General features: G+C 58.1%; 47 protein-coding genes (2 of these 47 running past the window's edge). 31 read left to right on the top strand and 16 right to left on the bottom strand.

Annotation, left to right across the window (positions count from 1 at the left end; genetic code table 11):
* A protein-coding gene (gene sseB / locus NQ230_RS06105) for an enhanced serine sensitivity protein SseB (RefSeq protein ID WP_257260431.1) crosses the window boundary here: on the top strand, positions 1-55 show its 3' end. The gene continues 722 nt to the left of window position 1, outside the view; only the last 55 of its 777 coding nucleotides appear in the window; its start codon lies beyond the left edge, outside the window; the stop codon is at positions 53-55.
* Between the two features lie 17 nt (positions 56-72).
* Here sseB and NQ230_RS06110 read toward each other — a convergent pair whose 3' ends face one another.
* The 4 genes from NQ230_RS06110 to NQ230_RS06125 form a co-directional block, all read right to left on the bottom strand.
* Positions 73-843, bottom strand: coding sequence for a MurR/RpiR family transcriptional regulator (locus NQ230_RS06110; protein ID WP_047652683.1), 771 nt, complete (start codon positions 841-843; stop codon positions 73-75).
* Entirely contained in the window at positions 843-1688 is an 846-nt protein-coding gene (gene sseA / locus NQ230_RS06115; RefSeq protein WP_257260433.1) for a 3-mercaptopyruvate sulfurtransferase, read from the bottom strand. The genes NQ230_RS06110 and sseA overlap by 1 nt, the downstream gene beginning before the upstream one ends.
* A gap of 90 nt (positions 1689-1778) precedes the next feature.
* The gene (locus tag NQ230_RS06120; protein ID WP_252032816.1) at positions 1779-3146 is read right to left on the bottom strand and encodes a 6-phospho-alpha-glucosidase; all 1368 of its coding nucleotides are present in this window, start codon (positions 3144-3146) and stop codon (positions 1779-1781) included.
* Positions 3147-3158: 12 nt separating this feature from the next.
* A complete protein-coding gene (locus tag NQ230_RS06125; RefSeq protein ID WP_159514692.1) occupies positions 3159-4703 on the bottom strand; it encodes a PTS transporter subunit EIIC in 1545 nt (514 codons plus the stop codon).
* Between the two features lie 286 nt (positions 4704-4989).
* Between NQ230_RS06125 and NQ230_RS06130 the strand changes: the two genes are divergently transcribed.
* From NQ230_RS06130 to NQ230_RS06190, 13 genes are all read left to right on the top strand, one after another.
* Positions 4990-9942, top strand: coding sequence for an alpha-2-macroglobulin family protein (locus NQ230_RS06130; protein WP_257260437.1), 4953 nt, complete (start codon positions 4990-4992; stop codon positions 9940-9942).
* 1 nt (position 9943) lies between these two features.
* Positions 9944-12268 (top strand): peptidoglycan glycosyltransferase PbpC, encoded by a 2325-nt coding sequence (pbpC, locus tag NQ230_RS06135; RefSeq protein ID WP_257260439.1) that lies wholly within the window; start codon positions 9944-9946, stop codon positions 12266-12268.
* A gap of 156 nt (positions 12269-12424) precedes the next feature.
* A complete protein-coding gene (gene ndk, locus NQ230_RS06140) occupies positions 12425-12856 on the top strand; it encodes a nucleoside-diphosphate kinase (RefSeq protein ID WP_257260440.1) in 432 nt (143 codons plus the stop codon).
* Positions 12857-13025: 169 nt separating this feature from the next.
* Complete coding sequence (rlmN, locus tag NQ230_RS06145) at positions 13026-14192, top strand: dual-specificity RNA methyltransferase RlmN (RefSeq protein WP_014171168.1); 1167 nt, start codon at positions 13026-13028, stop codon at positions 14190-14192.
* 293 nt (positions 14193-14485) lie between these two features.
* Complete coding sequence (gene rodZ, locus NQ230_RS06150) at positions 14486-15499, top strand: cytoskeleton protein RodZ (RefSeq protein WP_213822818.1); 1014 nt, start codon at positions 14486-14488, stop codon at positions 15497-15499.
* Between the two features lie 26 nt (positions 15500-15525).
* The gene (ispG, locus tag NQ230_RS06155) at positions 15526-16644 is read left to right on the top strand and encodes a flavodoxin-dependent (E)-4-hydroxy-3-methylbut-2-enyl-diphosphate synthase (protein ID WP_023308814.1); all 1119 of its coding nucleotides are present in this window, start codon (positions 15526-15528) and stop codon (positions 16642-16644) included.
* Between the two features lie 80 nt (positions 16645-16724).
* Positions 16725-17999 carry a histidine--tRNA ligase gene (hisS, locus tag NQ230_RS06160; RefSeq protein WP_257260441.1) on the top strand — a complete coding sequence of 425 codons (1275 nt, stop codon included), beginning with the start codon at positions 16725-16727 and terminating at the stop codon, positions 17997-17999.
* A 13-nt stretch (positions 18000-18012) separates the two neighbouring features.
* Positions 18013-18633 carry a YfgM family protein gene (locus NQ230_RS06165; RefSeq protein WP_121425149.1) on the top strand — a complete coding sequence of 207 codons (621 nt, stop codon included), beginning with the start codon at positions 18013-18015 and terminating at the stop codon, positions 18631-18633.
* A gap of 10 nt (positions 18634-18643) precedes the next feature.
* Positions 18644-19822, top strand: a complete 1179-nt coding sequence (gene bamB, locus NQ230_RS06170; RefSeq protein ID WP_213328058.1) for an outer membrane protein assembly factor BamB — start codon at positions 18644-18646, stop codon at positions 19820-19822.
* A gap of 112 nt (positions 19823-19934) precedes the next feature.
* On the top strand, positions 19935-21407 hold the full coding sequence (der, locus tag NQ230_RS06175) for a ribosome biogenesis GTPase Der (RefSeq protein WP_126329988.1): 1473 nt from the start codon (positions 19935-19937) through the stop codon (positions 21405-21407).
* 300 nt (positions 21408-21707) lie between these two features.
* Positions 21708-23252 carry a peptide MFS transporter gene (locus tag NQ230_RS06180; RefSeq protein ID WP_032659418.1) on the top strand — a complete coding sequence of 515 codons (1545 nt, stop codon included), beginning with the start codon at positions 21708-21710 and terminating at the stop codon, positions 23250-23252.
* Positions 23253-23310: 58 nt separating this feature from the next.
* On the top strand, positions 23311-24345 hold the full coding sequence (locus NQ230_RS06185; RefSeq protein WP_257260443.1) for a Gfo/Idh/MocA family oxidoreductase: 1035 nt from the start codon (positions 23311-23313) through the stop codon (positions 24343-24345).
* Between the two features lie 50 nt (positions 24346-24395).
* Entirely contained in the window at positions 24396-24617 is a 222-nt protein-coding gene (locus NQ230_RS06190; RefSeq protein ID WP_023294288.1) for a zinc ribbon domain-containing protein, read from the top strand.
* On the opposite strand, the gene NQ230_RS06195 is transcribed toward NQ230_RS06190, so the two are convergent.
* Genes NQ230_RS06195 through xseA form a run of 3 tightly spaced genes read right to left on the bottom strand, consistent with a single transcriptional unit; the run spans position 24614 to position 27416 of the window.
* Entirely contained in the window at positions 24614-24964 is a 351-nt protein-coding gene (locus NQ230_RS06195) for a protealysin inhibitor emfourin (RefSeq protein WP_024908659.1), read from the bottom strand. The genes NQ230_RS06190 and NQ230_RS06195 overlap by 4 nt on opposite strands.
* On the bottom strand, positions 24965-25984 hold the full coding sequence (locus NQ230_RS06200; RefSeq protein WP_257260446.1) for a M4 family metallopeptidase: 1020 nt from the start codon (positions 25982-25984) through the stop codon (positions 24965-24967).
* Between the two features lie 58 nt (positions 25985-26042).
* Positions 26043-27416, bottom strand: coding sequence for an exodeoxyribonuclease VII large subunit (xseA, locus tag NQ230_RS06205; protein WP_257260447.1), 1374 nt, complete (start codon positions 27414-27416; stop codon positions 26043-26045).
* A 159-nt stretch (positions 27417-27575) separates the two neighbouring features.
* Here xseA and guaB point away from each other — a divergent pair, with 159 nt between their 5' ends.
* Together guaB and guaA are read left to right on the top strand one after the other, a co-directional pair.
* Positions 27576-29042 carry an IMP dehydrogenase gene (guaB, locus tag NQ230_RS06210; RefSeq protein WP_023333022.1) on the top strand — a complete coding sequence of 489 codons (1467 nt, stop codon included), beginning with the start codon at positions 27576-27578 and terminating at the stop codon, positions 29040-29042.
* A gap of 67 nt (positions 29043-29109) precedes the next feature.
* Positions 29110-30687 carry a glutamine-hydrolyzing GMP synthase gene (guaA, locus tag NQ230_RS06215; RefSeq protein WP_257260450.1) on the top strand — a complete coding sequence of 526 codons (1578 nt, stop codon included), beginning with the start codon at positions 29110-29112 and terminating at the stop codon, positions 30685-30687.
* A gap of 629 nt (positions 30688-31316) precedes the next feature.
* On the opposite strand, the gene NQ230_RS06220 is transcribed toward guaA, so the two are convergent.
* Positions 31317-31943 (bottom strand): transglycosylase domain-containing protein, encoded by a 627-nt coding sequence (locus NQ230_RS06220; protein ID WP_257260451.1) that lies wholly within the window; start codon positions 31941-31943, stop codon positions 31317-31319.
* Positions 31944-31951: 8 nt separating this feature from the next.
* Entirely contained in the window at positions 31952-32485 is a 534-nt protein-coding gene (locus NQ230_RS06225; RefSeq protein WP_257260452.1) for a hypothetical protein, read from the bottom strand.
* A 476-nt stretch (positions 32486-32961) separates the two neighbouring features.
* Between NQ230_RS06225 and NQ230_RS06230 the strand changes: the two genes are divergently transcribed.
* The 3 genes from NQ230_RS06230 (at position 32962) to NQ230_RS06240 (ending at position 35117) form a co-directional block, all read left to right on the top strand.
* A complete protein-coding gene (locus tag NQ230_RS06230; RefSeq protein WP_306671193.1) occupies positions 32962-33324 on the top strand; it encodes a YcgJ family protein in 363 nt (120 codons plus the stop codon).
* Between the two features lie 216 nt (positions 33325-33540).
* Positions 33541-34737, top strand: coding sequence for an NAD(P)/FAD-dependent oxidoreductase (locus tag NQ230_RS06235; protein WP_159514683.1), 1197 nt, complete (start codon positions 33541-33543; stop codon positions 34735-34737).
* Positions 34737-35117: a DUF1641 domain-containing protein gene (locus tag NQ230_RS06240; protein ID WP_257260453.1), complete on the top strand. Its 381-nt coding sequence runs from the start codon at positions 34737-34739 to the stop codon at positions 35115-35117. The genes NQ230_RS06235 and NQ230_RS06240 overlap by 1 nt, the downstream gene beginning before the upstream one ends.
* A gap of 72 nt (positions 35118-35189) precedes the next feature.
* Here the strand turns inward: NQ230_RS06240 and NQ230_RS06245 are convergent, their stop codons facing one another.
* Positions 35190-36023, bottom strand: coding sequence for a MurR/RpiR family transcriptional regulator (locus NQ230_RS06245; protein WP_023338648.1), 834 nt, complete (start codon positions 36021-36023; stop codon positions 35190-35192).
* Positions 36024-36315: 292 nt separating this feature from the next.
* Between NQ230_RS06245 and NQ230_RS06250 the strand changes: the two genes are divergently transcribed.
* From NQ230_RS06250 to iolB, 10 genes are all read left to right on the top strand, one after another.
* Positions 36316-37821, top strand: coding sequence for a CoA-acylating methylmalonate-semialdehyde dehydrogenase (locus NQ230_RS06250; RefSeq protein ID WP_257260456.1), 1506 nt, complete (start codon positions 36316-36318; stop codon positions 37819-37821).
* Positions 37822-37832: 11 nt separating this feature from the next.
* A complete protein-coding gene (iolD, locus tag NQ230_RS06255; RefSeq protein WP_257260457.1) occupies positions 37833-39758 on the top strand; it encodes a 3D-(3,5/4)-trihydroxycyclohexane-1,2-dione acylhydrolase (decyclizing) in 1926 nt (641 codons plus the stop codon).
* Between the two features lie 301 nt (positions 39759-40059).
* Complete coding sequence (gene iolG, locus NQ230_RS06260) at positions 40060-41046, top strand: inositol 2-dehydrogenase (RefSeq protein ID WP_257260459.1); 987 nt, start codon at positions 40060-40062, stop codon at positions 41044-41046.
* A gap of 31 nt (positions 41047-41077) precedes the next feature.
* Complete coding sequence (locus NQ230_RS06265) at positions 41078-42007, top strand: sugar ABC transporter substrate-binding protein (protein WP_023333011.1); 930 nt, start codon at positions 41078-41080, stop codon at positions 42005-42007.
* Positions 42008-42055: 48 nt separating this feature from the next.
* Positions 42056-43603, top strand: a complete 1548-nt coding sequence (locus NQ230_RS06270; protein ID WP_257260462.1) for a sugar ABC transporter ATP-binding protein — start codon at positions 42056-42058, stop codon at positions 43601-43603.
* Positions 43604-43614: 11 nt separating this feature from the next.
* On the top strand, positions 43615-44643 hold the full coding sequence (locus NQ230_RS06275) for an ABC transporter permease (RefSeq protein ID WP_028014045.1): 1029 nt from the start codon (positions 43615-43617) through the stop codon (positions 44641-44643).
* Between the two features lie 8 nt (positions 44644-44651).
* Complete coding sequence (locus tag NQ230_RS06280; RefSeq protein WP_257260464.1) at positions 44652-45785, top strand: Gfo/Idh/MocA family protein; 1134 nt, start codon at positions 44652-44654, stop codon at positions 45783-45785.
* 12 nt (positions 45786-45797) lie between these two features.
* Complete coding sequence (locus NQ230_RS06285) at positions 45798-47702, top strand: bifunctional 5-dehydro-2-deoxygluconokinase/5-dehydro-2-deoxyphosphogluconate aldolase (protein ID WP_257260466.1); 1905 nt, start codon at positions 45798-45800, stop codon at positions 47700-47702.
* Between the two features lie 11 nt (positions 47703-47713).
* Positions 47714-48604 (top strand): myo-inosose-2 dehydratase, encoded by an 891-nt coding sequence (gene iolE, locus NQ230_RS06290; RefSeq protein ID WP_257260467.1) that lies wholly within the window; start codon positions 47714-47716, stop codon positions 48602-48604.
* Positions 48605-48613: 9 nt separating this feature from the next.
* Entirely contained in the window at positions 48614-49438 is an 825-nt protein-coding gene (gene iolB / locus NQ230_RS06295) for a 5-deoxy-glucuronate isomerase (RefSeq protein WP_257260468.1), read from the top strand.
* A gap of 89 nt (positions 49439-49527) precedes the next feature.
* Here iolB and NQ230_RS06300 read toward each other — a convergent pair whose 3' ends face one another.
* From NQ230_RS06300 to NQ230_RS06310, 3 genes are read right to left on the bottom strand one after another with little or no spacing between them, the layout of a single operon-like run.
* Positions 49528-50271, bottom strand: coding sequence for an alpha/beta fold hydrolase (locus tag NQ230_RS06300; RefSeq protein WP_257260470.1), 744 nt, complete (start codon positions 50269-50271; stop codon positions 49528-49530).
* Positions 50272-50282: 11 nt separating this feature from the next.
* A complete protein-coding gene (locus tag NQ230_RS06305) occupies positions 50283-50750 on the bottom strand; it encodes a DUF6130 family protein (RefSeq protein WP_121425168.1) in 468 nt (155 codons plus the stop codon).
* 51 nt (positions 50751-50801) lie between these two features.
* A complete protein-coding gene (locus NQ230_RS06310; protein WP_257260472.1) occupies positions 50802-52031 on the bottom strand; it encodes an MFS transporter in 1230 nt (409 codons plus the stop codon).
* Between the two features lie 97 nt (positions 52032-52128).
* Between NQ230_RS06310 and NQ230_RS06315 the strand changes: the two genes are divergently transcribed.
* The gene (locus NQ230_RS06315) at positions 52129-53019 is read left to right on the top strand and encodes a LysR family transcriptional regulator (RefSeq protein WP_257260474.1); all 891 of its coding nucleotides are present in this window, start codon (positions 52129-52131) and stop codon (positions 53017-53019) included.
* On the opposite strand, the gene NQ230_RS06320 is transcribed toward NQ230_RS06315, so the two are convergent.
* Positions 53016-53186 (bottom strand): YfgG family protein, encoded by a 171-nt coding sequence (locus NQ230_RS06320; protein WP_023333002.1) that lies wholly within the window; start codon positions 53184-53186, stop codon positions 53016-53018. The two genes, NQ230_RS06315 and NQ230_RS06320, sit on opposite strands and share 4 nt — an antisense overlap.
* A gap of 371 nt (positions 53187-53557) precedes the next feature.
* Between NQ230_RS06320 and NQ230_RS06325 the strand changes: the two genes are divergently transcribed.
* The gene (locus NQ230_RS06325; protein WP_257260475.1) at positions 53558-55798 is read left to right on the top strand and encodes an EAL domain-containing protein; all 2241 of its coding nucleotides are present in this window, start codon (positions 53558-53560) and stop codon (positions 55796-55798) included.
* A 4-nt stretch (positions 55799-55802) separates the two neighbouring features.
* Here the strand turns inward: NQ230_RS06325 and ppx are convergent, their stop codons facing one another.
* Together ppx and ppk1 are read right to left on the bottom strand one after the other, a co-directional pair.
* Positions 55803-57341: an exopolyphosphatase gene (gene ppx, locus NQ230_RS06330; RefSeq protein WP_257260476.1), complete on the bottom strand. Its 1539-nt coding sequence runs from the start codon at positions 57339-57341 to the stop codon at positions 55803-55805.
* Between the two features lie 3 nt (positions 57342-57344).
* Positions 57345-57671, bottom strand: partial view of a polyphosphate kinase 1 gene (ppk1, locus tag NQ230_RS06335; protein ID WP_121425174.1) — the 3' end only. Its footprint extends 1734 nt past the window's final position; the window shows 327 of its 2061 coding nt (coding positions 1735-2061); its start codon lies beyond the right edge, outside the window — the gene reads right to left on this strand; the stop codon is at positions 57345-57347.

A 57671-nucleotide genomic window follows, 5' to 3' on the forward strand; every position in this document is an offset into this window, starting at 1 on the left:
CGAGCGTCGCTGGGGCGGCTTCCTGCGCGATCTCAAAACTAACCGCATCATCTGATTACGGCGGGGTGAATATCACCCCGTTGCTTCCAGCAGCAGTAAATCCATCAGCAGCACCAGATTCGACTCAAACGACGTCACCCCCGCGGCTTCGGCGGCGAAGTGTACCGCTTCGTCATAGAGGGCAAAGTGCACGTCCGCCATCCCCGCCAGCGTGTTGGCCGAGGCGCGGGTAAACGCGACGATCGTCATACCGACGTTTTTGGCAATCCGCGCTTTATCCAGCACCTGTTCCGTTTCGCCGCTGCGCGAGACGGCAATAAACACCTGATAACGGGCGGCGTTGCTGAGGAAAATATTCCGGCTGTCCCCCGGCCCGGAGATAAACGCCGTTTTGCCCAGCACCTGCAGCTTCTTGGTCAGGTACTCCGCAAACAGATAGGAAAACCCGGCGCCGTAGAGAAAGAAGCTCTCCTTCTGGCGCAGCAGGTCGGCAAACTGCTGGCGCTTCTCCTGCGTGACCCACTGGAAGGTGTGCTGGTAGTTGGCGATAAACTGATTAAACAGCGCAGGGAGTTCAGGAAGCGACTGCCCCTGGGCGGCTATGTGCGGCGTGTCGGAGAGCAGCTGCTTGCAGTGCCAGATAAACTCGCTAAAGCCGCTGAACCCCAGCTTCTGGCACAGCCGCATGATGGTGGCGGTAGAAACAAAGGTCGCCTGCGCCAGCTCTCGCACCGTGATGTTGCCCACCAGCAGCGGATGCTCCGTGAGGTGGGCAAGGACGCGATACTCCGCACGGGTCAGCGATGCCCCGCGCGTTAACAGCGTGGCCAGGCGGTTATCCATTATTTCGCGGGTTCGACAGGCAGATCGTCTCGCGCACCCCATTCGCTCCAGGCGCCGTCGTAAAGCGTGACGTCGTTCGCGCCGAGCGTGGCGAGCGCCAGGATCACCACGCAGGCCGTGACGCCGGAGCCGCAGCTGGCAATAATCGGACGATGTAAATCCACGCCTGCACGGTCAAAAATAGCGCGCAGCTCGTCGGTGGTTTTCAGCTCGCCCTCAAACACCAGGTCGCCCCACGGTACGTTCAGCGCGCCCGGAATATGTCCGCGCTTCAGCCCCGGACGCGGTTCATCCGCTTCGGCATTGAAGCGCGGAGCAGGACGGGCATCGACGATTTGCGCTGTTTTTTCATGGCTCACGACCAGTACGTCGGTCAGGCGTTTCACCACGTGCGCGTCAAACGTGGCATCAAATTCGCCTTCCGGCTGCGTCACGTCGCCCTGCTGAAGGGGCAGCTCGTCGCGCTTCCAGCCCGCCAGCCCGCCCGCCAGAATCGATACTTTTTCCACGCCGAAGTTTTTCAGCATCCACCACGCGCGCGGCGCGGAGAAGAGGTTACCTTCATCATAGACAACGAGGTGTTTGTCTTTGCTGACGCCCAGCTCGCGCATCGCCACGGAAAACGCTTCCGGGCGCGGCAGCATGTGCGGCAGGGGAGAGGTGTGATCGGAGAGGGCTTCGATATCAAAAAATACCGCGCCAGGCAAATGTCCGGCACGGTATTCACCGGGCACGTCGCGATGCTCTTGCCCCGGCGGGGCCATACGCGCGTCAATAATCTGGACTTCCGGATCGTCACCGTGCTCAATCAGCCAGTCGGCGGCGACAAAATATGAGGTGGACATGGGTTGCCTCCATTCTTTTCCGTAAAAAAGGATTGTCGGTGTTTTTTCTGACACCGACAAGCAAACCACGTTCAACTCGCGAGCAAGCCCCTATTTTTTCACCGTTTCGCCGTCCTGCCAGGCTTTTTGCAGCGCAGGCCAGTAGTCGCGGTTGGCCTCGATCATCTCATCCAGAATCGCTTTTGCATGCTCCATGGTTGGCACGGTGCGGTTGAGGGTGAACGCCTGCAGGGCTTTCTCATAGCTGCCCTCGATGGTCGCCTCCACCAGCAGCTGTTCAGAGGCGAGCTGCTGTTGCAAAAGGGTCTGATGGAACAGCGGCACCTGACCAACGCGGATCGGTTCCGGGCCTTCGGAGGTGATATACGCGGGCACTTCCACCACGGCATCGTACGGCAGGTTGGTAATCGCCCCGCGGTTTTCCACCATCACCAGGTGGCGGCTCCGCAGGTTAAAGGCCAGCGAGCAGGCGACATCGACGATAAACTCGCCGTGCACGCCCACGTGGAAGGCGTCCGGCAGGATCCCGGTGCGCTTATATTCTTCGGCTGCGGCGAACAGCTTTTTCTCGCGCCCGTCCATTACTTCATTGGCGCGGGTATAGTCCGGGTTCTGATGCTCCACAATCTGGTTCGGCATCAGGTAGTACTGCAGATACGGGTTCGGCAGATACTCCGGGAAGTTGTCCATGATTGGCTTAATGTTGCGCCAGGTCTTCACCCACGAAGGATCCGAGTGCTGCGGGTCGGTTTTGGCCGCATCTTCCGTCAGCAGGCCAAACTTCGCGATATGCTTACGCAGCTCGGGCAGCTTGTCTTCGCCGTCCACCAGTACGCGGGTAAACCAGCCGAAGTGGTTCAGGCCGAAGTAGTCCACCTCCAGTTTGCGGCGATCGACGCCCAGAATCGCCCCCATATTGCGCATCGCGGCCACCGGCATATCGCAGATGTTCAGCACCCGCGCGTTTGGCCGCAGGCGGCGCACGCCCTCCGCGACGATCGCCGCCGGGTTGGAGTAGTTCACGATCCAGGCTTTTTCATGCGCGTAGCGATCGACCAGATCGATAAGCTCCACCATCGGCAGGATCGTGCGCAGGCCGTACGCCAGACCGCCGGGTCCGCAGGTTTCCTGGCCGACCACGCCGTGACGCAGCGGGATCTTTTCATCCTGCTCGCGCATCTTGTACTGGCCGACGCGCATCTGGGCGAAGACGAAATGCGCGCCGCTGAAGGCCACTTCCGGGTCGCTGGTGACGGTAAATTTGATGCTCTGACTGTGGTCGCGCATGACCTTCTCGACGACGGGCGCAATGGTGTTCTGACGCGCCTCGTCGATGTCATAAAGGCGAATTTCGGCCAGCGGGAAATCCTGCAGGCGCACCATCAGGCTTTTCACAATACCCGGCGTGTAGGTGCTACCGCCGCCGGCAATCGACAGAATGAATGGGGGTGTAAACATCTTTAGCTCCTTTCAGAGAAACGTCTCAACGGCTTCTCGCATTTTTTTGACGTGCAGCCCGTAGACCACCTGAACGTTGTTACCTTGTTTGATAATCCCTTTCGCGCCGGTCGCCTTCAGGCGCGGCTCGTCGATGATGTCGACGTCCTTCACCGTGACGCGTAAGCGGGTGTAGCAGTTATCCACCACTTCAATGTTTTCCCGGCCGCCCAGCCCCACCACGATGGATTCGCCCAGCCCGTCGTTATTGCCTTTGGCCTGGTACTCCTGCTTGCTGTAGAGGCGCGTCTCCTTATCGTCATCCTCACGGCCTGGCGTCTTCATGTTGAAGCGCAGGATCAGGAAGCGGAACACCACGAAGTAGAGGGCAAACATGATCAGCCCGACCACGATGTACATCGGCCAGTTGGACTTCTCCGTGCCGAGCGGCAGGTTGTAGAGAATGAAGTCGATAATCCCGTTGGCGCCGATGGCGTGAACGCCCAGCAGCGAGAACAGCATCATGCCGATGCCGGTCAGCACCGCGTGCACCACGAAGAGCAACGGGGCGACGAACAGGAAGGAGAACTCAATCGGCTCGGTCACGCCGACCAGCAGCGAGGTCAGCGCCGCCGGGATCAGAATGGCTTTCGCAATGGCTTTACGCTCCGGCTTTGCGGTCATATACATCGCCAGCGCGGCGGCAGGCAGGCCGAACATCTTGCTGATGCCGCGCGCGTCCCACACTACAGTGCTGCTGAGCTGCTTCACGTCCGGGCAGGCCATCTCGGCGAAGTAGATATTGCGCGCGCCCTGATAGGTTGCCCCGCACACCTCCTGCGTGCCGCCCAGCTCGGTATAAAGGAACGGCGTATAAACCAGATGGTGCAGGCCGGTGGGGACCAGAATACGTTCCAGGAAACCGTAGATTGCCACGCCAAACGGCCCGGAGCCTTTGATGGCCAGCGCCAGGGCGCTAATGCCGTGCTGGGCAAACGGCCACAGTTCACTCATCACCACGCCGAGCAGCATGGAGACGGGGAGCATGACGATGGCGACAAAACAGTGGCCGGAGTAAATCGCCATCGCGCCGTTAAACTGTACGCCGGAGTATTTGTTGTACAGATAGCCGGAAAGCGCCCCGGTGAGGATCCCGGCGAAAACGCCCATCTCCAGCACCTGCACGCCCAGCACCATGGTTTGTCCGGCCGCTTTCATCTGGGCAGCTGGCGCCAGCGCGCCCTGCAGCTGCAGCGTGACGTTCATGGCGTTGATAAACACCACGAAGGTCACCAGACCAATCAGCGCGGCATAACCTTTATCACGCGTCGCCAGACCAATCGGGATCCCGACGGCAAACACCAGCGCCAGGTTTACCAGCACCGACACGGCAGATTTCGCGATAAGCTGACCAGTATGCTGAATCAGGGGATGGCCAAGAAACGGCAGGTATTCAGCGAGATTACCGTTACCCAGCACGTTACCAAAGGCGATAAACAGACCGACGATCGGTAAGATAAGTACCGGTCCGTACAATGATTTTCCGAAATTTTGTAGGGCGTTCACGGCTCGTTTCATGGCTTTCTCTCTTTTTGAACCGCGCACTCGGGGTGCGTCATGGTCATAAAACTAGCAGTCTTCAGACGTGCTTATCCAGCTATCTTCTTGTTTTAAAAACAAATGACGTGAAAGGTAACATGTGACGTTATGTGCTGTGATCGCGGTTCCATCACGGCGTAGCGGCGTGATGTCATTCTGCGAGGCGCTTTCCAGATTCTAAAATTGGACTTTTTGAATTAATGAAACTTGCGGATAATACTTATCCGGACGACGACCAACAGGCTCCATGGGCCAGGGACAAAGGATGAAACCGTTTCGCTTAGCCGCGCTCTCTCTTGCGCTGCTTACCACGTTTACGCTTGTCGGCTGTGATAACAGCGACGATAAATCTCAGGCTGCGGCACCCGCGGCATCCACCGCATCAACACCGAAAGCCGCGGAAAAGCCCAATGCTGAAACGCTGGCTAAGCTGGCCGCTCAAAGTCAGGGAAAAGCGCTGACGCTGCTGGATACCTCTGAAGTTCAGCTCGACGGTGCCGCCACGTTGGTGCTGACCTTTTCTGTTCCGCTGAATCCCGATCAGGATTTCGCGAAAACAGTGCATGTTGTGGATAAGAAAAGCGGCAAGGTTGACGGGGCGTGGGAACTTGCGCCTAATCTGAAAGAGCTTCGCCTGCGCCATCTGGAGCCTAACCGCAATCTGGTCGTCACCGTAGAACGCGATCTGCAGGCGCTGAACAAGGCGACGTTTGGCATTGATTATGAAAAGGCCCTGACCACCCGGGATATTGAACCCACCGTTGGTTTTGCCAGCCGCGGCTCGCTGCTGCCGGGCAAAGTGGTGGAAGGTCTGCCGGTGATGGCGCTCAACGTCAACAATGTTGATGTCAACTTTTACCGCGTGAAGCCTGAATCGCTGGCCTCCCTTGTCAGCCAGTGGGAGTACCGTAACTCGCTGACCAACTGGGAGTCCGATAACCTGCTGAAGATGGCGGAGCTGGTTTACACCGGTCGATTCGATCTTAATCCGGCGCGCAATACGCGCGAAAAATTGCTGTTGCCCCTGAAGGATATTAAACCGCTCCAGCAGTCTGGCGTTTATATCGCGGTCATGAACCAGGCAGGGCACTACAACTACAGCAACGCCGCGACGCTCTTTACCTTAAGCGATATTGGACTGTCCGCTCACCGTTATCATAACCGCCTGGACATCTTCACCCAGAGCCTGGAAAACGGTGCGGCGCAGTCCGGCGTGACCGTCACCCTGCTGAATGACAAAGGCCAGACGCTTGCCGAAGCAAACAGCGATGCCGACGGCCATGCGAAGCTTGAAACCGACAAAGAGGCCGCGCTGATCCTGGCCAGCAAAGACGGCCAGACCACGCTGCTTGACCTCAAGCTACCGGCACTCGACCTGGCGGAGTTTGATATCGCGGGGAGCCCGGGCTACAGCAAGCAATTCTTTATGTTTGGCCCACGCGATCTCTACCGCCCGGGTGAAACGGTGATCCTCAACGGTCTCCTGCGCGACAGTGACGGTAAGCCACTTCCGGATCAGCCTGTGAAGCTTGACGTGCTGCGTCCGGATGGACAGGTCGCGCGTACGATTGTCGTCAAGCCAGAGAACGGACTCTATCGCTTTAACTATTCGCTGGACAGCGGGGCGCAGACCGGCATGTGGCATATCCGCGCCAACACGGGCGATAACCTGCAGCGTCTGTGGGACTTCCACGTCGAAGACTTCATGCCAGAGCGTATGGCGCTCAACCTGAGCGGACAAAAATCGCCGGTTTCACCGCAGGATAACGTGGACTTTAACGTGGTGGGCTATTACCTGTATGGCGCACCGGCCAACGGTAATTCTCTGCAGGGCCAGCTTTTCCTGCGTCCGCTGCGTGACGCGGTGGCTGCGCTGCCGGGCTTCCAGTTTGGCGATATCGCTGAGGAGAACCTGAGCCGCAGTCTGGATGAAGTGCAGCTTACGCTTGATGAGCAGGGGCGTGGGCAGGTTTCTACCGAAAGCCAGTGGAAAGAAGTGCACTCTCCGCTGCAGCTGATCCTGCAGGCCAGCCTGCTGGAGTCCGGCGGCCGTCCGGTGACGCGTCGCGCTGAGCAGGCCATCTGGCCTGCGGCTGAGCTGCCGGGTATCCGCCCTCAGTTCGCCAGTAAAGCCGTTTACGACTACCGCACCGATACCACCGTCAACCAGCCGATTGTTGATGAGAACGGCAACGCCAGCTTCGATATCGTTTACGCCGATGCCAGCGGCGCGAAAAAAGCGGTGTCCGGTTTGCAGGTTCGCCTGATCCGCGAGCGGCGTGACTACTTCTGGAACTGGTCCGAGAGCGAAGGCTGGCAGTCTCAGTTCGATCAGAAAGACCTGGTTGAAGGCGAGCAGGAGCTGACCCTAAAGGCCGACGAGACGGGTAAAGTCACCTTCCCGGTGGAGTGGGGCTCATATCGTCTGGAGGTTAAAGCGCCTGATGAGATGGTCAGCAGCGTGCGCTTCTGGGCGGGCTATAGCTGGCAGGATAACAGCGACGGCACCGGGGCCGCGCGCCCAGACCGCGTGACGCTGAAGCTGGATAAGCCAGCCTATCAGCCTGGCGATACCATCAACCTGCACATTGCGGCGCCGGCAGCAGGTAAGGGCTATGCGATAATCGAGTCCAGCGAAGGGCCGCTGTGGTGGAAAGAGATCGACGTACCGGCAAACGGGCTCGATCTCGCTATCCCGGTCAACAAGGCCTGGAAACGTCACGATCTCTACCTGAGCACGCTGGTGGTACGTCCTGGAGATAAATCCAAATCCGCCACGCCGAAGCGCGCGGTCGGCCTGCTGCATCTGCCGATGGGCGACGAAAATCGCCGCCTGAATATTGCGCTCGATAACCCGCAGAAGATGCGTCCAAACCAGACGCTCTCGGTGAAGGTGAAAGCCAGCGTGAAAGAGGGGGCGGTGCCGCAGAAAGTAAACGTGCTGGTCTCGGCGGTGGACAGCGGCGTGCTGAACATCACCGATTACGTTACGCCCGATCCGTGGCAGGCTTTCTTCGGTCAGAAGCGCTACGGTGCGGATATCTACGATATCTACGGCCAGGTCATTGAAGGGCAGGGCCGCCTGGCCGCGCTGCGCTTTGGTGGTGACGGTGATGAGCTGAAGCGCGGCGGCAAACCGCCGGTGAACCACGTCACCATTATTGCCCAGCAGGCACAGCCGGTAACGCTGGATGCCAACGGAGAAGGCATGATTACGCTGCCGATTGGGGACTTCAACGGCGAGCTGCGTCTGATGGCGCAGGCCTGGACGGAAGACGATTTCGGCAGCAGTGAAAGCAAGGTTGTGGTGGCCGCGCCGGTCATTACCGAGCTTAATACGCCGCGCTTCCTGGCAAGCGGAGATACCTCGCGGCTGACGCTGGATATCACCAACCTGACCGACAAGCCGCAAACGCTGAACGTCGCCCTGACCGCGACAGGCAAACTGTCGCTGGAAGGCGGGCAGCCGCAGCCTGTTCAGCTGTCTCCTGGCGCGCGCAGCACCCTGTTTATTCCGGTGCGTGCGCTGGAAGGTTATGGTGACGGTGAGGTGACCGCTCAGGTGACCGGTCTGCAGCTTCCGGGCGAAACTTTCGCACCGCAGCAGAAGAGCTGGAAAATCGGCGTGCGTCCGGCGTTCCCGGCGCAGACGGTGAATACCGGTGCCATGCTGAACCCCGGCGAGTCCTGGACCGCACCGGCGCAGCACAGCAACGGTTTCTCTCCTGCCACTCTGCAGGGACAGCTGCTGCTGAGCGGTAAACCACCGCTCAACCTGGCGCGCTATATTCGCGAGCTGCAGGCGTATCCGTATGGCTGCCTGGAGCAGACCACCAGTGGCCTGTTCCCGTCGCTCTATACCAACGCGGCGCAGCTTGCTGCACTTGGCATCAAGGGCGACTCCGATGACAAGCGCCGCGCAGCGATTGATATTGGCATCTCCCGTCTGCTGCAAATGCAGCGTGAAGACGGTGGTTTTGCGCTGTGGGATAAAAACGGTCCGGAAGAGTACTGGCTGACGGCCTACGTGACCGACTTCCTGGTGCGCGCGGGCGAGCAGGGTTACAGCGTACCTGCCGATGCAGTGAATAACGCCAATAGCCGCCTGCTGCGCTATCTTCAGGATCCGGGCATGATGTCCATTCGCTACAGTGACGATACTCAGGCCAGCAAGTTCGCCGTGCAGGCCTATGCCGCGCTGGTGCTGGCGCGTCAGCAGAAAGCACCGCTGGGCGCGCTGCGTGAAATCTGGGATCGCCACGGGCAGGCGGCTTCCGGGCTGCCGCTGATGCAGCTGGGCATGGCGCTCAAACTGATGGGCGATGCGCCGCGCAGCCAGCAGGCACTGGATCTGGCGCTCAAAACATCGCGTAACGACAGCAAAACCTGGATGGCCGATTACGGCAGCCAGCTTCGCGATAACGCGCTGATGCTCTCTCTTCTTGAGGAGTACAAGCTGCTGCCGGATGCGCAGAATACGCTGCTGAATGCCCTGTCTGAAGAGGCCTTCAGCCAGCGCTGGCTGTCAACGCAGGAGAGCAATGCGCTGTTCCTGGCAGGACGTTCGCTGCAAACCTTGTCCGGAACGTGGCAGGCGAAAACGTCTCTGTCTGAGACCGCATCAGGCGGCGATAAGTCACTGGTACAAAACGTGAGCGGCGACCAGCTTGGCGCGCTGCAGGTCACCAATACCGGAACGACACCGCTGTGGGTGCGCCTGGACAGCACCGGCTATCCGGAATATGCCCCTCAGCCGAGCTCGAACGTGCTGCAGGTTGAACGTCATATCCTGGCAACCGACGGCAGCAGTAAATCGCTCTCTTCCCTGAAGAGCGGCGAACTGGTGCTGGTGTGGCTGGACGTTAAAGCCAGCCAGAACGTGCCGGATGCGCTGGTGGTGGATTTCCTCCCTGCGGGTCTGGAACTGGAAAACCAGAACCTGGCGAGCAGTAGCGCCAGCCTGCAGGACAGCGGCAGTGAGGTACAGAACCTGCTCAGCCAGATGCAGCAGGCGGATATTCAGCATATGGAGTTCCGCGACGACCGCTTTGTGGCTGCCGTGCCGGTAAACGAAGGTCAGCCGGTCACGCTGGTCTATCTGGCCCGTGCCGTGACGCCGGGAACCTACCAGGTGCCGGTGCCGATGGTGGAGTCTATGTACGTTCCGCAGTGGCGGGCAACGGGGGCGGCCAGCGGCCCGCTGATTGTTGTTCCGTAATATGCGAATGGCACGTCTGACACGCTCCCGCTGGCTATGGCTGGCGGGAGCGCTTCTCATTTTATGGGGGCTGATCGTTGCCGCCGACCGCCTGTGGCCGCTGCCTCTGAAAGAGGTTAACCCCGCCCGGGTGGTGGTGGACGAGAAGGGCACGCCGCTCTGGCGCTTTGCGGACAGCGACGGGATCTGGCGCTACCCGGTTACCATCGAAGAGGTTTCTCCCCGTTATCTTGAAGCCCTGATCCAGTACGAAGATCGCTGGTTCTGGGACCATCCTGGCGTAAACCCGCTCTCTGTTCTGCGCGCCGCCTGGCAGGATCTCAGCTCTGGCAAAGTCGTCTCTGGCGGCAGTACGCTCACCATGCAGGTGGCACGCCTGCTGGACCCGCATCCGCGTACCTTTGGCGGCAAAGTTCGTCAGCTCTGGCGGGCGATGCAGCTGGAGTGGCACCTCTCTAAACGCGACATCCTGACGCTCTATCTCAACCGTGCCCCCTTTGGCGGCACGCTGCAGGGCGTCGGAGCTGCAAGCTGGACCTATCTCGGCAAACCTCCGTCTCAGCTCAGCTATTCCGAAGCGGCACTGCTGGCGGTACTGCCGCAGGCACCCAGCCGCTTACGTCCGGACCGCTGGCCTGAACGGGCCGAAGCGGCGCGCAATAAAGTGCTCGACCGCATGGTCACGCAGGGCGTCTGGTCCGCGAAGCAGGTCAAAGAATCGCGGGAAGAATCGGTATGGCTGGCGCCACGACAGATGCCGCAGCTGGCACCGCTCTTTGCGCGCATGATGCTCGGCAAAAGCCGCGACACCAAAATAGTCACCACGCTGGATGCCGGGCTACAGCGGCAGCTGGAAGAGCTGGCGATGAACTGGAAGTCCCGACTTCCTGCACGCAGTTCGCTGGCGATGATCGTCGTGGATCACACCGATATGAAAGTGCGCGGCTGGGTCGGATCGGTGGATATCAACGATGACACGCGTTTCAGCCATGTCGATATGGTCAACGCGATCCGATCCCCGGGATCGGTGTTAAAGCCCTTTATCTACGGCATGGCGCTGGACGATGGCCTGATCCATCCCGCCTCGCTGCTCCAGGACGTTCCCAGAAAAACCGGTGATTATCGTCCCGGGAATTTTGACAGCGGGTTCCACGGACCGGTCAGCATGAGTGAAGCGCTGGTGCGCTCCCTCAACCTGCCCGCGGTACAGGTACTGGAAGCCTACGGGCCAAAACGGTTTGCCGGGATGCTGAGCAACGCGGGCTTGCCGCTGATCCTGCCCGCGGGGGCGCAGCCGAATCTTTCTCTGATCCTCGGCGGGGCAGGCGCGCGGCTGGCCGATATCGCCGCGGCCTACAGCGCCTTTGCCCGACACGGTAAGGCGGGGAGGCTGCGGTTACAGCCGGGCGATCCGCTGACTGAACGTCCGCTGTTATCGTCAGGCTCGGCGTGGATTATTCGCCGTATTCTGGCGAACGAGGCGCAGCCGCTTCCAGATAATGCGCTGCCGCAAATCGCGCCTCTGGCGTGGAAAACCGGCACCAGCTACGGCTACCGCGATGCCTGGGCCATCGGTCTGAATGCCCGTTACGTGATTGGCATCTGGACCGGACGACCGGACGGCACGCCGGTGGCGGGGCAGTTTGGCTTCGCCAGCGCGGTTCCGCTATTAAACCAGGTGAATAACCTGCTTCAGTCACGCTCAACGGTAGACGAAGCCCGCCTGCCGCGCGACCCGCGTCCGGAGAGCGTCGGGCGGGGCGTGATCTGCTGGCCGGGCGGCCAGTCTCTGCCGGAAGGGAGTGAAAACTGTCGGCGTCGCCTGTCGACCTGGCTGCTGGAAGGGAGTGAACCGCCCACGCTGCTCTTGCCCGAACAGGAAGGCATACGCGGCATTCGCTTCCCGGTCTGGGTGGATAAAACGGGTAAGCGTGTGGCGGCTGATTGCCCTGATGCAACGGAAAAAGTTCTGGATGTCTGGCCGCTGCCGCTGGAGCCGTGGCTGCCTGCGACCGAGCGTCGCGCGGTACGGGTCCCGCCTTCATCAACAACCTGTCCTCCGCTGTCGCAGGACGCACCTGCGCCACTCATCCTGACAGGCGTGCGCGAAGGGGCCGTTATCAAACGTCTCCCGGGTGAATCCCGCGTTTCGCTGCCGCTTCAGGCGACAGGCAACAGCGGTGAGCGCTGGTGGTTTTTGAACGGTGAACCGCTGAGTGTGAAAGGAAGAGTTTACACATTACAGCTTGATAAGTCGGGCGATTATCAGTTACTCGTTATGGATGAGACCGGGCAGGTCGCGACGGTGAATTTTACGCTGCAGTGATCTGAAAACAGCTTTCAGATGTGAGCTGTTGCTAAAACTCGTCTTATTTTAAAAAAATGTTACCTGAATCCATAGGCAATGGCGCTATTGCTCATTATAATCCGCGCCACACCATACTCAGGTATGCAAAACAACAGAACATTGACAGAGGTTATCATGGCTATTGAACGTACTTTTTCCATCATCAAACCAAACGCGGTGGCAAAAAACGTTATTGGCAGTATCTTCGCTCGCTTTGAATCTGCAGGGTTCAAAATTATTGGCACCAAAATGCTGCACCTGACCGTTGAGCAGGCTCGCGGCTTCTACGCTGAGCATGAAGGTCGCCCATTCTTTGACGGCCTGGTTGAGTTCATGACCTCCGGTCCAATCGTGGTATCCGTGCTGGAAGGCGAAAACGCAGTACAGCGTCACCGCGATCTGCTGGGCGCAACCAACCCGGACAACGCGCTGGCGGGTACTCTGCGCGCTGACTATGCGGACAGCTTCACCGAGAACGGCACCCACGGTTCTGACTCTGTTGAATCTGCTGCACGCGAAATCGCTTTCTTCTTCGCAGAAGGCGAAGTGTGTCCACGTACCCGTTAATTTAACGGTTTCGTTTACACATTATTTTCGTAAATGCCGCGTCCAGACGTGGCATCCCTGCGCCAGACTTTGTACAATGCAACGCCCCGGACGAGCAGACTGCTTTCCGGGGCGTTTCTATTCAACCCTCCATGGGCCATAACGTGTAACAACGAGGCCGGAAAATATTATGTCTGAACTAGTGAATACCTCCGAAGTCGCCATTCCTGCGGTTCCCAATAAAAATGGAAAAATCAACCTGCTGGATCTGAACCGTCAGCAGATGCGCGAGTTCTTTAAAGAGATGGGCGAAAAGCCGTTTCGTGCCGATCAGGTCATGAAGTGGATGTACCATTACTGCAGCGACAACTTTGATGACATGACCGACATCAACAAGGTCCTGCGCAACAAGCTCAAAGAAGTGGCTGAAATCCGCGCACCAGAAGTGGTGGAAGAGCAGCGCTCTGCGGATGGCACCATCAAATGGGCGATTGCGGTCGGCGATCAGCGTGTTGAAACCGTCTATATCCCGGAAGAAGACCGCGCCACGCTGTGCGTCTCCTCTCAGGTAGGCTGTGCGCTGGAGTGCAAATTCTGCTCAACCGCGCAGCAAGGCTTTAACCGTAACCTGCGCGTGTCAGAAATTATCGGCCAGGTCTGGCGTGCCGCGAAAATCGTTGGCGCGGCAAAAGTGACCGGTACGCGGCCTATCACCAACGTGGTGATGATGGGGATGGGTGAGCCGCTGCTGAACCTGACCAACGTCGTTCCGGCGATGGAAATCATGCTGGACGACTTCGGTTTTGGCCTGTCCAAGCGTCGCGTTACGCTGTCTACCTCAGGCGTCGTGCCTGCGCTGGACAAGCTTGGCGACATGATTGACGTTGCGCTGGCGATCTCCCTGCATGCACCAAACGACGAAATTCGTGACGAAATTGTGCCGATCAACAAAAAGTACAATATCGAAACCTTCCTCGCTGCGGTGCGTCGCTATCTGGAGAAATCCAACGCCAACCAGGGTCGCGTGACCATCGAGTACGTGATGCTTGACCACGTCAACGACGGTACTGAACATGCGCATCAGCTGGCTGAACTGCTGAAAGATACGCCATGCAAAATCAACCTGATCCCATGGAACCCGTTCCCGGGCGCGCCGTATGGTCGTAGCTCGAACAGCCGTATCGACCGTTTCTCCAAGGTGCTGATGGAGTATGGTTTCACCACCATCGTGCGTAAAACCCGTGGTGATGATATTGATGCAGCATGCGGACAGCTGGCAGGGGATGTTATTGACCGTACCAAACGTACTTTGCGTAAACGCATGCAGGGCGAGACGATCGCGGTTAAAGCTGTTTGATTATTATGCACTCGCGGCGCATTATCTGCGCCGTGAAGCATAACCTTACTGAATAATCAGTCAGATTCGTGATGACTGATCAATAATTACGGTGCGTTTCATTCGACTTTCGGGCAGTATGTAACGACGTAACAACAGTTTAGCCGTACGGGCAGGGCTGTACTGTCATCTCCGGGCTGACAGTCTTATACTCTCTGTTCAAGGTTAACTGACCAGAAGTTTCGCGGTGCGGGTGGCATTGTGACTCGCCGGCACCTGAACCCTTATTTTTCACGTACCAGTAGTTGTAGCGAATGAATACTGAAGCCACTCACGACCAACATGAAGCACTCTCCACTGGCGTTCGTCTTCGCAACGCCCGTGAACAACTCGGACTCAGCCAGCAAGCCGTTGCGGAACGCTTGTGCCTGAAGGTTTCCACGGTTCGCGATATTGAAGAAGATAAGGCACCCGCCGATCTGGCTTCAACGTTCCTGCGCGGTTATATCCGCTCTTACGCAAAACTGGTGCATATCCCCGAAAACGAATTACTGCCAATGATGGAGAAGCAGGCCCCGGTCCGTGCAGCAAAAGTTGCGCCGATGCAGACCTTCTCCCTGGGGAAACGTCGTAAAAAACGTGATGGCTGGCTGATGAGCTTTACCTGGCTGGTGCTGTTTGTGGTGATCGGTCTGACCGGTGCATGGTGGTGGCAAAACCACAAGGCGCAGCAGGAAGAGATCACCACCATGGCCGATCAATCCTCCGCCGAACTCAACCAGGCCGGAAGTGAGAACGGCCAGAACGTGCCGCTGAATACCGACGGTGCAGCTTCCTCCAGCGAACCGCAGACCGCAGCGCCAGACGCGTCGGCGACCGGTGCAGTACAGGCCCCGGCAGCAACGGCTAACACCGCTGCGCCGCAGGCTCAGGATCAAAACGCGGTTGTGGCCCCTTCTCAGGCGAATGTTGATACTGCGGCGAACGCGCCTGCGGCTACTCAGCCTGCAGACAATAGCGCAGCGACTCTGCCAACCAGCCCGGCGGGTACGGCGACCGCAGCCGATCCCAACGCGCTGGTGATGAACTTCAGCGCCGACTGCTGGCTGGAAGTGACTGACGCGACAGGTAAAAAACTGTTCAGCGGCCTGCAGCGTAAAGATGGCACGTTAAACCTAACCGGCCAGGCTCCCTATAAACTTAAAATCGGCGCTCCGGCAGCGGTACAGATCCAGTATCAAGGAAAACCTGTCGACCTGAGCCGCTTTATCAGAACTAACCAGGTTGCGCGTCTTACCGTTAATGCCGAACAATCAGCAGCACAGTAACAGACGGGCAACGCGGGAGATTTTTCATGCATAACCAGGCTCCGATTCAACGTAGAAAATCGAAACGGATTTACGTTGGGAATGTGCCAATCGGCGATGGGGCACCTATCGCCGTTCAGTCGATGACCAACACGCGCACCACCGATGTGGAAGCAACGGTCAATCAAATCAAAGCATTAGAGCGTGTAGGCGCGGACATTGTTCGCGTCTCCGTCCCGACGATGGATGCCGCTGAGGCGTTCAAACTGATCAAACAGCAGGTCAGCGTTCCGCTGGTGGCTGATATCCACTTCGACTACCGCATCGCACTGAAAGTGGCCGAATACGGCGTCGATTGCCTGCGTATTAACCCGGGCAACATCGGTAACGAAGAGCGTATCCGCATGGTAGTGGACTGCGCCCGCGATAAAAATATTCCTATCCGTATCGGCGTTAACGCCGGTTCTCTGGAAAAAGATCTGCAGGAAAAATACGGCGAGCCAACGCCGCAGGCGCTGCTCGAATCCGCGATGCGTCATGTCGATCATCTCGATCGTCTTAACTTCGATCAGTTCAAAGTCAGCGTAAAAGCGTCCGACGTGTTCCTTGCCGTAGAATCTTACCGCCTGCTGGCAAAGCAGATCGATCAGCCTCTGCATCTCGGGATCACCGAAGCGGGCGGCCTGCGCAGCGGCTCGGTAAAATCCGCGATCGGTCTGGGGCTGCTGCTCTCTGAAGGGATCGGTGACACCCTGCGCGTCTCGCTGGCGGCCGATCCGGTCGAAGAGATCAAGGTCGGTTTCGATATCCTGAAGTCGCTGCGTATTCGCGCGCGTGGGATCAACTTCATTGCCTGCCCAACCTGCTCACGTCAGGAGTTTGATGTGATCGGGACGGTGAATGCCCTTGAGCAACGTCTGGAAGACATTATCACCCCGATGGACGTCTCCATCATCGGCTGCGTGGTAAACGGTCCGGGTGAAGCACTGGTGTCAACCCTGGGCGTCACCGGCGGTAACAAGAAAAGTGGTCTCTATGAAGATGGCGTTCGTAAAGATCGTCTGGATAATAGCGACATGATCGACCAGCTTGAAGCCCGCATCCGCGCCAAAGCCGCCATGATGGACGAAACACAGCGTATCAGCGTTCAGCAGGTTGAAAAATAACGTGATGGGAAGCGTGCCGCTTCCCATGTATGATTGAACCCATTCTTTGGGTTTTTTTTGTATATAGAAAGAGAATAAACGTGGCAAAAAACATTCAAGCCATCCGCGGCATGAACGATTATCTGCCTGGCGAAACCGCCATCTGGCAGCGCATTGAAGGCACGCTGAAGCAGGTGCTCGGCAGCTACGGTTACAGCGAAATCCGTTTGCCGATTGTAGAGCAGACCCCGTTATTCAAACGCGCGATTGGTGAAGTCACCGACGTGGTTGAAAAAGAGATGTACACCTTTGAGGACCGCAACGGCGACAGCCTGACCCTGCGTCCGGAAGGTACGGCGGGCTGCGTACGCGCCGGCATCGAACATGGTCTTCTGTACAATCAGGAGCAGCGCCTGTGGTATATCGGCCCGATGTTCCGCCACGAACGTCCTCAGAAAGGGCGTTATCGCCAGTTCAATCAGCTGGGTGTGGAAGTCTTTGGCCTGCAGGGCCCGGACATCGACGCTGAGCTGATTATGCTGACCGCCCGCTGGTGGCGCGCACTCGGTATCGCCGATCATGTTTCCCTTGAGCTGAACTCTATCGGTTCTCTGGAAGCTCGCGCTAACTACCGCGATGCGCTGGTAGCGTTCCTGGAACAGCATAAAGAGAAGCTGGACGAAGACTGCAAACGTCGCATGTACAGTAACCCGCTGCGCGTTCTGGATTCCAAAAATGCGGATGTTCAGGCACTGCTGAACGATGCGCCTGCGCTGGGTGACTACCTCGATGAAGAATCTCGCGAACACTTCACGGGCCTCTGCAAGCTGCTGGAAGCGGCAGGTATCGCCTATACCGTGAACCAGCGCCTGGTGCGCGGTCTGGACTATTACAACCGTACCGTGTTTGAGTGGGTGACCACTAGCCTCGGCTCTCAGGGCACCGTGTGCGCGGGCGGCCGTTATGACGGTCTGGTTGAGCAACTTGGCGGTCGCGCAGCGCCTGCTGTTGGCTTCGCGATGGGCCTTGAGCGACTTGTTTTGCTGGTTCAGGCAGTTAATCCGGAATTTAAAGCAGAATCCGTTGTCGATATATACCTGGTGGCCTCAGGCGCGGAAACGCAGTCTGCGGCGATGCAGCTTGCCGAACGCGTGCGCGATGCGCTGCCGGGCGTTAAGCTGATGACCAACCATGGCGGCGGCAACTTCAAAAAACAGTTTGCTCGTGCCGATAAGTGGGGCGCAAGTATCGCACTGGTGCTGGGCGAGTCCGAAGTGGCTAACGGCGAAGTGGTAGTGAAGGACCTGCGCTCTGGTGAGCAGACAACGGTAACGCAGGACGGCGTTGCGGCGCACTTGCGCACTCTATTGGGCTAAGGAGAAGGACTGCGTGGAAATTTACGAGAACGAACACGATCAGGTCGACGCGATTAAACGCTTCTTTGTTGAAAACGGCAAAGCGCTGGTTGTTGGGGTTATTTTAGGTGTCGGTGCGCTGGTGGGCTGGCGTTACTGGAACAATCATCAGGCGGATTCCGCGCGCGGCGCGTCACTGTCCTATGAAACTACCGTTAGCGCAATTCGTGCCGATCAGCCGCAAACGCTGGCTGCGGCAGAAAAATTTGCGGCTGACAACAAAAACACCTACGGTGCACTGGCTGCGCTGGAAGTGGCTCAGCAGTACGTTGATAAGAACGAACTGGATAAAGCTGCTGCTCAGCTCTCTCAGAGCCTTGCTGCGGCCAGCGATGAGAACCTGAAAGCGGTGATCAATCTGCGCCTGGCACGTATTCAGGTTCAGCAGAAGAAAGTTGACGATGCGCTGAAAACGCTCGACACCATCAAAGGCGAAGGTTTTGCTGCCATCGTTGCCGATCTGCGCGGTGAAGCACTGCTGAGCAAAGGTGACAAAGCGGGCGCGCGTAAAGCGTGGCAAGCTGGCGTAGAGAGCAATGCTTCACCTGCGCTGAGCGAAATGATGCAGATGAAAATAAATAATTTGTCCGTCTGAGAGGGACCCGATGCAATTGCGTAAATTACTTCTGCCAGGACTGCTTTCTGTTACGTTATTGAGTGGTTGTTCACTGTTCAGTGGCGAAGAAGACGTTGTGAAAATGTCCCCACTGCCGACGGTTGAAAACCAGTTTACCCCATCCACCGCGTGGGATGTCTCCGTGGGCAATGGGATTGGTGATTTCTATTCCAACCTTCATCCGGCGTATGCAGACAGCGTTGTCTATGCTGCTGACCGCAAAGGTACCGTGAAAGCGGTGAACGCCGATGACGGGAAAGAAGTCTGGTCCGTTAACCTGGCGGAAAAAGACGGCTGGTTCTCCCGTAAACCTGCACTCCTGTCTGGCGGTCTGACCGTTGCGGGTGGTCATGTCTACGTGGGCAGCGAAAAAGCGCAGGTTTATGCGCTGAACAGCAGCGACGGCTCCATTGCCTGGCAAACAACCGTAGCGGGTGAATCCCTGTCTCGTCCGGTGGTGAGCGACGGCCTGGTGCTGATTCATACCAGCAACGGCCAGCTGCAGGCGCTGAACGAAGCGGACGGTCTGGTGAAATGGACCGTTAACCTGGATATGCCTGCGCTCTCTCTGCGCGGCGAATCTGCCCCAGCTACCGCATTTGGTGCTGCCGTTGTGGGCGGTGACAACGGTCGCGTGAGCGCAGTGCTGATGCAGCAGGGCCAGATGATCTGGCAGCAGCGTATCTCTCAGGCCACTGGCTCAACGGAAATTGATCGTCTGAGCGACGTAGACACAACGCCGGTCATCGTTAACGGTGTGGTGTACGCGCTGGCCTATAACGGCAACCTGACCGCGATGGATCTGCGCAGCGGCCAAATCATGTGGAAACGTGAGCTGGGCTCTGTGAACGATTTCATCGTTGAGGGTAACCGCATCTATATGGTCGATCAGAACGACCGTCTGCTGGCGCTGAGCACCGAAGGCGGCGTGACGCTGTGGACGCAAAGCGATCTGCTGCACCGTCTGCTGACCGCGCCAGCGCTGTACAACGGTAGCCTGGTGGTCGGTGACAGCGAAGGGTATATGCACTGGATCGATCCGGATAACGGCCGCTTTGTTGCGCAGCAAAAAGTCGACAGCTCCGGTTTCCTGACCGATCCGGTTGTGGCCGACGGCAAACTGCTGATTCAGGCAAAAGACGGCACGCTGTACGCGATCACGCGTTAATTACCCAGCGGTTGTAGTATACTAAACGGCTCCTGTTCACTCAGGAGCCGTTTTGACATTTTTAAAAACGCCGCGAAAGCGACGTTATTTTGAATTTTATGAGGCTTCAAACATGGTACCTGTGGTCGCGCTTGTCGGGCGCCCTAACGTTGGAAAATCCACTCTTTTTAACCGTTTAACACGCACCCGTGATGCGCTGGTTGCGGATTTCCCGGGGCTGACGCGTGACCGTAAGTACGGTCGTGCAGAGGTGGAAGGACGCGAGTTCATCTGTATTGATACCGGTGGTATTGACGGCACAGAAGACGGCGTTGAAACCCGCATGGCGGAACAGTCGCTGCTGGCGATTGAAGAAGCGGATGTGGTGCTGTTTATGGTGGATGCGCGCGCTGGCCTGATGCCGGCGGACTCCGCTATTGCCAAACACCTGCGTTCACGCGAAAAGCCGACCTTCCTGGTGGCGAACAAAACTGACGGTATCGATGCCGATCAGGCCGTCGCGGATTTCTGGTCTTTGGGCCTGGGTGAAATCTACCCGATTGCGGCATCGCATGGCCGTGGCGTGACCAGCCTGCTGGAAACCGTGCTGCTGCCGTGGGTTGATGAAGTGAACCCGCCGGAAGAAGTCGACGAAGACGCTGAATACTGGGCGCAGTTCGAAGACGCAGAAGAGGGCGAAGAAGAGCCTGAAGACGACTTCAACCCGCAGGATCTGCCGATCAAGCTGGCTATCGTGGGTCGTCCAAACGTAGGTAAGTCTACGCTTACTAACCGTATTCTGGGTGAAGAGCGCGTGGTCGTTTACGACATGCCGGGCACCACCCGTGACAGTATCTACATCCCTATGCAGCGCGATGAGCGTGAGTATGTCCTCATCGACACCGCCGGGGTGCGTAAGCGCGGGAAAATCACCGATGTGGTGGAAAAATTCTCCGTTATCAAAACCCTGCAGGCGATCGAAGATGCCAACGTTGTGCTGCTGGTCATCGACGCGCGTGAAGGTATCTCCGATCAGGACCTCTCTCTGCTCGGCTTTATCCTCAATAGTGGGCGCTCACTGGTTATCGTGGTCAACAAGTGGGATGGCCTGAGCAATGAAGTGCGCGAGCAGGTGAAAGAGACCCTCGACTTCCGTCTGGGCTTTATCGACTTCGCCCGCGTGCACTTTATCTCTGCGCTGCACGGCAGCGGCGTCGGTAACCTGTTCGAATCCGTACGTGAAGCGTATGACAGCTCCACCCGTCGTCAGAGCACCGCGATGCTGACCCGCATCATGAATATGGCTGCAGAAGACCATCAGCCGCCGCTGGTGCGCGGCCGTCGCGTGAAGCTGAAATATGCCCACGCCGGTGGTTATAACCCGCCAATCGTGGTGATCCACGGTAACCAGGTGAAAGACCTGCCGGATTCCTACAAGCGCTATCTGATGAACTACTTCCGTAAATCGCTGGACGTAATGGGCACGCCTATCCGTATCCAGTTTAAGGAAGGGGAAAACCCGTTTGCCAACAAGCGCAACACCCTGACGCCAAACCAGATGCGTAAGCGTAAGCGCTTGATTAAGCACATTAAGAAAAGCAAATAAGCTTTGCCTGCTTCACGAAAGCCCGCGATTATCGCGGGCTTTTTTTTGCCAAATCATACCGTCGGTTTTCTCTGTGTGAAGTCAATCACTATTCACTTTTAACCAAGTTTAAATCTAAGAAAGTAGACAATCGTCGAATTTTCATCTTAAAGTCCAGGGTCCGGTACTAGACAAAACTAGCGCCTGGTTATCAAATGGTTAACTAACTTTTCGCCACATGTAAAAAATCGGCCAGATACGTAACTGGCCGGCGTACCTGCTGGTGTTTACAAGCACGACGACATACCTTTCGGGAGAATTATGCAATCCACTGTTAATCAAAAAGAGAGCCGAACGTTCTTCGGCCATCCGTATCCGCTCGGTTCCCTGTTCTTCACCGAGATGTGGGAGCGTTTCTCGTTTTACGGCATCCGTCCGTTACTGATCCTGTTTATGGCCGCCACCGTCTATGACGGCGGGATGGGCCTGGCGCGTGAAAACGCCTCGGCGATTGTCGGTATCTTTGCCGGTACCATGTACCTGGCCGCGCTGCCGGGCGGCTGGCTGGCCGATAACTGGCTCGGTCAGCAGAGAGCCGTCTGGTACGGTTCGATCCTGATTGCGCTCGGACACCTGTCGATCGCGCTCTCAGCGGTGATGGGGAACAACCTGTTCTTTATCGGCCTGATGTTCATCGTGCTTGGCTCCGGGCTGTTTAAGACCTGTATCTCAGTGATGGTCGGCACCCTGTATAAAAAAGGGGACGCGCGTCGTGACGGCGGTTTCTCGCTGTTCTATATGGGTATCAACATGGGCTCGTTCATCGCGCCGTTGATTTCCGGCTGGCTGATCAAAACCCACGGCTGGCACTGGGGCTTTGGTATTGGCGGCATCGGGATGCTGGTGGCGCTGATTATCTTCCGCGTGTTTGCCGTTCCGGCAATGAAGCGCTATGACGGCGAAGTCGGCCTCGACTCTACCTGGAACAGCCCGGTGGTAAAGCGTAACGGCGTGGGCGTTTGGCTGCTGGCGCTGGCGGCAGGCGTGGCAACGATCGTGACGCTGATTGCGCAGGGCGTGATTGTGATTAACCCGGTCGCGGTAGCCAGCGTGCTGGTCTACGTGATTGCGGCGTCCGTAGCCCTCTACTTTATTTATCTGTTTGTTTTTGCGGGGCTGAACCGTAAAGAGCGCGCCAGGCTGCTGGTCTGCTTTATTCTGCTGATCTCCGCGGCGTTCTTCTGGTCCGCGTTCGAACAAAAGCCAACCTCGTTCAACCTGTTTGCCAACGACTACACTAACCGCATGATTGGTGATTTTGAAATCCCGGCGGTGTGGTTCCAGTCGATCAACGCCCTGTTCATCATCCTGCTGGCACCGGTGTTTAGCTGGGCATGGCCGAAGCTCGCGAGCAAAAACATTCGTCCGAGCAGCATCACCAAGTTTGTTATCGGTATTCTGTGCGCGGCGGCGGGCTTTGGCCTGATGATGCTGGCGGCACAGAACGTGCTGAGCAGCGGTGGGGCGGGCGTGTCACCGTTCTGGCTGGTGGGCAGCATCCTGATGCTGACGCTCGGCGAACTGTGCCTGAGCCCGATTGGCCTGGCGACTATGACGCTGCTTGCGCCGGAAAGAATGCGCGGCCAGATGATGGGGCTGTGGTTCTGCGCCAGCGCGCTGGGTAACCTGGCGGCGGGCCTGATTGGCGGCCACGTGAAGGCCGATCAGCTGGATATGCTGCCGGATCTCTTTGCCCGCTGCTCCGTCGCGCTGCTGATTTGTGCCGCGGTACTGATCGTCCTCATTGTTCCGGTGCGCCGCATGCTGGAAAATGCACAGACTAAACCGGCAGCTAACGCCTCATAAACCTCGATCTTGCCGGGGCGGCGTTATGCCCCGGCAATTTATTCGACGAGGTAAGAACATGCTGTTAGGGTTTGTCGGTCTTGGCGCAGTCGTTGAAACAGCTTACCTGCCCGCAATACGAAAAATCTTTGATACTCCCCCTCACTGTTTAGGCTTTGATATCCAGCCCGTAAAACAGCCGGAGGGCGTAACGCGCTGTGCCACACTGGCTGAACTTCTCTCCCGGCCGCTTGATACCCTGTTTATTACCACGGCGTCGCTGCACCATCTTGAGGTGCTTGAACACGCTCTCGCCTCATCGGTTTCCCGCATCGTGGTTGAAAAACCGATTGTCGCCACGCTTTCCCAAATAGAAAAGCTCAACGCGCTGCTGGCGAACCCCGACGCGGCATCCCGCGTGCTGGCGCTCGATCACTGGATGGCGCGCATCGAAACGGTGAAGCGGTCGCTTGTAGGCAGCATCTCTGACATCGTCAAAATCGACGGTTTTTTGCAGGAGCCGAGCGGATATAACGCCGCCGGAGAACCCATCGCGCTTAACTTTGCTACGGGCGAGCCGGACGCGCGTACGCTTCGCCACCCTGATGGCGTGATTCTGGATATCGGTACGCACGTGCTGGCGATGCTGCGCGAAACGGTGCGCTATCTGGGCGGGAATGATGAGATGACGCTGCGGGTTGTCACGACTAAAGACCGCCTGGGTCGCGATATTGCAAAAGGCGACCTGACCACGGCGGAAGGTGAGGCGCATCTTCAGGGAAGCATCAGCGGCGTGCCGGTGGATATCTGGCTTAACAAATACGCGGGACCCGCCGGCGGGCAAAAAGGCTTACGGCTCTGGTTGCGCGACGGGCGGACCATCAGCTACGACCGGCACGGCGCTGAAGATGTGCTGGATCTGATGAATGGCGACACGCATCAACGCTGGAACATTCCCGGCACGATCTACGAACACTGTCTTGCAGAGCATATCCTGGGCGCCAACAGCCTGTTTGAACGGGATCCGCAAGAGGTGAGCCGCACGACGCGCCGCAGGGTCGAGGAAGTGACGCTGCTGCTGGCGTTACAGCAGCACCTGCGTGGCCCGCACTGAACGCAACGTGGTAAAATTACCGCAGATCTGAACGCTTTTAAGGAGTCACCATGACGATTACCTGCCCGGATTGCCAGGCACCGCTTGAGCCCCTGAACGGGGTGGCACACTGCGAAAGCTGTAATAAGGACATCGCGCTTGAAGCCCGTTGCCCGGAGTGTCATCAGCCACTCCAGGTATTAAAAGCCTGCGGGGCGGTGGACTATTTCTGCCAGAACGGCCACGGTCTTATCTCTAAAAAACGCGTGGAATTTGTTCGGGCCGAAGGTTAATCACACACGCAGCCTTCGCCTTTCTTCCACAGCTCGACCAACGACTCGGGCGCTTCCTGCTCTGGCACCAGCACGATGATATCGGCGTAGTGCGCCTGATTTTGCCCGGTCCAGATAATCTGGATGCGGAAATAGCGCTGGTCGCCGCTGCCGGGTGAAGAGGCTTGACCGGGCGGCTGGCCGCGTGGAAAAGCCTGCTCCAGGATGCTCACCAGCCGCTGGCGCTGGGCCTCATTGAGGGAGGATAGCGCGATGGTGCGCTGTCCGCTCAGCTTGGGAATAAAAGCGACGCCGCCTTCCCGGGCCAGCTCAACCACGGCGTCATCCGTCAGTTCCGGAACCTGCATTTACAACACTCCCACCTGTTCCCAGGCTTGTTTAATGGCCGCACCAGCGTCGCCGCCGGAGCGTTTCTCTCCGTGCGCGATCGTCAGTTTTGCGAAGGCCTCAAAATCCGCATCCTGCGCCAGATTGCGATCGCAAACCGTGTCGTACCAGGCATAACCCGCTTTTTCCCAGGCGTAGCCGCCGATCGCCGTCGCGGCCAGATAAAATGCCCGGTTGGGGATGCCGGAGTTCAGATGCACGCCGCCGTTATCCTCGCGCGTTTTAATGAAATCTTTCATGTGTGCGGGCTGCGGGTCTTTGCCGAGCAGAGGATCGTCATAGGCGGTGCCGGGTGCAGACATTGAGCGCAGCCCTTTGCCGTTGATCCCTTTCGCCAGCAGCCCTTCACCAATCAGCCAGTCAGCTTTATCGGCGGTTTGCTTCAGATGGTACTGTTTGACCAGCGAGCCAAACACGTCCGACAGAGACTCGTTCAGCGCGCCCGACTGTTCAAAATAGATAAGCCCGGCTTCGGTCTCGGTCACGCCGTGGCTCAGCTCGTGCGCCACCACGTCGATGGCGATGGTAAAGCGGTTAAATATTTCCCCGTCACCGTCGCCGAATACCATCTGCTGACCGTTCCAGAAGGCGTTCTGATATTCCCGACCGTAATGCACGGTGCCGGTCAAAATAAGCCCTTTATTATCGAGCGAATCACGCTGATATTCTTTCCAGAAGAAATCATGGGTAACACCCAAATAATCGTAGGCTTCATCCACCGCCACATCGCCGTTGGACGGCTGGCCTTCGTAACGCACCTGTGTACCCGGCAGCTCCTGGGTTTGCTTCGCGTCGTAAATATCGCGCTCCAGCTGTCCGGCTTTATTCACGTGCGGCGCGGCGGGTTTGCCGGGCATGTGGGCCATCAGCGTCTGGACGTGGGTTAAGGTCTGACGGGCACAGCGCTGCTGCGGCTCGGAACCGCTTTCAATAATACGACGAAGAATATAAGGGGGAATAACGCTATGAAGATGGGGCATGCTGCTCTCCTTATTAAAAAAGGGAATAGCAGCAGTATAGTAAGTAACCGGCGAAGAATTATCCGGTTTTACGCTGACGCGTCTTTTTCGCCGGTTTAATTGATTTCACTTCGCTTTCTACCCAGCCGTCTGAAAGACGCGTCGTCAGCACATCGCCGGTATTTACCTGTTTGGTCTGCTTCAGCACTTTGCCGTCCGTCGCCGTCGTCACGCTATAGCCGCGCGCCAGCGTGGAGAGGGGGCTGACCGCTTCAAGATGGGTCACCGCATTGCCGAAGCGTTCGCGGGTGGTGCTCAGGCGCGCGCGGACAGTCTCCGCAAGACGATACTCCAGCTGCTGAATACGCGTTTGCGCGCGATAAATTTTCGGCTGCGGGTTCTGCTGGTTCAGGCGCTGGGTTACGCGCTGCTGGCGCGATACCGCGCGCTTAAGCTGCGCGTCCACCGCAACGTTCATGCGCTGGCGCAGGCGCTCCAGCACGGTCTGCTGACGCGCCAGACGCAGCTGCGGGTGCTGCTGCTGAAGTCGATGATGAAGCTGGGTAAAGCGGCGGGTACGGTTGGCAAGGAAGTAGTCCATCGCCATCTCAAGACGCTGCTGACCGTTCTGAATCTGACGCAGCAGCTCCAGCTGGTTGCGGCTGACAACTTCCGCCGCCGCTGACGGCGTAGGCGCGCGCAGATCCGCCACAAAATCGGCTATCGTTACGTCCGTTTCGTGGCCGACGGCGCTCACCACGGGGATAAGGCTGGCAAAAATTGCCCGCGCCACGCGCTCGTCGTTAAAGCTCCATAAATCTTCCAGCGAGCCGCCGCCGCGCCCGACGATGAGCACGTCGCACTCCTGACGGGCGTTCGCCAGCTCAATGGCGCGAACTATCTGGCCCGGCGCATCGTCACCCTGAACGGCGGTCGGGTAGATGATGACGGGCAGGGAAGGGTCGCGACGCTTCAGTACGTGCAAAATATCGTGCAGTGCCGCACCGGTTTTCGAGGTGATAACCCCAACGCAGTGGGCAGGGGAGGGCAGTGGTTTTTTATACTGCTGGTCGAACAGCCCCTCGGCAGAGAGCCTGACTTTTAACTGTTCATACTTCTGCTGCAGCAGGCCTTCGCCCGCAGGCTGCATGCTCTCGACGATGATTTGATAATCGCCGCGCGGCTCATACAGGGTGATATTGGCGCGAACCAAAACCTGCTGGCCATGCTGAGGGCGGAACGTGACGCGGCGGTTGCTGTTGCGGAACATCGCGCAGCGCACCTGGGCGGTGTCGTCTTTTAAGGTAAAGTACCAGTGTCCGGAGGACGGCTGCGTGAAGTTAGAGATCTCACCGCTGATCCAGACCTGCCCCATTTCCTGCTCAAGCAGCAAACGCACCGTCTGATTAAGGCGGCTGACAGTATAAATTGAGGGGGATTGAGAGGATAACATGTGAGCGGGATCAAATTCTAAATCAGCAAGTTATTCAGTCGATAGTAACCTGCTGAGAGGTGAGCGCAAGCATTTTTTTTAAAAAAGTGTGGATGCAATCGGTTACGCTCTGTATAATGCCACGGCAATATTTAACCACCCAGGTCAGAGATATTGCCCATGCTACGTATCGCTAAAGAAGCACTGACGTTTGACGACGTCCTCCTCGTTCCCGCTCACTCCACCGTTCTGCCGAATACTGCCGATCTCAGCACGCAGTTGACGAAAACCATTCGCCTGAACATTCCTATGCTCTCTGCGGCAATGGACACCGTGACTGAAGCGCGCCTGGCTATCGCCCTGGCACAGGAAGGTGGCATTGGCTTTATTCACAAAAACATGTCTATCGAACGTCAGGCGGAAGAAGTTCGCCGCGTGAAGAAACATGAATCCGGCATCGTGTCTGACCCACAGACCGTTCTGCCAACCACTACCCTGCACGAAGTGAAGGCCCTGACCGAACGTAACGGCTTCGCCGGTTACCCGGTTGTGACCGAAGAGAACGAGCTGGTCGGTATCATCACCGGTCGTGACGTGCGTTTCGTGACTGACCTGAACCAGCCTGTCAGCGTGTACATGACGCCAAAAGAGCGTCTGGTTACCGTTCGCGAAGGTGAAACCCGCGACGTGGTGCTGGCAAAAATGCACGAAAAACGCGTTGAAAAAGCGCTGGTTGTTGACAGCAGCTTCCACCTGCGCGGCATGATCACCGTTAAAGATTTCCAGAAAGCAGAACGTAAACCTAACGCCTGTAAAGACGAGCATGGCCGTCTGCGCGTTGGCGCTGCGGTTGGCGCAGGTGCCGGTAACGAAGAGCGCGTTGACGCGCTGGTTGCTGCGGGCGTTGACGTCCTGCTGATTGACTCCTCTCACGGCCACTCCGAAGGCGTTCTGCAGCGTATTCGTGATACCCGTGCCAAATACCCTGACCTGCAGATCATCGGCGGTAACGTGGCCACTGGCGCAGGCGCTCGCGCGCTGGCTGACGCTGGCTGCAGCGCGGTGAAAGTGGGTATCGGCCCTGGCTCTATCTGTACCACGCGTATCGTGACCGGCGTGGGCGTTCCACAGATTACCGCCGTGTCTGACGCGGTTGAAGCGCTGGAAGGCACCGGTATTCCGGTTATCGCTGACGGCGGTATCCGCTTCTCTGGCGACATCGCTAAAGCGATCGCCGCGGGCGCAGCTGCCGTGATGGTAGGCTCCATGCTGGCCGGTACCGAAGAATCCCCGGGTGAAATCGAACTCTACCAGGGGCGTTCTTACAAATCCTACCGCGGTATGGGCTCCCTGGGCGCGATGTCCAAAGGTTCCTCTGACCGTTACTTCCAGACCGATAACGCCGCTGACAAACTGGTACCGGAAGGTATCGAAGGTCGCGTTGCCTATAAAGGCCGTCTGAAGGAGATCATTCACCAGCAGATGGGCGGCCTGCGCTCCTGTATGGGTCTGACCGGCTGTGGTACCATTGACCTGCTGCGTACTAAAGCGGAATTCGTACGCATCAGCGGTGCGGGTATCCAGGAGAGCCACGTTCACGACGTGACGATCACCAAAGAGTCCCCGAACTATCGTCTGGGCTCCTGATAAGTTTCCGCGCCCGGCTTCTGCCGGGCGCTCTGTTTTTGTTTCACTTGCCTCGGAATTAGCGTCAATGACGGAAAATATTCATAAACATCGCATTCTCATCCTGGACTTCGGTTCTCAGTACACTCAGCTGGTGGCGCGTCGCGTACGTGAACTGGGCGTTTACTGTGAGCTGTGGGCGTGGGATGTCACGGAAGCACAGATTCGCGAATTCAATCCAAGCGGCATCATCCTGTCCGGCGGCCCGGAAAGCACCACCGAAGAGAACAGCCCTCGTGCGCCGCAGTACGTGTTCGAAGCTGGCGTGCCGGTATTCGGCGTTTGCTACGGTATGCAGACCATGGCAATGCAGCTGGGCGGCCACGTAGAAGGCTCCAACGAGCGCGAGTTTGGCTACGCACAAGTAGAAGTTGTGACCGACAGCGCGCTGGTGCGCGGTATCGAAGACTCCCTGACCGCAGACGGCAAACCGCTGCTGGACGTGTGGATGAGCCACGGCGACAAAGTTACCGCCATCCCGTCTGACTTCGTGACCGTTGCCAGCACCGAAAGCTGCCCGTTTGCCATCATGGCGAACGAAGAAAAACGCTTCTACGGCGTGCAGTTCCACCCGGAAGTGACCCACACCCGTCAGGGTATGCGCATGCTGGAGCGCTTCGTGCGTGACATCTGCCAGTGTGAAGCTCTGTGGACTCCGGCAAAAATCATCTACGACGCCGTTGAGCGTATCCGCCAGCAGGTTGGCAATGACAAAGTGATCCTCGGCCTCTCCGGCGGCGTGGACTCCTCCGTGACCGCGATGCTGCTGCACCGCGCCATCGGCAAAAACCTGACCTGCGTGTTCGTGGACAACGGTCTGCTGCGTCTCAACGAAGCCCAGCAGGTTATGGACATGTTCGGCGACCACTTCGGTCTGAACATTGTTCACGTGGAAGGCGAGCAGCGCTTCCTGGACGCGCTGAAAGGCGAGAACGATCCGGAAGCGAAACGTAAGATCATCGGTCGCGTGTTCGTGGAAGTGTTCGACGAAGAAGCGCTGAAGCTGGAAGACGTGAAGTGGCTGGCGCAGGGCACCATCTACCCTGACGTGATCGAGTCTGCGGCCTCCGCAACCGGTAAAGCACACGTCATCAAATCTCACCACAACGTGGGCGGCCTGCCGAAAGAGATGAAAATGGGCCTGGTTGAACCGCTGCGCGAACTGTTCAAAGACGAAGTGCGCAAGATCGGTCTGGAACTGGGTCTGCCGTACGACATGCTCTACCGTCACCCGTTCCCGGGTCCGGGTCTGGGCGTGCGCGTGCTGGGCGAAGTGAAGAAAGAGTACTGCGACCTGCTGCGTCGCGCGGACGCTATCTTCATCGAAGAGCTGCACAAAGCTGACCTGTACAACAAAGTGAGCCAGGCGTTCACCGTGTTCCTGCCGGTTCGCTCCGTCGGCGTCATGGGCGATGGCCGTAAGTACGACTGGGTTGTCTCCCTGCGTGCGGTTGAAACCATCGACTTCATGACCGCGCACTGGGCGCACCTGCCGTATGACTTCTTAGGCCGCGTGTCTAACCGCATCATCAACGAAGTGAACGGTATTTCCCGCGTGGTGTATGACATCAGCGGTAAGCCACCTGCTACGATTGAGTGGGAATGATTTTACGTCTGGTAACAGCCTGTACGTAAAAGCAGTAAAACACCTCTAAGCCCTCTTAATTGAGGGCTTTTTTACTTCATTTAGGTGCGTTTGACTATATGTGATAATACGAGGCATGGTTTGAACATGGTATGTTTGAGGGGGTATGATTTATAATTAATGCAATGAATTACATCTGATACTTTGCTGCTCCAGCTCTAACCTAAAGATACTATTTACAATGTTAATGGCTGTGATTGTCTATAAGATAGCTGTCATTACCGCGGCCTAACGACTCGATTAATCGCGGACAAGAAATGTCGTTATGGTGTTGGGAAAGCGTGCGAGCATCTTGATGAAGCAAATGGTTGCTGATGGAAAGTCCCCGGCCAAAGAAATGGCCGATGCTAAGATGAGAGCGAAAGGTGCATAAATACTAATTTAGGCGTAGCCAGGTTCTGCTAAGAGGGAAGTTGCGCCAATGCTTACATTTTCACTTAGAGAGTCAGTTTCAGCCCATCAAAGAGTTAATGTGATCTGCTTTGCGTTAAAATAGCACTCTCTAAGTGCGGGTTTTTTAATATAAGACAAAAGACAGTTCTGCCAATTTTTGTATCAGAAATATTAGGCAAAAATGAGCCATAAGGGGTTTAGATTACATCAGTATGCCTTTTTTCTAAAAAAATGACCTGTTTCTTTAACATATCGTCAATATATTCTTTTCTTCTCTTTATTTTTTTACTACTACACGGATCTTCATTTTTTCTAGTCGGGTATTTTAATCTGGCTATTAGTTCACTTGGATCTTTTTTGTCTGACACGGATAATTTGGAAAAACCAACTTTAGTATGTCCAAAATAAGCACAATGCAAATATGCTTTACCTATGTGTTTTTTATTTTGTACTGCTTTGCTTAATAGTATGGCAATTACTTGTTCTCTAATTTTTCGACGAAGCGTTTTCTCGTATCTACCGGTTAATGTCCTGACTAGTTGTTGTTCTACTGTGCTTCCTCCTTGAGTTATTCTTTTTGTCAGTCGCAGATAAATACATCTAATGATAGCGATTGGATCTATACCATAGTGTATGGGATTTCTGTGATCTTCTGCTGTGATTAATACATGGTAATAATAGTCATCTATCATAGAGAATGATTTTTTCTCTTTTTTTATATAATCAACACATTTAACTAAATCTTTAATAATGCTTTTATTCTTGGATAAAAAAAAGCACGCAATTAGGTGAGGGATGGTAAGTAGTGTCAGAAACAATTTCATTTTTTATCTTAAAACTTTTCATTTTGAAATACAGCGGTGCCTGTGGAGTCGGCGGCTGTCGTTGTAAAAACACCGCTGGTTTTTAGCTTGGCTCTATTTAAAGAAATTACGAGTGATGACGGCCTTTGGGCACCATTAGCATCACCTTTTAAAGATATATGTATATTCATTTTGTTTCTTCCTAGGTAATACCGCTCTATTGTTAACACAACATCACCTGTGTTCCTGTCTTTGCCTGTATATGGTCTCATATAACCGTTTGGTTCTATGTCATATATTTTTTCTATTTTTCCAATTGCTTTTGTCGCTGACTCGTTAATTAATGTAAGAACAAAGAATGAAGATAATCCTTTATAGCTGTTCATTGCTGTCTGTTCTGTTTTTATTTTCAAATAAAAAACACCAGAAAATGATGGCGGTTTTTTTAATTTGTCTTTAATTAAGAAAACGATAATGGCACTAATGAAAAATACCAAAAGTCCTGCAACTAAACTGCCTAGATTGTTTGATGAAAAAGCAAAACATTTGATTGATTCGAACATAAAACACCTCCTACTAAATTGCCTTTATCAAAAATTGATGTCAATGTTTGCAAGTTATTTAATGAACAGGAATGTTATTCCATTATAAATATTGTTTCAACAAGATTCGTACTCAAAGATGTCTTGCCGTCTTGGACGTTATGTTTCAGTGTGTACATGCAACGGTTTAAAGATTACGCGGTCTTCTTATTTACTAAATGTAAACTTCCGAGTCCCACTCACTCCTGATCTAACCCCCACAAGCCCACTCCCTTTAGAGCATAGTAGTTCAGGTCTCTAAAATCGCATGACTCACCTGGATAGGGCCCTTACAATTGCCTCCGAGCCGAACTTTCGACAACTGTTAGGTCACCAAAAAGCTAAACGGGGCATTTCGTGTTGAAACTCAGAACCATCCAGGATATTACACCCCTTATGAATGGTTCCACCGCGCCCCGTGCAAAGCCGACACTCATTAACCAACGGAGATTATCATCTTGAACAAGTCAATTCTCGCATGCTCTATGGCCGCGCTGTTGGCCGTGTCCGCCATGTCCGCCCAGGCCAGAACCCCCGCCAGGCTCAAGTCGCCAGTATCGGGCGTGCTCTGCGACCGATATGTATGCGCCAATGACAAGGGATTATCCCGCGATTTGACAGAGACGTATCTCGGTAAGAAGGCTGCTGCAAACGAGGTGTTCACGTCGAGCAATGTCGATCTGACCGAATTCACCTTTGCCAACGGTATTTTCTGCGATGTTAAGGAACGACTGTGCCGTGAAGATCGCTATTATGGCGCGAACGGACAGCGCTCCGGGGCTGTATCTAAAAAGTACACAAAGCTGCTCTTTGGCGAATAATGGTGATAAAAAGCGACCACAGGAAGAGACTACTTATAGGGATATAAATTATATTTTGTAGCGTACATTATAAATGATGATGTAATTGTCAAAATTAAATTTCTCGTTAAAAGTTGTATTGCGGAATATTACTCTGTTACTACCCTTTAGCTGAGCGTAACAGTGAAGCGGTCTGGTTACGTGAATTCCCATTCACTACCATGAGCGAATAAAGGAATGAAAAACCGCATAATGATTGTCGGCGGCGGCACGGGAGGAACCATTGTTGCCAACCTGCTGGCCAGAAAATTACGACGTGAAATTGCTGCCGGTCAGGTAGAGCTGGTACTGATTTCCGAATCACCGGTGCATTACTACAAACCCGCGTTTATGTATGTCGCGTTTAACCTCTTCCATCATCATGAGCTGGCCCGGCCTGAACGGCAATTACTGAGTCCGGAAATTCGATTTATTACCGATAAGATTGAGTCGTTCGATTTTAAACAGCGTCGACTGTACGGTGCCAGTAAGCAACATTACGACTGGGATCTGCTGGTTATCGCAACCGGCTGCACGCCTTTCCCGCAAAAGATCCCCGGCCTTGCCGAAGCGGGCGATCATTTTTATCAATACGCGGCGGCAAGACAATTAGCGCATAAGCTCTCCACCATTAAAAAGGGGCGAATATTTATTACCGTCTCTTTCCCGGAAACGCCGAATGTTCCCCATCAGTGCGGCATCGCCCCCATTGAAACCACGCTTATGGTTGACGACTATCTTCGCCAGCGCGGCGTACGTAATCAGGTTGAGATTGTTTATACCTATCCGACAGTCGCGCAGCTGCTGCGAAACTGCCTGTTCCTGCAGCGTCCGGTTGGGGAGGCGCTGGGCGATATTTTTGCTGCCAAAGGAATACAGCACCAGCGCGGCTTTACCTTAAGCCATGTCGATCCTGACAGCAAAATTGCCTATTCCGCCGAGGGCGACTCGCAGAACTTCGACATCCTGATGGCAACGCCTCCCATCAGGGCGGTCGAAGCGGTGCGTAATACGGGACTCAGTGAGGTTCAGAACGGTGAAGGCTGGCTGCCGACGGATCACCAAACGCTGGGCGTCTACGGCCTGGAAGGGGTGTATGTGATCGGCGATACCGTTGATCTCCCGATCAGTAAAGCCGGGGGATCGTGCCACAACCAGGCGCCGATCGTTGCCGATAACATTGTGGCGGAGCTGTACGGCAGACCGCCCGGAAGCGGTAACCATTACGATGGACGGGTTCAGGCCGTTGCGCAGATGGGGCTCTGGGCCGGTATGCCGTTGGTGTATGACTATCGCAATGACGTGACGCCCATGCCTGCGACGAAACTCGGCGGCATGCTGCGAAACGGTTTTAACCGTGGTCTCTATTGGGGTGTCGTGAGGGGGATGTTCTGATGAGTGAACAGGAACAGTTATTAAAAAGCCTCGCCCCGCTGATGGCAGGCAATCGCCTGAATAATCTGGTTGATCTGCTGGCCTTAGCAGCAGACATGCTGGAAATGACCGATACCGCGATGGTCGAAAAGCTGGCTGGCGTGTTTGAAGATGTGGTCACCGTCGGTTGGGAAGGGGGAACCGCGCTACGCATGGCCTGGGGAGAGCAAATTAACCGGGAAGGAGATATTTCGCTTCGGCAGGTGTTTGCCATGCTCAACGATCCTGATACCCGCCGCGGCATCATGCTTTTATTGCGCGTGTTACAGATTACGGGGCAACGTCTGAATTCCCTCGCTTCCGTCAGTTATTCTGATTGCCCCGAGATAAGGAGCCGTTAATGTCTGGCTGATGCTCTTCAGGCGGCCGGGTATCGGCTATACCTTACCCGGCCCACCAAACGGCATTAGGGGCTATTTCTCCCCGCCACCCAACCGATACGCCAGCGCCACCACCAGCGACTGCACCAGGCACAGCGTCGCCGACTGAGACCGGAACGCATCCACCTGCGCCTCTTTCACCACAAAGCAGAGATCGCTGAACGTCGCCAGGGGGCTTATCTGGCTGTCCGTAATCACGATCTGCCGCGCGCCGACGCTGGCAGCGGTTTCGCTGACCATCACCGTCTCTTCCGCGTACGGCGAGAAGCTGATCGACACCACGATGTCGCGTGCCTTAATACGGCTGATCTGCTCGCGCAGCATGCCGCCCATGCCGTCGAGCAGGATAGGGCGACACTCCAGATGGCTCAGGGCGTAGGTCAGATACGCGGCGACGCTAAAGGAGCGGCGCAGTCCGGCGATGTAGATGGTGTCGGCGTCGGCCAATAGCTGTACCGCACGCTCCAGCATCTCCGGTTCGGCACGGGCGGCCAGCTGCTGTAGCGCCTGCGCGTTCGAGCGGGCGAACTCCTGCAGGATATCGAGCGGCGTTTCCGGCACGGCCTCGCTCTCCATTTCGCGGAACAGCCGGGCGCGGTCGCTGTAGCTGGCGGTCTCCTCCACCAGGTTCATGCGAAACAGCTGTTTCATTTCGTTGAAGCCGGTAAAGTCAAAGGCGTTGGCAAAGCGGATCAGCGTCGAGGGCGGCACGTCGGCGCGCTCGGCAATAACGGCAACCGTATCAAAGGCCACGCTGTTGGTGTTATCCAGCACGTAGCGGGAGACCTGCTGCAGCCTCTTGCTCAGGCTATCGTAGCGATCGCGGATTTGCTGCTGCAGTTCGTTCAGGCTGGTTGCTGTCGTCATCTTATCCCCCAAATACAGTCTTATGATTCTAAACGCAAAACCGCGTCTTTTAAATGTCGGCCATCCATCTGGCAGCAAAAATGAAACAGAAACTTCAGTCATTTCCTCGCCCGAAATTCCTTAATAGCGCACGCTACGTCAGTGGTGCTGGCTGTTAACATAAAAATCCATCCGTGATCACAATAATCATCATTTATTTTATTTCAACTTAAAATGGAATATTTGTTTCATATATAGTGTTCAGTACACAGTGTTCAGGTCACAGTCACGTATCAACAGCGAGAGGTTAAGGATGGAGACGGTAGCGAATTTTATTCACGGCGAATGTGTCACCGGTTCAGGCCAGCGCGTTCAGGCGATCTTCAACCCGGCCACCGGCGAGCAGATCCGCCAGGTGGTGATGAGTTCGGCGCAGGAAACCGAACAGGCGATTGCCGCCGCGCAGCAGGCGTTTCCGGCCTGGGCGCGCCATGCTCCGCTGAAGCGCGCGCGCGTGATGTTCCGCTTCAAGGCGCTGCTGGAAGAGAACATGGATCGCCTGGCCCGCATCATCAGCGAAGAGCACGGCAAGGTCTTCTCCGACGCGGTGGGCGAGCTGACCCGCGGCCTGGAAGTGGTGGAGTTTGCCTGCGGCATCCCGCATCTGCAAAAGGGCGAACACTCGGCGAACGTCGGAACCGGCGTCGACAGCCACTCGCTGATGCAGCCGCTCGGGGTCTGCGCCGGGATCACGCCGTTTAACTTCCCGGCGATGGTGCCGATGTGGATGTTCCCGATTGCGCTGGCGACCGGCAACACCTTCGTGCTAAAGCCGTCGGAAAAAGATCCTTCTCTGGCGCTCGCGCTGGCGCAGCTGCTGAAAGAGGCCGGCCTGCCGGACGGCGTGTTCAACGTGGTGCAGGGCGATAAAGAGTCCGTTGACGTGCTCCTGACCGACCCGCGCGTGCAGGCGGTGAGCTTTGTCGGCTCCACGCCGATTGCGGAATACATTTACCAGACCGCGTCCGCCCACGGTAAGCGCTGTCAGGCGCTGGGTGGCGCGAAAAACCACTGCATTTTAATGCCGGACGCCGACATGGAGATGGCGACCAACGCCATCATGGGCGCGGCCTACGGCGCGGCGGGAGAACGCTGTATGGCGCTCTCGGTGGTGCTGGCGGTGGGGGATAAAACCGCCGATGACCTCTGCGCCCGGCTGGAAAAACAGATTGCCGCGCTGCGCGTCGGGCCTGGCCTGGACCAGTCGCCGGAAAACGAAATGGGGCCGCTCATCTCCTCCGCGCACCGCAGCAAGGTGCTGGGCTATATCGACAGCGGGGAAGCGCAGGGGGCGAAACTGCGCGTGGACGGTCGCGGCTTCAGCGTGAAGGGGCACGAGCAGGGCTACTTCGTCGGGCCGACGCTGTTCGATAACGTCACCCCGGAGATGACCATCTATAAAGAAGAAATTTTCGGCCCGGTGCTTTCTGTGGTGCGCGTAGCAGATTACAGCAGCGCGGTGGATCTGATTAACCGCCATGAATATGGTAATGGCTCGGCGATCTTCACCCGCGACGGCGGCTGCGCGCGCCGCTTCTGCGAAGAGGTGCAGGCGGGCATGGTGGGGGTCAACGTGCCGATCCCGGTGCCGATGGCGTTTCACAGCTTCGGCGGCTGGAAGCGTTCCATCTTTGGCGCGCTCAACGTTCACGGCAGCGACGGCGTGCGCTTCTACACCCGAATGAAAACCATCACCGCGCGCTGGCCGGAAATGCAGCAGGAGACAGGCGCTGCGTTCTCCATGCCGACGCTGGGCTGACAGGAGGTTTTATGCAAACCGAACGTATGACCATGGCCCAGGCGCTGGTCCGGTTCCTCAATCAACAGTACGTCAGCGTGGACGGTAACGAAACGCCCTTCGTGGAGGGCGTGGCCACCATCTTTGGGCACGGCAACGTGCTGGGTATCGGCCAGGCTCTGGAGCAGGACCCGGGCCATCTGCAGGTGATGCAGGGCTGCAACGAGCAGGGCATTGCCCATATGGCGACGGGATTCGCCAAACAGCACCGCCGCCAGCGCATTTTTGCCGTCACCTCCTCCGTCGGGCCGGGCGCCGCCAATATGGTGACCGCGGCGGCCACCGCCACGGCAAACCGCATCCCGCTGCTGCTGCTGCCGGGCGATATCTACGCCAGCCGCCAGCCGGACCCGGTGCTGCAGCAGATCGAGCAGTATCACGATCTCAGCATCAGCACCAACGACTGCTTCCGTCCGGTCTCCCGCTACTGGGACCGCATTAACCGCCCCGAGCAGCTGATGAGCGCCATGCTAAGCGCGATGCGAACGCTTACTGACCCCGCCAATACCGGCGCGGTGACCATTTGCCTGCCGCAGGACGTGCAGGGGGAGGCCTGGGATTACCCGCTGAGCTTCTTCGCGCGTCGCGTGCACCATATTGAGCGCCGTCCACCTGACCCGCAGCGTCTGGCGCAGGCGCGGGCGCTGATCTCCCGCAAGCGTCGTCCGCTGGTGGTGTGCGGCGGCGGCGTGCGCTATTCCGGCGCGCATGAGGCGTTTCGCGAATTTGTCGAGACGCTGCGGCTGCCGTTTGCCGAAACCCAGGCCGGAAAGGGGGCGCTGGTAAGTGACCACCCACTTAATCTCGGTGGCGTAGGGGTAACGGGCGGAATGGCCGCCAACCGGCTCGCGCCACAGGCCGACCTGGTGATTGGCATCGGCACGCGCCTGACCGATTTTACCACCGGCTCCAAGGCGCTCTTTTCCCACCCGGACGTCGAATTCCTGCTGCTGAACGTGGCCGAGTTTGACGCCCTGAAGCTGGACGCGACCGCGCTGATCGCCGATGCTCAAACCGGGCTGCAGGCCTTAACCCACGCGCTCGGGGATTATCGCAGCGGCTGGGGAGAGGCGATAGCTGAGGCGAAGTCCGCCTGGCGCGACGAGTGCCGCCGCCTGTGGGATCGCCAGTGGCGTCCTGACGACGCGCCCGAAGTGGCGGGGCACCTGGACGCGCAGCTGGCGGAATACGGCGAGACGCTCAACACCCGCCTGACCCAGACGCGGGTGCTGGGGCTGATCAACCAGCATATTGAAGATAACGCCGTTGTGGTGGGCGCGGCCGGTTCGCTGCCGGGCGATTTACAGCGTCTCTGGCAGGTCAAAACGCCGGACAGCTATCACCTGGAGTACGGCTACTCCTGCATGGGCTACGAGATAGCGGCGGCCCTCGGCGCGAAGCTCGCCAGACCCGAACTGCCGGTGTACGCCATGGTGGGGGATGGCTCCTACATGATGCTGCACTCCGAGCTGCAAACCGCCGTTCAGGAGGGCATTAAGATCGCCGTTCTGCTGTTTGATAACGCCAGCTTCGGCTGCATTAACAACCTGCAGATGGGGCACGGCATGGGCAGCTTTGGCACGGAAAACCGTCGGCGCAACCCGGAAACCGGGCGGCTTGACGGGCCGCTGGTGAAGGTCGACTTTGCGCAAAACGCGGAAAGCTACGGCTGCCGCGCGTGGCGGGTGAACGATGAGCAAAGCCTGCTGGCGGCGCTTGAGGCATCACGGGCGCATCCGGGCCCGACGCTACTGGACATCAAGGTGCTGCCGAAAACCATGACCCACGACTACGCCTCCTGGTGGCGAACCGGTGACGCGCAGGTGGCAGAGTCTTCTGCCGTGCGCGAAGCCGCAGAGCACACTCAGGCGCAGGTGAAAAAAGCCCGTCAGTATTGAGTTTTCTCTTCGTAACGAAATTTTCATTTCATTTTCCCCTCACCCTAACCCTCTCCCCAAAGGGGAGAGGGGATGGTGTGGTGCGCACTTTTCTCCCTCTCCCCATTGGGGAGAGGGCCGGGGTGAGGGGAGTTGCCGCACGTCCTTCCATGTTGTGAGATTGATAACAAAATTTATCTCATTCATCTCAAAAGTGTTAACCCACACTCAAAAACATAATTTTCACTATTTATAAAAATGAAATAAATGTTTTATTTATAGGGTCGTTAGTTCACAGCATTCACCAACACCGGGAGCCGTTATGTTTAACATTGCTTTACTGGGCGCTGGCCGAATTGGCCAGGTACATGCAGCTAACATCGCCAGCCACGTCGCGACCACGCTCTGGTCCGTGGTTGACCCGAATCAGGAATTTGCCACCCGTCTCGCCGCGCAGTATCAGGCCCGCCAGCAGAGCCTGAACGAGGCGATGACCGACCCTAACGTTCACGCCGTGCTGATCGCCTCCGCCACCGACACCCACGCGGATCTGATTGAAATGGCCGCCCGCCACGGCAAGGCCATCTTCTGCGAAAAGCCGGTACACCTTGACCTCGCCCGCGTGCGCGACTGCCTGAAGGTGGTCAAAGAGTACGACGTGCCGCTGTTCATCGGCTTTAATCGCCGCTTTGACCCGCAGTTTCGCCGCGTGAAAACCGACGTGCAGGCCGGGCGCATCGGCAAGCCGGAATCGCTGCTCATCATCTCCCGCGATCCGTCCCCGCCGCCTGCGGAGTACGTGCGCGTCTCCGGCGGCATGTTCCGCGATATGACCATCCACGACTTTGACATGGCCCGCTTCATCATGGGCGAAGAGCCGGTGTCGGTGTATGCCCAGGGCAGCAACCTGGTGGATCCGGCGATTGGCGAGGCGGGGGATATTGATACCGCGTTTATCGTTCTGAAATATGCCTCCGGCGCGATGGCGACCATCGTCAACAGCCGCCGTTCATCTTATGGCTACGACCAGCGCCTGGAGCTGCACGGCTCCGAAGGGCTGCTGTGCGCGGGCAACATTCTGGAAAACCAGGTGCAGCACTACGGCAAACAGGGCTGCACCAGCGCGCTGCCGGAACACTTCTTCCTGCAGCGCTACAAATCCGCTTACGCCGCGGAATGGGAACACTTTGTTGCGGTCCTGCGCGGCGAAGCGGTGCCTGACTGCAGCGGCGATGATGGTGAACGTGCGCTGTACCTTGCGGATAAAGCGCTGGAGTCACTGCGCAGCCAGCGCGAGATCGTCCTCTAAACACAACAACCCTACTCAGAGAGACATAATAATGAAAAAACTGATCGTAGCCGCCCTCATCGCCATGACGTCCGGGGCCGCCCTCGCCGAAAACGAGCAAATTGTTTTCAGTACGCCAAACCTGGCCATGCCGTTTGAAGTTCACATGCAGCGCACGGCGGTGAAAGCCGCAAAAGAGATGGGCGTGAAGCTTCAGGTGCTGGACGGACAGGGCAGCTCGCCGAAGCAGGTGGCTGACCTGGAAAACGCCATCACCCGCGGGGCGCAAGGCTTTATCGTCTCCCCGAACGACGTGAACGCGGTCTCCAGCGCGGTGGATGAAATTCAGGATGCGAAGCTGCCGATCGTCACCCTTGACCGCTCCGTCGACAGCCAGAAGAAAGTGCCGCACTTTGGCGCCAACAACTACAAGGGCGGCCAGGCGGTTGGCGACTTCGTTAAAACCAAATTCCCCAACGGCGCGGACATCATTCTCCTCACCGGCCAGCCGGGCTCCTCTTCCAATATTGAACGCACCAAAGGGATCCGCGACAGCCTGAAGGCGGGCGGGGATAAATACAAGATCGTCGCCGATCAGACCGGGAACTGGATGCGTTCGGAAGGGATGCGCATCGTTGAAAGCGTGCTGCCTTCGCTGCCGAAGCGCCCGCAGGTGATCCTCTCTGCCAACGACGATATGGCGCTGGGCGCGATTGAAGCGCTGCAGAGCCAGGGCGTGAAGCCGGGGGAAATCCTGGTGACCGGGTTTGATGCGGTGCCGGAAGCGCTGGCCCGCGTGCGCGACGGCTGGCTGGCGGTAACGGCGGATCAGCGTCCGGGCTTTGCGGTGCAGACGGCGATGAGCCAGCTGGTGGCCAACGTGCGCGAGAAGAAAGCCATCACCGGGGCCGACTATCCGCCGACGCTGATCACCAAAGAGAACCTGCAGCAGGCTGAGCGTATCGGTGAGGCCGGTAACTAATATGTCCCGAGCCGCCTCTGGCGGCTCATCATGAGGAGGAGCAGACAGATGTCGCAACCCTTACTGAAAGTGACCGACCTGGCAAAAAGCTTTTCCGGCGTCTGGGCGCTGAGCAACGCTCAGCTGACCGTCGGCAGCGGCGAAATTCACGCCCTGCTGGGGGAAAACGGGGCGGGGAAATCCACGCTGCTGAAGGCGCTCGCGGGCGCGCAGCCGCAAACCCGCGGGGATATCTGGTTCAACGGCGAAACGCTGCCGGTGGACGACTCCCCGGTGGCGCGCCAGAACAAGGGCATTATCACCATCTATCAGGAATTCAACCTGCTGCCCAACATGACCGTCGCGGAAAACATGTTTCTCGGGCGCGAGCCGCGCAGGCGTAACCTGATCGTCGACGAAAGGGCGGTCAACCAGGAGGCGCAGGTCATTCTCGATTACCTGCAACTGAACGTTGCGCCGACCACGCCGGTCGCCCGTCTGAGCGTCGCCCAGCAGCAGATGGTGGAGATCGCCCGGGCGCTGACCCTCAACGCCCGGTTAATCATTATGGACGAACCGTCCGCCGCGCTGAGCGACAGCGAGGTGGAAAGCCTGCACCGCGTGGTGCGGGAGCTTAAAAACCGCGGCGTGAGCATTATTTACGTTACCCACCGTCTGCACGAAGTTTTCCAGCTGTGCGATCGCTTTACCGTTTTCCAGGACGGCCGTTTCACCGGCACCGGCGCGGTGGCGGAGACCAACGTCGAACAGCTGATCCGCCTGATGGTCGGACGCGACGTGGCCTTTAATCGTCGCCCCGCCAGCGAAACGCATCATGAAGACAAACCCGTCCGCCTGGCGGTGAAGGGGCTTAGCCGCGAAAAGCCGCCGCTGGATCCGCACGGCATTGCCCTGCACGACATCAGCTTCCACGTCCACGCCGGGGAAGTTCTGGGCATCGCCGGGCTGGTGGGCGCGGGACGTACCGAAGTGGCCCGCTGCCTGTTTGGCGCAGACGCGTTTACCTCCGGGAGCTTTGAGCTGGACGGCGTGCCGTACCAGCCGCGCGACCCGCTGTATGCCCTCGATCAGGGCGTGGCGCTGGTGCCGGAAGATCGCAAAAAAGAGGGGGCGGTGCTGGGGCTGTCGATCCGCGACAACCTGTCGCTCTCCTGCCTCTCTTCGCTGCTGCAGTGGCGCTGGTTCGTGAACACCCGCAAAGAGGACGACCTGATTGAGTCCTACCGCCAGGCGCTGCAGATCAAAATGGTCAACAGCGAGCAGGAGGTGCGCAAGCTCTCCGGCGGCAACCAGCAAAAAGTGATCCTCGCGCGCTGCATGGCGCTTAACCCGCGGGTGCTGATCGTCGATGAGCCGACGCGCGGCATCGACGTGGGGACCAAATCGGAAGTGCACCAGGTGCTGTTTGACATGGCGAAAAAGGGCGTGGCGGTGATCGTGATCTCCTCCGATCTGCCTGAGGTGATGGCGGTGTCTGACCGGATCATCACCCTCAGCGAAGGCCGGGTGACCGGCGAGATCCACGGCGACGACGCTAACGAAGAACGGCTGATGACGATGATGGCCATCAACCACAACGCCCTGAACGCGGCATAACGGAGTTTCTCATGACGCAGATGATTTCTAAAACGCAGGCCCCGGTCAAACGCGCCGGACGCATCGATCCCATCGCCTTCTTCGAGCGCTTCGGGGTGCTGATTTTCATGATCCTGCTGCTGATCTTCTTCCAGTCGCAGAACAGCAATTTTTTCTCTGAACGCAATATTTTCAACATCCTGACCGAAGTCTCCATCTACGGGATCATGGCCGTGGGGATGACCTTCGTCATTCTGACCGCCGGGATTGACCTCTCCGTGGGCTCCATTCTGGCGGTGTGCGCCATGACCGCGGCGTACGTGATCAAAGGCGACAACTTCACCACCGTTGACCCGAACGCCTGGGGCGGCATGAGCTGGCTGATTGGGCTGGGGATTTGTCTGGCCATGGGCACGGCGATTGGCTTCCTGCACGGCCTGGGCGTCACCCGCCTGCGCCTGCCGCCGTTCATCGTTACCCTCGGCGGGATGACCATCTGGCGCGGCCTGACGCTGGTGATTAACGACGGCGCGCCGATTGCCGGTTTCGACCCAGGCTACCGCTGGTGGGGGCGCGGGGAGCTGCTCGGCATCTCTATTCCTATCTGGATCTTCGCCATCGTCGCCGTCGGCGGCTATCTGGCGCTGCACAAAACCCGCTGGGGCCGCTTCGTCTACGCCATCGGCGGCAACCCGGAGGCGGCGCGCCTGGCAGGGGTAAACGTCAAGCGCGTGCTGGTCAGCGTCTACGTGCTGATCGGCTGTCTGGCAGGTCTGGCGGGCTTCATCCTGAGCGCGCGTCTGGGAAGCGCCGAGGCGGTGGCCGGGATCTCCTTTGAGCTGCGCGTCATCGCCTCGGTGGTGATCGGCGGCACCTCGCTGATGGGCGGCTACGGGCGCATCGGCGGCACCATTATCGGCTCCATCATTATGGGCATTCTGATTAACGGCCTGGTGCTGATGAACGTCTCGGCCTACTACCAGCAGATTATCACCGGATTAATTATCGTTCTGGCGGTGGCATTCGATACCTATGCCAAAAGCCGTCGCGGCGCACTGTGAGGATCACGATGAAAGAGGTTCGTATTGGATTAATTGGCACCGGGTATATCGGCAAGGCGCACGCTATCGCCTATGCCCAGGCCCCGACGGTGTTCAACCTGCGCGGCAGGCTGGTGCGCGAGATGGTGGCGGAAGTCACGCCGGAGCTGGCGGCAGAGCGCGCGCAGGCGTTTGGCTTCAACCGCTCCACCGGGGACTGGCGGGCGCTGGTGGCCGACCCGGCCATTGACGTGGTGGATATTTGCTCACCCAACCACCTGCATAAAGAGATGGCGCTGGAGGCGATCCGCCACGGCAAGCACGTCTACTCGGAGAAGCCGCTGGCGCTGAACGCCCACGATGCGCGCGAGATGGTCGACGCCGCGAAGCGGGCCGGGGTGAAAACGCTGGTGGGGTTCAACTACATGAAGAACCCGACGGCGCAGCTGGCGAAGGAGATTATCGCCCGCGGCGAGATTGGCGAGGTGATCCACTTCTACGGCACCCACAACGAAGACTATATGGCCGACCCTCTGTCGCCCATTCACTGGCACTGCTTTAAAGAGACCGCCGGGCTGGGTGCGCTGGGCGACCTCGCGGCGCACATCGTCAATATGGCCCAGTACCTGGTGGGGGATATCGAGCAGGTCTGCGGCGATCTGAAGATCGTGGTCCCGGAACGCCCGGCGAAGGGCGGATCGTCGGAGATGATTGCCGTTGAAAACGAGGATCAGGCCCACGCGATGGTGCGTTTTGCGGGCGGGGCGCAGGGCGTGATTGAAACCTCCCGCGTTGCCTGCGGCCGCAAGATGGGGCTGTCGTACGTCATCACCGGGACGAAAGGCGCCATCAGCTTCACCCAGGAGCGCATGGCCGAGCTGAAGCTCTATCTGCATGACGATCCGGTGAACCGTCAGGGGTTCCGCACGCTGCTCGTCGGCCCGGCGCACCCGGACTACGCCGCGTTCTGCATGGGCGCGGGCCACGGGATTGGCTTTAACGATCAAAAAACGGTGGAGGTGCGTGACCTGGTGGACGGGATTGCCGCCGACGCGCCGATGTGGCCGGACTTCGAAGAGGGCTGGAAGGTGTCGCGCGTGCTGGACGCGATTGCGCTCTCGCACCGCGAAGGCCGCTGGCTGAACGTGAACGACATTGTCTGATGAGGTATCAACGTGGAAAAGCAGTTTGATGTGATATGCATGGGCCGCGTGGCGGTAGACCTCTACAGCCAGCAGATTGGTGCCCGTCTGGAGGACGCGTCGAGCTTCGCCAAATATCTCGGCGGGTCATCGGGTAACGTGGCGTACGGCACCGCGCGTCAGGGTTTACGTTCGTCGATGCTGGCGCGCGTCGGCGATGAACATATGGGCCGCTTCCTGCGGGAAGAGCTCAACCAGGTGGGCTGCGATACCAGCCATCTGATTACCGATCAACAACGCCTCACGGCGCTGGTGCTACTCGGCATTAAAGACCGGGACACCTTTCCACTGATTTTTTATCGCGATAACTGCGCGGACATGGCGATTACCGCCAGCGATGTGGACGAAAGCTACATTGCCTCCGCACGTTGTCTTGCCATCACCGGGACCCACCTTTCTCATCCGCAGACCCGCGAGGCGGTGCTGACGGCGCTGGGCTATGCCCGCCGTCACGGCGTGCGCACGGTGCTGGACATTGACTACCGTCCGGTGCTGTGGGGGCTGACCGCCTTAGGCGACGGCGAAACGCGCTTTATCGCCGCCGATAAGGTCACCCGAGAGCTGCAGGAGGTGCTGCACCTCTTCGACGTCATTGTCGGCACCGAAGAGGAGTTTCACATCGCGGGCGGCAGCACGGATACCCTGCAGGCGCTGGGGCAGGTGCGCGCCGTCAGTGAAGCAGCGCTGGTCTGCAAACGCGGCGCGCTCGGCTGCTCGGTCTATACCGACGCCATTCCGCCCCGTCTGGACGACGGCCTGACGGTGACCGGCGTGCGCGTGGAGGTGCTGAACGTCCTCGGGGCGGGGGACGCGTTTATGTCCGGCCTGCTGCGCGGCTACCTGAACGACGAGGGTTGGGAGCAGGCGTGCCGCTACGCCAACGCCTGCGGCGCGCTGGTGGTCTCGCGCCACGGCTGCGCCCCGGCGATGCCGAGCAAAATCGAGCTGGATGACTATCTTTCCCGCGCCACGATGGTGCCGCGCCCGGATCTCGACCCGCGTCTTAACCATCTCCACCGGGTGACCACCCGCCGCCGCGAATGGCCGGAGCTGTGCGTGATGGCCTTCGACCACCGCAGCCAGCTTGAGGATATGGCGATGCAGTGCGGCGCGTCGCTTAAGCGCATTCCGGCGCTGAAGCAGCTGATCCTGCAGGCCAGCCGCGAGGCGGCGAGCCGCGCCGGGCTGGAGGGCAAAGCCGGTCTGCTGTGCGACGGCACCTTTGGTCAGGACGCGCTGAACGCCATCACCGGCGAAGGGTGGTGGATTGGCCGCCCCATCGAGCTGCCGGGCTCCCGGCCGCTGGAGATGGAGCACGGTAACATCGGCACCCAGCTTATCAGCTGGCCGCAGGAGCACGTGGTGAAGTGCCTGGTCTTCTTCCACCCGGAAGATGCCCACGGCCTGCGCCTGGAGCAGGAGCAGAAAATCGCCGAGGTGTACCACGCCTGCTGCCGGTCCGGGCACGAGCTGCTGCTGGAGGTGATCCTGCCCGCGACCATGCCGCGCAGCGACGAGCTCTATCTGCGCGCCATCTCCCGCTTCTACAACCTGGGCATTTACCCGGACTGGTGGAAGCTGCCGCCGCTCTCGGCCGACGGCTGGACGGCGCTGAGCGAGATTATCGAACGCCGGGACCCGCACTGCCGTGGGGTGGTGATCCTCGGCCTGGACGCTCCGGCGGAGCAGCTGCGCGCCGACTTCAAAGCCGCAGCGGGGCAGACGCTGGTAAAAGGCTTCGCCGTGGGGCGCACGCTGTTTGGCGATGCGTCCCGCGCGTGGCTGAAGCACGATATTGACGATGCGCAGCTGGTGGCGCGCATCCGGGACAACTACCTGCAGCTTATCGCCTGGTGGCGCGAGCGCGGACACGCATAATGGAGACGACAATGAGTGTGCAATTAGGCATTAACCCGCTGACGTGGACGAACGACGATCTGCCTTCTCTCGGCGCGGAGACGTCGCTGGAGACCTGTCTGAGTGAAGGGAAAGAGGCCGGTTTTGCCGGCTTCGAGCTGGGCAATAAATTCCCGCGCGAAGCGCGCCTGCTCGGCCCCATTCTGCAGCGCCACGAGCTGCAGCTGGTCTCCGGCTGGTACTCCGGCCGCCTGCTGGAGCGCAGCGTGGAGGAGGAGATCGCCGCCGTGCAGTCGCACCTGACGCTGTTGCGCGAGCTGGGGGCGAAGGTGCTGGTCTTTGCGGAAGTGAGCGGCTGCATTCACGGCGAGCAGCAAACCCCGGTTCACCTGCGCCCGCGCTTCCCGCAGGCGCGCTGGAAAGAGTACGGCGAGAAGCTTACCGAATTTGCCCGCTACACCCAGCAGCAGGGCGTGCAGATTGCCTACCATCACCATATGGGCACGGTGATTGAATCTGCCGACGACGTGGATAACCTGATGATCCACACCGGGGAGGCGGTTGGATTGCTACTGGATACCGGCCATCTGACCTTTGCCGGGGCCGATCCGCTGGCGGTGGCGCAGCGCTGGGCGTCGCGCATCAACCACGTTCACTGCAAAGACGTGCGCGCCGACGTGCTGGCGGACGTGAAAAACCGCAAAACCAGCTTCCTCGATGCGGTGCTGAGCGGCGTGTTTACGGTGCCGGGCGACGGCTGCGTCGATTACCCGCCGATTATGCGGCTGCTGAAGGCCCAGGATTATCACGGCTGGCTGGTGGTTGAGGCGGAGCAGGATCCGGCGATTGCCCATCCGCTGACCTACGCCCGTCTGGGGTATAACAACCTGAGCCGTCTGGCCCGCGACGCCGGACTGATTTGAGGAGGGGACATGTCACGTCTGTTATCACGCTGGCAACAGCCGAACGCGGAGGGGCGCACCCAGTCCGTCACGCCGGAAAGCGCAGGGTGGGGCTACGTCGGCTTTGAGGCGTATGAGCTGCAGGAGGGGCAGACGCTGACGCTGCCCGCCGTCTGCGAAGAGCGCTGCCTGGTGCTGGTCGCCGGGCGGGCCTCCATCAGCACGCCTTCCGCGCAGTTTAACGACATCGGCGAACGGATGAGCCCCTTCGAGCGCATCAAGCCGTGGGCGGTGTACGTCACCCCGCAGGAAACGGTGCAGGTGAAGGCGCTGACGAAGCTGGAGCTGGCGGTCTGCGCCGCGCCGGGCAAAGGCACGTATCCGACGCGACTGATTGCGCCGCAGGATATCGACGGCGAAGCGCGCGGCAAGGGTCACAATCAGCGCTACGTGCATAATATTTTGCCGGAAGACAAGCCTGCCGACAGCCTGCTGGTGGTGGAGGTGTGGACCAACGAAGGCTGTACCAGCTCGTACCCGAGCCACAAGCACGACACGGATAACCCGCCGCAGGAGACGTATCTGGAGGAGACCTACTACCATCGCCTCAACCCGGAGCAGGGGTTCTGCATGCAGCGCGTCTACACCGACGACAGAGCGCTGGATGAGTGCATGGCGGTCTATAACCGTGACGTGGTGATGGTGCCGAAGGGTTACCACCCGGTCGCGACGATGGCCGGGTATGACAGCTACTACCTCAACGTGATGGCCGGGCCGGTGCGCAAATGGATGTTCACCTGGGAGGAGGATCACGCGTGGATTAATCGGGATTATCCCGCAGAGAGGGGGGACTGAGACGGCCTTTCTTGTCGGGTGGCGCTGCGCTTACCCGACCTACGAAACCGTAGGCCCGCGCAAGCGCAGCGCCGCCGGGCGAATTTTTCTCAGTGCATCCGCCTCGCCTGCTCAATCGTCCGGGCGATAGCCTCCGGCTGGCTAACCATCGACACGTGGCTCGCGGAGACCTCGGTGGTTTTCGCATGGATCGTCTTTGCCATCGCCCGTTCCAGGTCGGGGTTGATCATTCGGTCATTCCTGCTGACCACATACCAGCTCGGTTTGTCATGCCACGCCGCGTGGGCAACCTTTTCACCAAACGCCTCGGCCTTAATCGGTCCCTGCGTGGCTGCAATCGTATCTTGAATGGCTGGCTTCACGTCAGGCGCGAAGTCCTTCCTGACGGCTCCTGTCGGCAGGTATAAATAGCCGTCCGCCGTTTTAGCGATGTCCGCGCTGCCCGGCGGTGAAGGGTAGCTTCCTGCCAGGTCCGCCGTCGACTGGCCGGAGTCCGGCGCGAACGCCGCCACATACACCAGCGATTTTACCCGCGCATCGTTACCCGCCTCGCTAATCACGGTGCCGCCCCAGGAGTGGCCCACCAGAACCACGTCACCCTGGGCGCGGGCGATGGCCCGCCGCGTGGCCGCAACGTCATCCTTAAGCGAGGTGAGCGGGAGCTGGACGGCAATGACCTCTGCGTGCTGTTTCTGCAGCAGGGTAATCACCTTATTCCAGCTGCTGCCGTCGGCAAACGCGCCGTGGACCAGCACCACGTTGGTTTTACTCTGCGCAAAGGCGCTGGCGGAAAGCGCCAGCAGGCCTGCCGTCACTACAGACAGTGCTTTCATCTTCAGACTCCTTAAAAGTGATGGACCGCCGCGTGGGGCGGGACGGTGAATTCAACGGTTTTGTGGTCGAGCGGCTTATGCGTCGGGTCGGCCAGAATAAGGGTCACCTTGTGTTTCCCTGCGGGCAGCCCCACCAGGATCACCGGCTCTCCGCTGGCGTCAGCCCAGTGCCACGGCGCGTCATCCACCACCACGTGAATGTGACCGATGCGCGGGGTAACCTTGAGCGCTTCGGGGCCGAACACCGGCTCGATGCGCAGGTTTTCGGCACGGTACTGAATAAACACCGCGCCTTTGCTGAGCGGCCCGGCAAGCGGCGGATCGACGATCAGCTTTGCGGGCGGCTGCGGCTGCGCCAGCGGCGCAACGGCGGCGGGGCCGTTAACGTCCGCGGCGCTCAGGTTGTCCAGCGGTGTGGCCCGGGCATGGGCTACAGATGCCAGGACAAGCAGGGGGATAAGTGCATAACGACGGATCATCGGTTTCTCTCCTCATCGGTTCTGAATGGCGACAGGGAAAGAAAACCATTTTTATGTATCGGAGATATTTGCCGGAGGCGGCGTTTTGTACCCGTTTGTCAGCGCAGGGTTCTGGATACAGTGCGATACACTTTTCCTGCCGGGACGGCGCACAATCGCTATCGCCAGCCCGGCAATCACCACCGTCAGCCCCGTTGAAACCCACATTGCACCCGCGATCCCCAGCGTTTTATTCAGCCACGCATAGGCAAACGGTGAGGCTGCCGCCATCAGCTGGCCGGGGATCAGCAGCATGCCGGTGCGGCGGGCATAGCTTTCGGTGCTAAACAGCTCCAGCGGCAGGGTGGCTTTCACGATGGTGACCAGCCCGTTGATGGCGCCATAGCCCAGCACAAAACCGGCCGCGCACCAGACAAACAGGGAACTGCTTAGCCCAACCAGAAAGCAGAGCGGCATGGCGAGCGCGGTAAAAAGCGTGAGTTTGAAGGGGGTTAAGCGGGCACCCGCCAGCACTTCCAGCGAGCGAGCCCCCGTCTGACCGATCCCCCACAGCATGCCGATGGCGACCGGCAGGCCGAAGTGGGCAATAAACTCCGGCAGATGGGTGGACGTGCCGTTAGAGACAAAGGTGATGAGGGCAATGAAGGCGGCATAAAGCCAGCCGTTACGCCGCTCGTTGTTCAGCGGCGGCGCGGTGACCTTTGTCGTCACCGTCAGCCGCTGCCGGGGAAGCGTTCTTATCAGCGCCGCGCTCAGCAGGCCGAAGAGAGCATAGACGCGCAGCGCCTCCTGCCAGCTCATCATCTGAAGCAGGGCATCGCCCAGCGGCCAGAAGACGGCGGAGGCCAGCCCGCCCGCCAGCGTGACGCGTGAGATTGTTCTTCGCGCCTGCTGCCCGTAGAGGTTCACCAGCGCGGCGAACAGCGCATCGTACAATGACAGGCGCATCCCGACGCCGCACAGTAGCCAGGCGCAGTACCAGCCAAAAAGCGTCTGGGTATACGCCATCCCTGCGCAGCTTGCGGCGATCAGCAACGTTCCGCTCATCACCACCGTCTGACCGCCAAAGCGTGCCAGCAGGCGGGCAACAAACGGGGACACCGCCGCCATCACCAGCATCGCCAGCGTCAGGCCGAGGTAAATCTGCGGGGATGACCATCCCCGGTCGGCTGCAATGGCCAGCGCAAAGGTGCCGGGCATATAAAACGAGATCCCCCAGTTGATGAGTTGATTACATCCCGCCGTGAAGGCGAGGCGGCGAGGCAGGGCAGGTGTTTCCATTATTTTTCATTCCGCTATGCAGTTGTCCTGAGCATAACTCGCGCGGTATTGTGCTGGCAGGGCAGCAACCTTATGCGCGGTATAAGAGAAACTTTGAATGACGACGCTTAATCTGGGCTATCTCGCCACGTTCCGTCTGGTGATCCAGCGCGGCAGCTTTTCAGCGGCAGCGGATGTGCTGGGCATTTCCCAGCCCGCCGTCAGCCTGCAAATACGCCAGCTGGAGCAGTTTCTGCAAACGCGGCTGGTGGAGCGGACCGGGCGGGGGATTAAGGCTACGGCTGCCGGACAGGCTTTGCTGGCGCACGGGGAGCGTATTCAGCAGGCGGTGGATGACGCTATCCGGTCCGTGAGCGCCTTCAGCCACGATGTGAGCGGCACTATTACGCTGGGAACGGGGGCAACGGCCTGCATCCATCTTCTGCCGCCGCTGCTGGAGAAGCTGCGCCGCGACTATCCGCTCCTGAGCGTGGGGGTGACGACGGGCAACACCCTCGACATCGTCAGGGCCATCGAAGAGAACCGTCTCGATATGGGGCTGGTGACGCTGCCGGTGAGCGGCAGAGCGCTGGACGTCATGCCGGTGATGGACGAAGAGTTTGTCTTTATCGCGTCGCGGGAGCAGCAGGAGGCTTTCAGGGCGTTCACCCCGGAGGCGCTGCACGCTCAGCCGCTGATTGCCTTTGAATCAGGCAGCGGTACCCGGGCGCTGATCGACGGCTGGTTTGCAGCCAGTGGATTAGCGATCGCGCCGGCGATGCAGCTTGGCAGCATCGAGGCGATAAAACGCATGGTTCGCGCGGGGCTGGGCTACAGTATTGTGCCGCGAATGGCGGTCAAACAGGATGTCGATCGCGAAGGGCTATGCGTGATGTCGCTTACGCCCGTGCTGCAGCGGCAGCTGGCGGTGGTGATGCGGCAGGATAAAATCCTCAGCAAAGGGATAGCAGGCATTATTCGGATAGTGCAAAACCATCCGGCGGCCTAGCGGTCAGCGGTGTCGACGGTCAGGCTGGACTGCTGCGACTGGGTTTTGTCCTGATGGTGATACCAGGCGCCAATCGAAGAGTAAACGAAGCGGCCAAAGAAAAACAGGAAGCTGATGAGCAGTATGATGCGGGTCATTCGGGTGTTAAATTGATGTCGTTTGCGCATACGCGTGACCTGACTCACTCTGTTTATCCTGGATAAGCCCTTTTGGGCGATAGGGACATTAAGGCACAGCGGGAAGATGGGGTCAATTCTGCAGTGTGTAAATAACCGTCAATGTTTACATTAATTAATGTTATTGAAATTAATTAATGCATTTACCATATTGATAATATGAAGAAAATGATTTCAAAAAAAACGCCGCAAAAAGATATTTGCGTAAATTAGTTTGATTTAAGTCAACGGGTTCCCGGCCCTGATATTTAAAATCCTTCCTCCACACTGTTCGCCCCGCACGCCGCCGGGCGGCGCGTACGTCAGGTTGGATGCCTGTCTTTATTTTCCCTCTGGAGAGAAAGGGGTTTAACCGGGCATCTATGAACATTCTCGCTTTCCTGAAAAAAAATGAAAACCGCTGGTGGGCACTGCCGCTTATTTTGCCTGTGGTTTTACTTCCCGTACTGAGCATTGCGAATACGTTCACGCAGTTGGGCGATGGCATTGTGGCACTCTATTATTTACCCCTCTCATTTTTGCTTTCGCTGATGATGTTCTTTGGGCTGGAAGCGCTGCCCGGGATCGTATTGTCGCTGTTTATCCGCTACTACCCCTCGGTCGGGATGTTCGAAACGGTCGCCGGCGTACTCCATTTTATCGTCCCTTTAGTGCTCAGTTGGGGCGGCTACCGGGTGTTTGCGCCCAGACGGAACATGACCGCGTACGGCGACATCCGGCTGATGGCGCAGCGCATCTTCTGGCAGGCCTTCTGCCCCGCGACGCTGTTTCTGGTGCTGTTTCAGTTTGCGGTGTATTTAGGCGTGTATGAGAGCCGGCAGAGCCTGGCGGGATTAAACCCCCTCAATATTCGCACGCTCATCAACTATCAGACGCTGCTGGTGAGCGGGCTGACGGGCGTGCCGCTGAGCTATCTGCTGATCCGCCTGATTCGTCATCCGCGCTATCTCAAAAGCCTTATCTCGCAGATCCGTTCCCAGATAGACAAAAAGGTGACGATCGTTGAGTTTCTGGTGTGGGCTATCGCGCTTGGCGGGCTGCTTTCGCTGCTGCTGCTCCCGATGAATGAAAACAGCTCCATTTTTACCACTAACTACACCCTGTCGCTGCTGATGCCGGTGATGCTCTGGGGCGCGATGCGCTTTGGCTATAAGCTGGTGTCGCTGATCTGGATACCGGTACTGCTGGTGTCTATTCACTATTTTTACCGCTATATCCCGGTGAACCAGGGGTACGACATTCAGCTGGCGATCACCTCTTCCAGTTACCTGGTCTTCTCGTTTGTGGTGATTTATATGTCGATGCTGGCGACCCGGCAGCGCGCGGTGAACAAACGCTCCCGCAGGCTGGCGCTGCTCGACCCGGTCGTCCATATGCCTAACCTGCGGGCGCTGTCGCGCGAACTGGCGAAAAACCCGTGGTCGGCGCTCTGCCTGCTGCGCATCCCGGAGCTGGAAATTCTGGGCCGAAATTACGGCGTGTTGCTGCGCATTCAGTACAAACAGCAGCTGGCGCAGTGGGTGAATGGCACGCTCCAGCCCAATGAGCAGGTCTATCACCTGACCGGGTACGATATGGCGGTGCGGCTCAACGCGGAATCGCACCAGCAGCGGATTGAGGCCCTGGACGAGCATATCAAACAGTTCCGCTTTGTCTGGGACGGCATGCCGCTGCAGCCGCAGGTGGGCGTGAGCTATTGCTATGTCCGGTCCCCGGTGAACCATCTTTATCTGGTGCTGGGTGAACTGGGCGTAGTGGCCGATCTGTCGCTCTCCTCCAACCATCCGGAAAATCTTCAGCAGCGTGGGGCTATCCATTTGCAGCGCAGCCTGAAGGATAAAGTCGCGATGATGAGCCGCCTGCAAAAGGCGCTCGATAACGACGAATTCGCCCTGCTGGTTCAACCCGTTCGCGGCCTGCGCGGCGATCGCTATCACGAAGTTCTGCTGCGGATGCCGGATATCAACGGGCTATTGATCTCCCCCGACCAGTTCCTGCCCGTCGCGCAGGAGTTTGGCCTCTCCTCGCGGGTAGATTTGTGGGTGCTGGAGCATACCCTGCGCTTCCTTGCCGCGCATCGCGAACGGCTGCCCGGCCAGCGCTTTGCTATTAATCTCGCCCCGTCGACCGTGTGTCGGGTGCAGTTCCCGCTTGAGGTCAGTCGCCTGCTGGCGAAATACGCCATTGAGCCGTGGCAGCTGATTTTTGAGGTGACGGAGTGCAGCACCTTCGGCAGCGGGGAGCAGGCGCTACATATTCTCCAGCAGCTGCAGAAAATGGGGGTACGCATTGCGATTGATGATTTTGGTACCGGGTATGCGAGCTATGCCCGGCTGAAAAGCGTGGATGCCGACATTCTCAAGATTGACGGCAGCTTTATCCGCAATATCGTCAACAACAGCCTGGACTATCAGATCGTGGCGTCTATCTGCCATCTGGCGCGCATGAAGAAGATGCTGGTGGTGGCTGAGTACGTCGAGACGGAAGAGATACGTAGCGCGGTTAACGCGCTAGGCATCGATTATGTGCAGGGCTATCTGATTGGCAGGCCGGAACCGCTTGAGTCACTGCTGGAAGCTGAGGCGTCCACCGCGGACGCCTGAGCCGTTATGCGGCGACGTCGGCGCTCTCTTCTTCGATTTTGAGCAGCCAGCCGGTAACCGCTTCCCAGTACTGCTGCTCTTTTTCCAGGTCCAGCAGGACCAGCGCGTTCTGGCTGAACCAGTCGTGCGGGAAGCTCAGCGTCCAGTGATGGTCGTCGGTTTTCAGCTTCAGCGTGGGCGGCGTGGTGGTGGCCTGGCGCTGGTTATTGAGCAGCACGCCCAGGCGCAGCAGCTGAATAAGCGGCAGGAACTGCTTCTTCTTGAACAGCGTGAAGCGCGGCAGGTCGTCGAGCTTGATGGCCTTGCGGTGATAGCGCACCAGGGTCGCCATCATGGTTTGCTGCTCCTGGTTGAAGCCGGGCAGATCGCTGTTTTGCAGAATGTAGGCCGAATGGCGATGCATCCCGCTGTGGTTGATGTTCAGCCCCACCTCGTGCAGCATCGCGGCCCATTTCAACAGCGCGGCAAGCTGCGGGTGCGCAAGCTTCGGATTCTGCTCCTCCCACTGTTCGTACATCTGCACCGTGGTTTCCAGCACGCGCTTCGCCTGTTCGCGGTCGATATTGTACTGGTTGGCCAGGCTTTGCGCGGTGCGGCTGCGGATATCCTGATGGCGGAAGCGGCCTTCCATCTCATACAGCACGCCTTCACGCAGCGCGCCGTCGGAGAGACGCAGCTCCTTAATCGCCAGCGCATCAAACACGCCGCACAGGATCGCAAGCCCCGGTACGAAGACTGATTTCCGCTCATCGGACAGGCCCGGCAGGCTCAGGGCGTCGAAGCTTTTATGCTTCAGCACCTCTTCGGTGAGCAGAGCCAGGCGTTCCGGGGTAATAATCCCGTCTTTTTCACCCATCGCCAGCAGCACTTCATGCGCGGCTTTAATCGAGCCGGACGCGCCCAGCGCCACGTTCCAGCCCTGGATACGGTACTGCCACGCCAGGTTTTCCAGCTTCTGAACGGCCGCCATACGCGCACGCTGGAAGTTCTCGCGGGTGATGATGCCGCCCGGGAAATACATCTGCGCGAAGCTGACGCAGCCCATACGGCGGCTTTCCACCAGGCGCGGCTCAAAGTCTTCGCCGATCACCAGCTCCGTTGAGCCGCCGCCGATATCGATAACCAGCTTGCGCCCTTTTTCCGGCTGGGTGTGCTCAACGCCCATGAAAATCAGACGCGCTTCCTCGTTGCCGGAGATGATTTCAATCGGGTAGGGGATCACCTTTTCAGCGCGCTTGAGGAACTCGGGGGCGTTAAGCGCCTGGCGCAGGGTGTGGGTGCCCACGATGCACACGCTGGAGGGCGAGAAGCCCTGCAGCCGTTCCGCAAACAGCGACAGGCAGTTTAACCCGCGCTCCATTGCCTCTTCGCTGAGCATGCTGCGTTCATCAAGGCCATCCGCCAGGTGTACGCGCTGCTTCAGACGACCGATGATCTGCAGCGCGCCATCCACCTCACGGGCGATGACCATGTGGAAACTGTTAGAGCCAAGATCGACCGCGGCGAATTCCTGCGGGCGAGGGGTCTTATCATTTATCGGCATAGGTTAATCGGGTTGCTCGAGTGATTTGATATAGTCGTAAATCGCCAGTTGCGACCGCACTTTGCGGCGGTTGCCGCGCGGCACATAGCGGTTACTGAGTTCTTTGTCGATATAGCGTGCTTTCACGGTATCGCTGAACAGAATCTCGATGATGTCGAGGATCTGCTGCTTCAGACGCGGATCCAGCAGCGGTGCCGCGACTTCAATTCGGTAGTCAATATTGCGCGTCATCCAGTCTGCCGATGAGAGATAGACCTGTTTATCACCCGCATTATCAAAAATATAGATCCGATCGTGTTCCAGGTAACGGTCAACAATGCTGATTACGCG

The sequence above is a fragment of the Enterobacter asburiae genome, from assembly GCF_024599655.1.
Classification (GTDB): Bacteria; Pseudomonadota; Gammaproteobacteria; order Enterobacterales; family Enterobacteriaceae; genus Enterobacter; species Enterobacter asburiae_D.

Excerpts from the sequence above, each read along its gene's own strand:
- NQ230_RS06110 (WP_047652683.1), bottom strand. The coding sequence starts at position 843 with ATGGATAACCGCCTGGCCACGCTGTTAACGCGCGGGGCATCGCTGACC.
- sseA (WP_257260433.1), bottom strand. The coding sequence starts at position 1,688 with ATGTCCACCTCATATTTTGTCGCCGCCGACTGGCTGATTGAGCACGGT.
- NQ230_RS06120 (WP_252032816.1), bottom strand. The coding sequence starts at position 3,146 with ATGTTTACACCCCCATTCATTCTGTCGATTGCCGGCGGCGGTAGCACC.
- NQ230_RS06125 (WP_159514692.1), bottom strand. The coding sequence starts at position 4,703 with ATGAAACGAGCCGTGAACGCCCTACAAAATTTCGGAAAATCATTGTAC.
- NQ230_RS06130 (WP_257260437.1), top strand. The coding sequence starts at position 4,990 with ATGAAACCGTTTCGCTTAGCCGCGCTCTCTCTTGCGCTGCTTACCACG.
- pbpC (WP_257260439.1), top strand. The coding sequence starts at position 9,944 with ATGCGAATGGCACGTCTGACACGCTCCCGCTGGCTATGGCTGGCGGGA.
- ndk (WP_257260440.1), top strand. The coding sequence starts at position 12,425 with ATGGCTATTGAACGTACTTTTTCCATCATCAAACCAAACGCGGTGGCA.
- rlmN (WP_014171168.1), top strand. The coding sequence starts at position 13,026 with ATGTCTGAACTAGTGAATACCTCCGAAGTCGCCATTCCTGCGGTTCCC.
- rodZ (WP_213822818.1), top strand. The coding sequence starts at position 14,486 with ATGAATACTGAAGCCACTCACGACCAACATGAAGCACTCTCCACTGGC.
- ispG (WP_023308814.1), top strand. The coding sequence starts at position 15,526 with ATGCATAACCAGGCTCCGATTCAACGTAGAAAATCGAAACGGATTTAC.
- bamB (WP_213328058.1), top strand. The coding sequence starts at position 18,644 with ATGCAATTGCGTAAATTACTTCTGCCAGGACTGCTTTCTGTTACGTTA.
- der (WP_126329988.1), top strand. The coding sequence starts at position 19,935 with ATGGTACCTGTGGTCGCGCTTGTCGGGCGCCCTAACGTTGGAAAATCC.
- NQ230_RS06180 (WP_032659418.1), top strand. The coding sequence starts at position 21,708 with ATGCAATCCACTGTTAATCAAAAAGAGAGCCGAACGTTCTTCGGCCAT.
- NQ230_RS06185 (WP_257260443.1), top strand. The coding sequence starts at position 23,311 with ATGCTGTTAGGGTTTGTCGGTCTTGGCGCAGTCGTTGAAACAGCTTAC.
- NQ230_RS06190 (WP_023294288.1), top strand. The coding sequence starts at position 24,396 with ATGACGATTACCTGCCCGGATTGCCAGGCACCGCTTGAGCCCCTGAAC.
- NQ230_RS06195 (WP_024908659.1), bottom strand. The coding sequence starts at position 24,964 with ATGCAGGTTCCGGAACTGACGGATGACGCCGTGGTTGAGCTGGCCCGG.
- NQ230_RS06200 (WP_257260446.1), bottom strand. The coding sequence starts at position 25,984 with ATGCCCCATCTTCATAGCGTTATTCCCCCTTATATTCTTCGTCGTATT.
- xseA (WP_257260447.1), bottom strand. The coding sequence starts at position 27,416 with ATGTTATCCTCTCAATCCCCCTCAATTTATACTGTCAGCCGCCTTAAT.
- guaB (WP_023333022.1), top strand. The coding sequence starts at position 27,576 with ATGCTACGTATCGCTAAAGAAGCACTGACGTTTGACGACGTCCTCCTC.
- guaA (WP_257260450.1), top strand. The coding sequence starts at position 29,110 with ATGACGGAAAATATTCATAAACATCGCATTCTCATCCTGGACTTCGGT.
- NQ230_RS06220 (WP_257260451.1), bottom strand. The coding sequence starts at position 31,943 with ATGAAATTGTTTCTGACACTACTTACCATCCCTCACCTAATTGCGTGC.
- NQ230_RS06225 (WP_257260452.1), bottom strand. The coding sequence starts at position 32,485 with ATGTTCGAATCAATCAAATGTTTTGCTTTTTCATCAAACAATCTAGGC.
- NQ230_RS06235 (WP_159514683.1), top strand. The coding sequence starts at position 33,541 with ATGAAAAACCGCATAATGATTGTCGGCGGCGGCACGGGAGGAACCATT.
- NQ230_RS06240 (WP_257260453.1), top strand. The coding sequence starts at position 34,737 with ATGAGTGAACAGGAACAGTTATTAAAAAGCCTCGCCCCGCTGATGGCA.
- NQ230_RS06245 (WP_023338648.1), bottom strand. The coding sequence starts at position 36,023 with ATGACGACAGCAACCAGCCTGAACGAACTGCAGCAGCAAATCCGCGAT.
- NQ230_RS06250 (WP_257260456.1), top strand. The coding sequence starts at position 36,316 with ATGGAGACGGTAGCGAATTTTATTCACGGCGAATGTGTCACCGGTTCA.
- iolD (WP_257260457.1), top strand. The coding sequence starts at position 37,833 with ATGCAAACCGAACGTATGACCATGGCCCAGGCGCTGGTCCGGTTCCTC.
- iolG (WP_257260459.1), top strand. The coding sequence starts at position 40,060 with ATGTTTAACATTGCTTTACTGGGCGCTGGCCGAATTGGCCAGGTACAT.
- NQ230_RS06265 (WP_023333011.1), top strand. The coding sequence starts at position 41,078 with ATGAAAAAACTGATCGTAGCCGCCCTCATCGCCATGACGTCCGGGGCC.
- NQ230_RS06270 (WP_257260462.1), top strand. The coding sequence starts at position 42,056 with ATGTCGCAACCCTTACTGAAAGTGACCGACCTGGCAAAAAGCTTTTCC.
- NQ230_RS06275 (WP_028014045.1), top strand. The coding sequence starts at position 43,615 with ATGACGCAGATGATTTCTAAAACGCAGGCCCCGGTCAAACGCGCCGGA.
- NQ230_RS06280 (WP_257260464.1), top strand. The coding sequence starts at position 44,652 with ATGAAAGAGGTTCGTATTGGATTAATTGGCACCGGGTATATCGGCAAG.
- iolE (WP_257260467.1), top strand. The coding sequence starts at position 47,714 with ATGAGTGTGCAATTAGGCATTAACCCGCTGACGTGGACGAACGACGAT.
- iolB (WP_257260468.1), top strand. The coding sequence starts at position 48,614 with ATGTCACGTCTGTTATCACGCTGGCAACAGCCGAACGCGGAGGGGCGC.
- NQ230_RS06300 (WP_257260470.1), bottom strand. The coding sequence starts at position 50,271 with ATGAAAGCACTGTCTGTAGTGACGGCAGGCCTGCTGGCGCTTTCCGCC.
- NQ230_RS06305 (WP_121425168.1), bottom strand. The coding sequence starts at position 50,750 with ATGATCCGTCGTTATGCACTTATCCCCCTGCTTGTCCTGGCATCTGTA.
- NQ230_RS06310 (WP_257260472.1), bottom strand. The coding sequence starts at position 52,031 with ATGGAAACACCTGCCCTGCCTCGCCGCCTCGCCTTCACGGCGGGATGT.
- NQ230_RS06315 (WP_257260474.1), top strand. The coding sequence starts at position 52,129 with ATGACGACGCTTAATCTGGGCTATCTCGCCACGTTCCGTCTGGTGATC.
- NQ230_RS06320 (WP_023333002.1), bottom strand. The coding sequence starts at position 53,186 with ATGCGCAAACGACATCAATTTAACACCCGAATGACCCGCATCATACTG.
- NQ230_RS06325 (WP_257260475.1), top strand. The coding sequence starts at position 53,558 with ATGAACATTCTCGCTTTCCTGAAAAAAAATGAAAACCGCTGGTGGGCA.
- ppx (WP_257260476.1), bottom strand. The coding sequence starts at position 57,341 with ATGCCGATAAATGATAAGACCCCTCGCCCGCAGGAATTCGCCGCGGTC.